At 60.8% G+C, this 56556-nt stretch carries 50 protein-coding genes (2 of these 50 cut by a window edge); 33 read left to right on the top strand and 17 right to left on the bottom strand.

Annotation, left to right across the window (positions count from 1 at the left end):
- The 4 genes from mltG to KTAU_RS05990 form a co-directional block, all read left to right on the top strand.
- Positions 1–559: the 3' portion of an endolytic transglycosylase MltG gene (gene mltG / locus KTAU_RS06005; protein ID WP_151727473.1), read on the top strand. 551 nt of this gene lie to the left of the window's left edge; 559 of the gene's 1110 nt are visible here — the last part of the coding sequence; its start codon lies beyond the left edge, outside the window; the stop codon is at positions 557–559.
- A gap of 25 nt (positions 560–584) precedes the next feature.
- Positions 585–1478 (top strand): undecaprenyl-diphosphate phosphatase, encoded by an 894-nt coding sequence (locus tag KTAU_RS06000; RefSeq protein ID WP_151727472.1) that lies wholly within the window; start codon positions 585–587, stop codon positions 1476–1478.
- Positions 1479–1676: 198 nt separating this feature from the next.
- Entirely contained in the window at positions 1677–1856 is a 180-nt protein-coding gene (locus KTAU_RS05995; protein ID WP_112429863.1) for a hypothetical protein, read from the top strand.
- A 302-nt stretch (positions 1857–2158) separates the two neighbouring features.
- Positions 2159–2371 carry a hypothetical protein gene (locus KTAU_RS05990; RefSeq protein ID WP_151727471.1) on the top strand — a complete coding sequence of 71 codons (213 nt, stop codon included), beginning with the start codon at positions 2159–2161 and terminating at the stop codon, positions 2369–2371.
- 169 nt (positions 2372–2540) lie between these two features.
- Here KTAU_RS05990 and fmt read toward each other — a convergent pair whose 3' ends face one another.
- Entirely contained in the window at positions 2541–3533 is a 993-nt protein-coding gene (gene fmt / locus KTAU_RS05985; protein ID WP_170293084.1) for a methionyl-tRNA formyltransferase, read from the bottom strand.
- Positions 3534–3666: 133 nt separating this feature from the next.
- Between fmt and KTAU_RS05980 the strand changes: the two genes are divergently transcribed.
- From KTAU_RS05980 to KTAU_RS05945, 8 genes are all read left to right on the top strand, one after another.
- Positions 3667–5835 (top strand): tetratricopeptide repeat protein, encoded by a 2169-nt coding sequence (locus KTAU_RS05980; RefSeq protein WP_151727469.1) that lies wholly within the window; start codon positions 3667–3669, stop codon positions 5833–5835.
- An 880-nt stretch (positions 5836–6715) separates the two neighbouring features.
- The gene (locus KTAU_RS05975; RefSeq protein WP_151727468.1) at positions 6716–8818 is read left to right on the top strand and encodes an LCP family protein; all 2103 of its coding nucleotides are present in this window, start codon (positions 6716–6718) and stop codon (positions 8816–8818) included.
- Between the two features lie 518 nt (positions 8819–9336).
- Complete coding sequence (locus KTAU_RS05970) at positions 9337–10542, top strand: TolB family protein (RefSeq protein WP_151727467.1); 1206 nt, start codon at positions 9337–9339, stop codon at positions 10540–10542.
- A gap of 91 nt (positions 10543–10633) precedes the next feature.
- On the top strand, positions 10634–11602 hold the full coding sequence (locus KTAU_RS05965; RefSeq protein ID WP_151727466.1) for a protein kinase domain-containing protein: 969 nt from the start codon (positions 10634–10636) through the stop codon (positions 11600–11602).
- A 93-nt stretch (positions 11603–11695) separates the two neighbouring features.
- Positions 11696–12094: a RidA family protein gene (locus KTAU_RS05960; RefSeq protein WP_151727465.1), complete on the top strand. Its 399-nt coding sequence runs from the start codon at positions 11696–11698 to the stop codon at positions 12092–12094.
- Positions 12091–13641: a chromosomal replication initiator protein DnaA gene (gene dnaA, locus KTAU_RS05955; protein WP_228026329.1), complete on the top strand. Its 1551-nt coding sequence runs from the start codon at positions 12091–12093 to the stop codon at positions 13639–13641. The genes KTAU_RS05960 and dnaA overlap by 4 nt, the downstream gene beginning before the upstream one ends.
- Before the next feature lie 80 nt (positions 13642–13721).
- Complete coding sequence (locus tag KTAU_RS05950) at positions 13722–14519, top strand: HAD-IIA family hydrolase (protein ID WP_112429847.1); 798 nt, start codon at positions 13722–13724, stop codon at positions 14517–14519.
- A gap of 156 nt (positions 14520–14675) precedes the next feature.
- A complete protein-coding gene (locus KTAU_RS05945) occupies positions 14676–15593 on the top strand; it encodes a restriction endonuclease (protein ID WP_151727464.1) in 918 nt (305 codons plus the stop codon).
- Between the two features lie 505 nt (positions 15594–16098).
- On the opposite strand, the gene KTAU_RS05940 is transcribed toward KTAU_RS05945, so the two are convergent.
- Positions 16099–17271 carry an acyl-CoA dehydrogenase family protein gene (locus tag KTAU_RS05940; protein WP_151727463.1) on the bottom strand — a complete coding sequence of 391 codons (1173 nt, stop codon included), beginning with the start codon at positions 17269–17271 and terminating at the stop codon, positions 16099–16101.
- Between the two features lie 224 nt (positions 17272–17495).
- Here KTAU_RS05940 and KTAU_RS05935 point away from each other — a divergent pair, with 224 nt between their 5' ends.
- From KTAU_RS05935 to KTAU_RS05890, 10 genes are all read left to right on the top strand, one after another.
- Positions 17496–18074 carry a hypothetical protein gene (locus KTAU_RS05935; protein ID WP_151727462.1) on the top strand — a complete coding sequence of 193 codons (579 nt, stop codon included), beginning with the start codon at positions 17496–17498 and terminating at the stop codon, positions 18072–18074.
- Between the two features lie 325 nt (positions 18075–18399).
- Positions 18400–19692, top strand: a complete 1293-nt coding sequence (locus KTAU_RS05930; RefSeq protein ID WP_151727461.1) for a M16 family metallopeptidase — start codon at positions 18400–18402, stop codon at positions 19690–19692.
- A 289-nt stretch (positions 19693–19981) separates the two neighbouring features.
- The gene (locus KTAU_RS05925) at positions 19982–20932 is read left to right on the top strand and encodes a Phenylacetic acid catabolic protein (protein ID WP_151727460.1); all 951 of its coding nucleotides are present in this window, start codon (positions 19982–19984) and stop codon (positions 20930–20932) included.
- 5 nt (positions 20933–20937) lie between these two features.
- Complete coding sequence (locus tag KTAU_RS05920; protein ID WP_151727459.1) at positions 20938–21291, top strand: metal-sulfur cluster assembly factor; 354 nt, start codon at positions 20938–20940, stop codon at positions 21289–21291.
- Positions 21288–21566 carry a hypothetical protein gene (locus tag KTAU_RS05915; RefSeq protein ID WP_151727458.1) on the top strand — a complete coding sequence of 93 codons (279 nt, stop codon included), beginning with the start codon at positions 21288–21290 and terminating at the stop codon, positions 21564–21566. The genes KTAU_RS05920 and KTAU_RS05915 overlap by 4 nt, the downstream gene beginning before the upstream one ends.
- Positions 21567–21744: 178 nt before the next feature.
- Positions 21745–22542 carry a Phenylacetic acid catabolic protein gene (locus KTAU_RS05910; protein WP_151727457.1) on the top strand — a complete coding sequence of 266 codons (798 nt, stop codon included), beginning with the start codon at positions 21745–21747 and terminating at the stop codon, positions 22540–22542.
- Positions 22539–22772, top strand: a complete 234-nt coding sequence (locus KTAU_RS05905) for a PaaD-like zinc ribbon domain-containing protein (RefSeq protein ID WP_228026328.1) — start codon at positions 22539–22541, stop codon at positions 22770–22772. Before KTAU_RS05910 ends, KTAU_RS05905 begins: the two co-directional genes overlap by 4 nt.
- A gap of 15 nt (positions 22773–22787) precedes the next feature.
- Positions 22788–23597 (top strand): enoyl-CoA hydratase/isomerase family protein, encoded by an 810-nt coding sequence (locus KTAU_RS05900; RefSeq protein WP_151727456.1) that lies wholly within the window; start codon positions 22788–22790, stop codon positions 23595–23597.
- 266 nt (positions 23598–23863) lie between these two features.
- Positions 23864–24478, top strand: coding sequence for an enoyl-CoA hydratase/isomerase family protein (locus KTAU_RS05895; RefSeq protein WP_151727455.1), 615 nt, complete (start codon positions 23864–23866; stop codon positions 24476–24478).
- A 221-nt stretch (positions 24479–24699) separates the two neighbouring features.
- The gene (locus tag KTAU_RS05890) at positions 24700–25248 is read left to right on the top strand and encodes a hypothetical protein (RefSeq protein ID WP_151727454.1); all 549 of its coding nucleotides are present in this window, start codon (positions 24700–24702) and stop codon (positions 25246–25248) included.
- 166 nt (positions 25249–25414) lie between these two features.
- On the opposite strand, the gene KTAU_RS05885 is transcribed toward KTAU_RS05890, so the two are convergent.
- Positions 25415–26761: a cation:proton antiporter gene (locus KTAU_RS05885; RefSeq protein ID WP_151727453.1), complete on the bottom strand. Its 1347-nt coding sequence runs from the start codon at positions 26759–26761 to the stop codon at positions 25415–25417.
- Between the two features lie 540 nt (positions 26762–27301).
- On the opposite strand from KTAU_RS05885, the gene KTAU_RS05880 reads away from it, so the two are divergent.
- Positions 27302–28018: an SRPBCC family protein gene (locus KTAU_RS05880; protein WP_151727452.1), complete on the top strand. Its 717-nt coding sequence runs from the start codon at positions 27302–27304 to the stop codon at positions 28016–28018.
- A gap of 434 nt (positions 28019–28452) precedes the next feature.
- On the opposite strand, the gene KTAU_RS05875 is transcribed toward KTAU_RS05880, so the two are convergent.
- Positions 28453–28956 (bottom strand): hypothetical protein, encoded by a 504-nt coding sequence (locus KTAU_RS05875; protein WP_151727451.1) that lies wholly within the window; start codon positions 28954–28956, stop codon positions 28453–28455.
- A gap of 137 nt (positions 28957–29093) precedes the next feature.
- On the opposite strand from KTAU_RS05875, the gene KTAU_RS05870 reads away from it, so the two are divergent.
- Both KTAU_RS05870 and glmS read left to right on the top strand, forming a co-directional pair.
- Entirely contained in the window at positions 29094–30866 is a 1773-nt protein-coding gene (locus KTAU_RS05870) for an NAD+ synthase (protein WP_228026327.1), read from the top strand.
- 451 nt (positions 30867–31317) lie between these two features.
- Positions 31318–33189: a glutamine--fructose-6-phosphate transaminase (isomerizing) gene (gene glmS / locus KTAU_RS05865; RefSeq protein ID WP_151727450.1), complete on the top strand. Its 1872-nt coding sequence runs from the start codon at positions 31318–31320 to the stop codon at positions 33187–33189.
- A 287-nt stretch (positions 33190–33476) separates the two neighbouring features.
- Here glmS and KTAU_RS05860 read toward each other — a convergent pair whose 3' ends face one another.
- The 3 genes from KTAU_RS05860 to KTAU_RS05850 all read right to left on the bottom strand — a co-directional run bounded on the left by KTAU_RS05860 (position 33477) and on the right by KTAU_RS05850 (position 36736).
- Positions 33477–34709, bottom strand: coding sequence for a lytic transglycosylase domain-containing protein (locus KTAU_RS05860; protein ID WP_151727449.1), 1233 nt, complete (start codon positions 34707–34709; stop codon positions 33477–33479).
- A 216-nt stretch (positions 34710–34925) separates the two neighbouring features.
- On the bottom strand, positions 34926–35927 hold the full coding sequence (locus tag KTAU_RS05855; protein ID WP_151727448.1) for a hypothetical protein: 1002 nt from the start codon (positions 35925–35927) through the stop codon (positions 34926–34928).
- 236 nt (positions 35928–36163) lie between these two features.
- Positions 36164–36736, bottom strand: coding sequence for a TetR/AcrR family transcriptional regulator (locus KTAU_RS05850; protein ID WP_151727447.1), 573 nt, complete (start codon positions 36734–36736; stop codon positions 36164–36166).
- A gap of 260 nt (positions 36737–36996) precedes the next feature.
- Here KTAU_RS05850 and KTAU_RS05845 point away from each other — a divergent pair, with 260 nt between their 5' ends.
- Positions 36997–38322, top strand: a complete 1326-nt coding sequence (locus KTAU_RS05845) for a cytochrome P450 (protein ID WP_151727446.1) — start codon at positions 36997–36999, stop codon at positions 38320–38322.
- Here KTAU_RS05845 and KTAU_RS05840 read toward each other — a convergent pair.
- Both KTAU_RS05840 and KTAU_RS05835 read right to left on the bottom strand, forming a co-directional pair.
- Positions 38319–39782, bottom strand: a complete 1464-nt coding sequence (locus KTAU_RS05840; protein WP_151727445.1) for a glycoside hydrolase family 57 protein — start codon at positions 39780–39782, stop codon at positions 38319–38321. The two genes, KTAU_RS05845 and KTAU_RS05840, sit on opposite strands and share 4 nt — an antisense overlap.
- 11 nt (positions 39783–39793) lie before the next feature.
- Positions 39794–41107 carry a glycosyltransferase family 4 protein gene (locus KTAU_RS05835; protein WP_151727444.1) on the bottom strand — a complete coding sequence of 438 codons (1314 nt, stop codon included), beginning with the start codon at positions 41105–41107 and terminating at the stop codon, positions 39794–39796.
- Between the two features lie 951 nt (positions 41108–42058).
- Here KTAU_RS05835 and KTAU_RS05830 point away from each other — a divergent pair.
- Positions 42059–42919, top strand: coding sequence for a serine/threonine-protein kinase (locus tag KTAU_RS05830; RefSeq protein WP_151727443.1), 861 nt, complete (start codon positions 42059–42061; stop codon positions 42917–42919).
- Positions 42920–43079: 160 nt separating this feature from the next.
- Here the strand turns inward: KTAU_RS05830 and KTAU_RS05825 are convergent, their stop codons facing one another.
- The gene (locus tag KTAU_RS05825; protein ID WP_112429803.1) at positions 43080–43931 is read right to left on the bottom strand and encodes a PIG-L family deacetylase; all 852 of its coding nucleotides are present in this window, start codon (positions 43929–43931) and stop codon (positions 43080–43082) included.
- A gap of 227 nt (positions 43932–44158) precedes the next feature.
- On the bottom strand, positions 44159–44290 hold the full coding sequence (locus KTAU_RS22135) for a hypothetical protein (protein ID WP_265576123.1): 132 nt from the start codon (positions 44288–44290) through the stop codon (positions 44159–44161).
- 79 nt (positions 44291–44369) lie between these two features.
- On the opposite strand from KTAU_RS22135, the gene KTAU_RS05820 reads away from it, so the two are divergent.
- The 3 genes from KTAU_RS05820 (at position 44370) to KTAU_RS05810 (ending at position 47461) form a co-directional block, all read left to right on the top strand.
- Positions 44370–45179, top strand: a complete 810-nt coding sequence (locus tag KTAU_RS05820) for a phosphate signaling complex PhoU family protein (protein ID WP_151727442.1) — start codon at positions 44370–44372, stop codon at positions 45177–45179.
- A gap of 242 nt (positions 45180–45421) precedes the next feature.
- Complete coding sequence (locus KTAU_RS05815) at positions 45422–46009, top strand: beta-class carbonic anhydrase (protein ID WP_151727441.1); 588 nt, start codon at positions 45422–45424, stop codon at positions 46007–46009.
- 270 nt (positions 46010–46279) lie between these two features.
- Positions 46280–47461, top strand: a complete 1182-nt coding sequence (locus KTAU_RS05810; protein ID WP_170293083.1) for a HEAT repeat domain-containing protein — start codon at positions 46280–46282, stop codon at positions 47459–47461.
- Here KTAU_RS05810 and KTAU_RS05805 read toward each other — a convergent pair.
- Positions 47448–47882: a 6-carboxytetrahydropterin synthase gene (locus tag KTAU_RS05805; protein ID WP_112429794.1), complete on the bottom strand. Its 435-nt coding sequence runs from the start codon at positions 47880–47882 to the stop codon at positions 47448–47450. The two genes, KTAU_RS05810 and KTAU_RS05805, sit on opposite strands and share 14 nt — an antisense overlap.
- Positions 47883–48048: 166 nt before the next feature.
- The gene (locus KTAU_RS05800) at positions 48049–48762 is read right to left on the bottom strand and encodes an SDR family NAD(P)-dependent oxidoreductase (RefSeq protein ID WP_151727439.1); all 714 of its coding nucleotides are present in this window, start codon (positions 48760–48762) and stop codon (positions 48049–48051) included.
- A 261-nt stretch (positions 48763–49023) separates the two neighbouring features.
- Between KTAU_RS05800 and KTAU_RS05795 the strand changes: the two genes are divergently transcribed.
- On the top strand, positions 49024–50289 hold the full coding sequence (locus tag KTAU_RS05795) for a glycosyltransferase family 4 protein (RefSeq protein ID WP_151727438.1): 1266 nt from the start codon (positions 49024–49026) through the stop codon (positions 50287–50289).
- 168 nt (positions 50290–50457) lie between these two features.
- Positions 50458–51723 carry a DUF4388 domain-containing protein gene (locus tag KTAU_RS05790; RefSeq protein WP_151727437.1) on the top strand — a complete coding sequence of 422 codons (1266 nt, stop codon included), beginning with the start codon at positions 50458–50460 and terminating at the stop codon, positions 51721–51723.
- Positions 51724–51884: 161 nt separating this feature from the next.
- Here the strand turns inward: KTAU_RS05790 and KTAU_RS05785 are convergent, their stop codons facing one another.
- The gene (locus tag KTAU_RS05785; RefSeq protein ID WP_151727436.1) at positions 51885–53381 is read right to left on the bottom strand and encodes an aldehyde dehydrogenase family protein; all 1497 of its coding nucleotides are present in this window, start codon (positions 53379–53381) and stop codon (positions 51885–51887) included.
- A 674-nt stretch (positions 53382–54055) separates the two neighbouring features.
- Here KTAU_RS05785 and KTAU_RS05780 point away from each other — a divergent pair.
- The gene (locus KTAU_RS05780) at positions 54056–54352 is read left to right on the top strand and encodes a DUF4177 domain-containing protein (RefSeq protein WP_069804937.1); all 297 of its coding nucleotides are present in this window, start codon (positions 54056–54058) and stop codon (positions 54350–54352) included.
- A 238-nt stretch (positions 54353–54590) separates the two neighbouring features.
- Here the strand turns inward: KTAU_RS05780 and KTAU_RS05775 are convergent, their stop codons facing one another.
- The 3 genes from KTAU_RS05775 to KTAU_RS05765 all read right to left on the bottom strand — a co-directional run.
- A complete protein-coding gene (locus KTAU_RS05775; protein WP_069804939.1) occupies positions 54591–55121 on the bottom strand; it encodes a peroxiredoxin in 531 nt (176 codons plus the stop codon).
- Between the two features lie 290 nt (positions 55122–55411).
- Entirely contained in the window at positions 55412–56191 is a 780-nt protein-coding gene (locus KTAU_RS05770; protein ID WP_151727434.1) for a sensor histidine kinase, read from the bottom strand.
- Positions 56192–56431: 240 nt separating this feature from the next.
- Positions 56432–56556, bottom strand: the 3' portion of a protein-coding gene (locus tag KTAU_RS05765) for a hypothetical protein (RefSeq protein WP_112429778.1). The gene runs 88 nt beyond the window's last position; 125 of the gene's 213 nt are visible here — the last part of the coding sequence; the start codon falls outside the window, past its right edge; the stop codon is at positions 56432–56434.

The following is a 56556-nucleotide window of genomic DNA, read 5'->3' as shown; positions in this document are numbered from 1 at the left end:
TCTCTTCCCCGATACCTACTTTTTCACGCTTGGGGCGACGACCACTGATGTGATCGATCGCCTGCTGGAGGAGTTCCAGGCCAAGGTGCAGCAGTACCACCTGGACACGCAGGCGGCAGCGAACCATATGAGTCTCTACCAGATGGTCATTCTGGCCTCAATTGTTGAACGTGAGGCGGCCTTTGACAGCGACCGCCCGTTGATCGCCAGTGTCTACTGGAACCGTGTCTATCGTCCCAATGCCGAAACAGCAGGCTTTCTCGATGCAGATCCCACTGTCCAGTACGCACGCGATTCGCAGCCCGGCACAAAGAGCTACTGGGCGCCCCTGGCCGCTTCGGGTAGTCAGGTGCTACCCGATAGTCCCTGGAACACGTATACACATAAGGGTTGGCCACCGACGCCGATCTGTAGCCCGAGTCTGGCCAGCCTGCAGGCAGCGGCGTCGCCGGCCAAAACCGACTACTACTTTTTCCTGAACCGGCCTGATAACGGACGGGCCGTCTTTGCCAAGACTCAGGCCGAGTTTGATCAGGAGGTTCAGCAGTATCTGAAGTAAGGAAGCAACGGCGAGAGTAGAGCTAATGAATCTGAATCTCGGACAGGTCATTTTTCTAGCTCTGTTGCAGGGTATCACCGAGCTGTTCCCCATCAGCAGCCTGGGGCACACAGTAGTCATCCCTGGGCTGCTGGGTTGGGGAGATCTTGTGGGCAACGAACGTTTTCTGCCTTTGATTACAGCGCTCCACCTGGGAACAGCCCTGGCGCTCGTGATCTATTTCTGGCGCGATTGGCTCCAGGTGCTGCGCACCTTGTGGAAGAGCGTCAAAGAAGGCCAGGTACAACGAGGCACCGAGGAATGGGTGAGCTGGTTGATCATTATCGGCTCGATCCCGACGGGGATTCTGGGGGTCTTTCTGGAGAAGCCGCTGAAGCAGCTCTTCGCGTCTCCTGTTGTCGCCGCCACCTTCCTGGTGGTCAATGGTTCCCTGCTCTTCTTTGGGGAGGCCTTGCGCCGCTATCGAACGGCACAAGAGGAGCGTCGTCAGGCTAGTAAGGACGCGAAGAGTCTGCTGCGTCCTCTGGCCTCGCTCTCCTGGAAAGAGGCGGTGCTGGTGGGCCTGGGCCAGTCCCTGGCCTTGATCCCGGGTATCTCGCGCTCTGGCGCTTCGATGGTGGCCGCTCTCGGTGTGCGCCTCAGCCATGAGGACGCGGCGCGCTATTCTTTTCTGCTAGGAACGCCCATCATCTTTGCGGCGGCTGTTCTTGAAATCCCTCAGCTCTTTGGCCTTTCAGGCTCCGTCTTGCTGCTGGTCTTTACAGGCATGGTACTCTCGGGGCTAGCAGCTTACCTCAGTACTAAATTCTTACTGAAGTATTTTGAGACGGGTAACCTCTATCCTTTTGCCGTCTATTGCTGGATCGCTGGCCTGGTTGGGCTTGTTTTGCTCTTCTTCGTATTGCACACCGCTGCCTGATTAGGTAGAATTGCTTAGAGGCTGTGGGGGAAGGAAGCTGCTCTCGACAGGGATGGCCCTGTCGGTGGTGGCTCCCCCCAGCCTGGCAATGGTCCCCGTTCTGAAGGAGGAAGTCCTGTCGTCAGCCCCGACAGGGCTTGACCCCGCGAACCGAGGTCCCTATTTTGAACTTTTGAGGAAAAGGTAGGAACACCGCGTATGAAGAACCAGTATCTCTTTTATGCCGCCCTTGCTGTAGGTATTATTCTGCTCATCCTCGGCGTCGTGTTCGAGGTAACTCATCATCCTGCACGCGGCCTGGTCGGCCTGATTGTCGGTGCGATCCTGCTGATCGTTGGGATCGTCGGTATGGTGATGGGGCGGCCCAAGACGGCCTAGTTGGGCCGAGTCCTGTGCCGGTCTGTATTGGGCTGGCCTGGCTTGTTGTCCGTGTGCTTGCTGCCGCCTCTCTCTGGCTGGATGGACGGGGCAGGCGCGCCTTGAAACGATAGGCAGGCAGGGGGACAGGAGTAGCCCCGGAAAGTAGAGGGCTGGTGATCCGGCTAAGGCTCCCTGTTACCCCTGGCCTCTTTTCCTGGCCAGGTAGGACTGCGGCCTAGCTAGTAGGCCCAACCAGGGCCAGATCTTTCTTACCAACAAAACAAATAACCTATTTCTTTCTCTCAGGAAAGGGTGGAACGATGAAGAACTCTTCCAGTCCTACGGTCTTTATCCTGGCGATCGTGGTAGCGATCGTGGCGTTGATTGCCGGCATCTATTATCTAATCCCAGGCATTCCCCATCTGCTCGCTTCGCCACCGACCGCCGTCCACGTAAAACATGCGGTGCTCTTTTTTGCGATCGCCATTATCTGCGTCATTGGTGCCCTGGTGACTCGCCCCCGGGCTGCCTGAGCACTGGCTCGCGGAGCGGGACAGAGAAGAAAGGGTTCCCTCAGTCGGCGTCCATGCCAGAGGAAGGCAGAGAGAAGCGATTGACAGCTCTCTCTGCCGGTTTTGCTAGGTGTTTCCCCGTTTCTTTCAGTCCTGTCTGCCTCCCAATGGAATCCTGGCCTGAAGCAGTTTAGCTGGAAGACCCAAGCACGCTGCCGACGATCTGAGGGTAACCGCGAAGGAACTCAGCGGCACTGATCGCTTTGCGCCCTTCCAGCTGCAGGTGGCTCACCAGGAGCCAGCCTTCCCCACAAGCGATTGCCAGCAGCTCCTCGCCGGCAAGCGTGTGCCGATGTACTGTGCCGGGAGGCAGGTTCCTTGGAAGGGGACTCTGCTCCTCGCTCAGGGCTGTGGCCTTCAGAATCTTGAGCAGCTTGCCACGCCAGAACGTGTAGCTGCCCGGCCAGGGGGTATAAGCGCGCACCATACGTGCCAGCCAGATTGCGGGCCGCTGCCAGTTGATCTGGCCGTCCTCCTTGCGCAGCATGCGGGTATAGCTCGCCTGGCTCTCGTCTTGGGGCTGAGGCGTGATCTCGCCGGCGATCCAGCGTGGTAGTGTCTCCAGCAGGGCCGTTGCCCCCAGCTCTGCCAGTTTCGCGCTTAGCGTCTCCGTAGTATCGTCAGGGTCAATCGGCAGGCGGCGCTGATGGAGAATAGGGCCGGTATCGATGCCAGCATCGAGCAGCATGATGGTCACGCCGGTCTCACTCTCTCCCTGCAGGATGGCCTCGCTGATCGGCGAGACGCCGCGGTATTTCGGCAGCAATGAGGCATGGATATTCAAAGTGCCGTAGCGCGGCTGATCGAGCACGGCTTGGGGCAGAATCTGGCCGAAAGCCGTGACGATGTAGAGGTCGGCATGATAGGCTGCCAGGGCCTCGATCGTTTCAGGGCGCTTGAGCGAGCCAGGCTGCCAGACGTGTAAGCCATGAGCAAGCGCAACCTGTTTCACTGGCGAAAAAGCCAGGTGGTGACCACGGCCAACCGGCTTGTCGGTACGCGTGATCACCGCTACAATCTCGTAACCCTCTGCTAAGACGGCCCCAGGTCTGGCGCCGCGGATCAAGGCTTCCAGGGGAGGCACGGCAAACTGGGGAGTGCCCATGTAAATCACTCGGAGCATAGGTCGACTCATCCTTCTCCCTTCTACGCGAATTACGTCCCTATAGTAGCATTTTCAGGCTATCCGCCCCTTGAGGCGTGCCAATATGGTATACTGCACTCACCACAAGTGAAACATCGAGGTACAACGTTGTATGCAAGGGTGGGAATACAACAACCTGGTCTCTGGGGGCGGGCAGGCAGGCGGAGGAACGCCGCCCTTATCCGCTGCGCTTCAGCCAACACCTCAGCGTCGGCAGCAGTTCACATTCGGGATCTATTCGACAACACCTCCAGCGACAGAACCTGAGTGCATTCTGCAGCGCGCTGATGAGGTGAATGCAGTGAGGCGCATGCTGAGCAACCCCAATACCAGCGCTGTCTTTCTCACTGGTGAGCCGGGGGTCGGTAAATCGACGCTGGCCGCGCTCGTCTATAAGAGTATCCAGGCCATGGCCCAGGTGGCAAAGGAGCCTCCGCTGCAGCCACGTTACTTTGTCTGGCTGAGCATTAGCTCGTTCGCCAATCTACCCGATGTCATCGCCGCTATCCTGCGCAGCATCAACGTTGACACCTCTACCTTCTTTCTGCTCAAGCCCGAGCAGCAGATTGCGACCCTGGTGCGTGCCTTGCGCCGTCCACATGAGAGCGCCTTCATTGTCCTTGATCAGTTTGAGCAGTTGCTGGACCCGGAGACGGCCCAGGGACTGGTCGGACGCGGAGCGTTGGCGGCCTTCTTTGAGATGCTTCAGATGGATTTGGGCACCAGCCGCCTCTTGCTGACGAGCTATCTATCGCCCTATGGACCCCTCAACGACGATGAGAAGCGCGTGCGCTCGTATCTGGTCTCGCGGGTCAGTATCCCCGAGGGGGTTTCCTTGCTGCTGCAACGCGGTCTGCAGGGCAGCTATGAGGATCTCTCTCTGGTCTGGCAGCGCTGCGGCGGCCATGTCTTTGCCCTGTTGCTGGTCTGCGCCCTTGTACAGCTCTCAGGAATTTCTCTGTCCTATCTCTTGCACGCCGCCGAGTATCAGCCGCTCTGGAGTGGCGATGTAACCCTCCAGACTATCGCGGCGCTCTATCGCCATCTCTCTCCCCTGCAGACCTTGCTCTTGCGCGCCCTGGCGCTCTTCTCCGAACCGGTCCCACTGACGGGAATTGTGACTACGGTTACGGGCCAGTACGCCTCAGCACATGCTCTGCGCTTTGAGCAGGAGCTGCTGCAGCTGGCGCAGCTTTCGCTGGTGCAGTGCTCCCTGAATGAGGCAGGGATCACCTGCTACGACCTGCATAGCCTGCTGCGCCAGTATGTACTCGCTGCCTACCTGGAGGGGAACGATCTCCACCATAGCGAGGCGCTGGAGAGCATGCTGGGCCTGCGTAGCCCTTTACTGGAGGCCCTGGCCGGCCTGAAACCAGATGAGCCGGAGGCCCGCGAGATCGCTCTGGCGAACAGCCATTTACAAGTTGCGGCCTACTACCGTCGCCTGGCTCTGGAGCAGTGCCCGCCTCGCGAACAGCGCACGGGCCTGCAGGACGTTGTGCCGCTGTTGCATGCTATTCGCCATCTCTGCCTGGGCTGGCGCTGGCAGGAAGCCTGCGATCTGCTTTTCGACGAGAGCTTGCATGAAAGCCTCATGCGCTGGGGAACGTGGAATACATTGATGAGCATGTATACAGGGATGCTACCGCCCAGCGGCTTGCTGACCCGCCACGATGAGGGCCTGGTCAATAGTCATCTGGGCTTGCTCTATGCCCGCCTGGGTGAGTATGAGCAGAGCCAGCTCTGCTATGAACGCGCGTTCAGCATTCAGCAAGCCCTGGGCGACCAGCACGATGCGGCGGTAACGCTGGTCAACATGGGCGAGCTGTATCGCAGCATGGGGGCACTCCAGCAGGCCCAGGCCTATTTCGAGCAGGCGCTGCTGCTCAATCGCCAACTCGCAGAGCCTGACCCTGAGATCGAGTGCGTGGCACTGCATAATCTAGGTCTGCTCTGCCAGACGCAAAAGCAGTATCAGCAAGCTCTGAGTTATTATCAACAGTCACTGAAGCTAGCACTGCGCACCCAGGAGCGCTACGATATTGGCATGATTGTCACCAACATGGGCATGCTGCTCTATGAGCAGGGAAGGCAGGTCGAAGGACTGGCCTTGCTCTTCTTTGCGGTGCAGTGGCGCCAGGCTCTGCAGGACCCAACGGTGAGCACGGTTGAGCTGTTTCTCAACACCCTGGAGCAGCGCCTGGGGGTGGAGACCTTTGCAGGTCTGCGCCAGGCCGCCCTGTTGCAGCAGGAACAGTTGCTTGGCCAGCTCTTTGCCTGAGCTGAGCCTGCCTTCTGGGCTGGCGATCGCGATCGCTAGCTGGTGCAGGAGCTGCCGCTCATAGCCCAACGAGGCTCTGGAGGGGTCTGGCCGGTTGCCCCTGGCCAAAAAGGTTCTGTTTGCAAACTTGCTGGAACAGTATGCGTTATAGTAAGTGACTACGAATCAGCGACGCTTTCCTATCCGGGACCAGGGTAGCGTCCATTAGCGCTGCCGGGTTGTTCCGCTGGCGGGGCTATGCGCTGGCGAGCGAGAGGCTATTCCCCGGGTGGGCGCTGGGTGACCGTCCCGCATGATAGGGTTCGCTGGCGTCTGCTCTGCTCGTTTTGGCATGCATGCTTGCTGGCTCGGGCAGGTTGCAGCCGAGACGATACCTCGCTTTCTGGCCAGCCATTGGTCAGGAGCAGCTTCTTTCACGGATGGGTCTATTCTGCCGATGTAGGGTCCAGTCAGCAGGAGGGTAGGTCAGGCTAGAACGCCTGCTTTGGCTGACCAGTCTGCTTGTTTACCGTGAGCTGTAACGCTTGCCTTCTCCTTACGCGGTTGCTTTTGCTATCCTGCGGGATAGCCATATTTTACGATGGCCACGGGAAACGACTTGCCAAAGCGTTGTACTTAACAGTACGCAAAGAAGAGGTACGGCCCTGTCACAGAAGGAGGGCTACGACTTACTGAGGAAGCAGATAAACGAGCCAGCGAGACTAGAAACTGCTGCTAGGAAATTGAGAGAATGATGTGGGCGGTAGCAGGGCGGAGAAGCACAAGGCACCTGTACTGGAGTGAAGTGACCTGGAGCAGTATCAGTGCTGTGCGCGTGTGAGAATTTAGCGCGCATGCCAACAAGGCTCTCTGCTAGGAAGTTGTCAGGAAGTGAGTTTGAATGACTGCGAAACGCCAGTTTATCAAGAATCCGGCTCAGATTCTCAATGAGCCTGTTGAGCAGGAGCCTCAGTCGGGTCTGTGGTCGCCGAACGGCGGGCAAAGGGGGGGAGAAGCCGCGGCGCAGGATCAGCAGGCGGGACCGACTGCCACACGGTCAACAGGTTCGGGTCTCTGGCAGAAGAATCCTGTGGGCGGACCGCCGAGGCTCTCTCTGCCTGGTATTGCCGGGCCTGCGGCCTCTTCGCCTCTTGCGACGCCTGCTGGCCAGTCACCAAACGGAACCGGCGACCTGCCTCTGCCACTTTCTCAACAGGGTCTTCCGCCCTTCTCTCTGAATCAGGTTTCGTCGCACCAAACGGACGCCAATGTTCCTCTGAATCGCCTGCCCGATCTGTTGCAGCAGGGGCTGGCTCAGTCGCAGCCCTCGTCTGCCCTCGGAGGGCCACTCAGTTCGCCGGGCCTGGGTCCCTCGGGCCTGGGTCCCTGGCCAGCCGCACCAGGCCTCAGTGGGCCTGGTTCCATGCCTGGTGGAATGCCGGGTTATCCTGGTCAGGGGGCTGGTCTGGCTTCGGGCCCAGGAACGGGACCGCTGGCTATGGGAGGGGCGATGACAGCTCCTCCAACGACACCATCAGCTACTTACCCTGTGTCGCTGCCGGGCCTGGGTAATGGTCTGCCAGCGGTGGGTGCTACGCCGGGCGTTGACTGGCCGTCCTCGGGTGGTTGGGGAGCGCCACCTCAACCGGTACCTCTACACTCAGCTCAGCCGGCCAGTCCCTCGCTGCCTCGCCCTGTCAGGAAGGGACAGACACGGAGACGCCGCTTCCCTCTCTGGGTGCGCATCGTGGCCGTGGCCTGCCTGGTGATCTTCCTTCTCACAGGCGCGGCGGTGGCTTACTATTACTATGCCTTCGCCGGAACCGTCAATAATATTGTTGGTCAGCAGGTCCCGCGCCTGCGCGGAGATAGCGGTTCCGACACATCGCAGAGCCAGAGCGGTGGCTCGATCCTCAGCGGGGGGCGCTTTAACATTCTCTTGCTCGGCAGTGATACCGATGAAAAATTCGCTGGTCACTATATTGCCCAGACGGATATCGTGGTGACTGTTGATCCGGCCACCCATAGCGTCGGCATGCTCTCGATCCCGCGTGATTTCTGGCTGCCAATCCCCGGGGTCGGCATGGGCAAACTGGATGAAGCCTACGGTTACGGAGGCGTGGCCCTTTCGCGCGCTACGATCCATGCCGATTTTGGTATCCCGATTGATTACTATGCCTGGGTCGGTCTCGATGGCTTTGTCAAGGTGATCGATACGGTCGGCGGGGTCGATGTTGATGTTATGCACCCCATTACAGACGATACCTATCCCGATGATGTCGGCAATACGACCGGTGATATCCATGCCTACAAGCGCCTCTATATTGTGCCAGGACCGCAGCATTTGTCAGGTATCCAGGCCCTGGAATATGTCCGCTCGCGCCATGCCGACCTGGTGGGCGACTTTGGCCGTTCGGCCCGTCAACAGCAGGTGCTGACGCAGCTGAAAACCAAACTTGATAACCCCCAGATTTTTGGGAAATTGCAGGAGATCGCCCAGGACCTGAATGGATACGTGAAGACCGACCTCTCTTTGACTCAGGTGCTGGAGCTGATGAATTTCGCTCGTACGATCAATGCGGCGAGCGTGCAGCGTGTGACCCTGGGCCCGCCTTACTCACATGCCGCTACAGTGACACGCGCGGGTCAAGCAGTCGATGTCGAGATCCCCAACTGCGATGCTCTGCTGCCGGTGATTGCCAAGATGTTCGCTCTGGGCGACAAGGCTCAGTGCAATATTGGGACAGCCAGCAATCCCTCGTCGTCAACAGTGGCTCAGGCGACGAGCAAGACCAGCAACAGCGCACTCTCGACGCTTCAATCTACCTCGGCTGTGGCTGACAGCGCGCAAGCTGGCAATCCGCTCTCCACTGCTGCTCAGATGGCTAATCTCGGCCTGATGAGCCTGCAGGGCGGCAGCAGCGATAACCTCTTAGGTATACGCAGCCTGCTTGACTTGATGCTGGCGGTAGTCTGTGAGTCGCTGGATGCGGCGAAGGTCTAGTCTGGTCAGCCAGTGGACCACGCCGGAGACGAGGTCGCTGCCTGACCTGGGATCTGATACCTGCCTCGAAACTCGCCTTCATCGGGCAGGAAGGTATTTATTGCCTGACAGATCGGCGAGACGAGGCAGGCCTCTATGACGATTTATACATAAGAATGGATGACGATGCCCGGGCGGTGGAGCAGAGAGAGGAAAGGACAGGTCTGTGGGTACTGATGGTCCAGGGCCACAGACTTGCTTGCCTCACCTTGCTACCCCGGAGGACGCTCGGAGAGCGCAGCCAGCGCCGAGCCTGGGGCTGGTGCGCCAGCGTCCGCTCGCGCCTGCCGAGTGGGGAGATAGTGAGAGCCTCGCGATCTGGCAGCATTGTTGCAGGGCTGTAGACATTGGTTGCAGACCCGCGAGCGAGAAAGGAACAAAGTGAGGTCGCTACAGCTCTGCCTTCCGTCGATCCACCCCGGGCATTATCCTGACGTACGAGCAAGTGAGCGAGCGGTTCAGAGAAGAGAAGAAGAGCGATGAAGAAGCAGAGCATCTCGTGGCGCCTGGGCATCTTGCTATCATGCCTGGTGGTTCTGCTGCAGGGCTGTCTCTGGTTTGGAGGTGGCAACAGCGAGTTCAAGCAGACCACAGTCGGGAACCGCCAGGTAGGAGTCAATCAGAACCCAAATCTCTTCAAAGGGAAGATTTACTTCACCATCGATCATAACCTGTGGGTCCTGGATGGCCTGACCAATAGCTTAAAGCAGCTCACCAAAGGTCAGACTGTGAGCGATCCGGCGGTCTCACCTGATGGTAAATGGATCGCCTTCACAGTGCGCTTCAAGGACTATTCCGACATCGAGTATATGTCGGTCAACGGTGGCCCGTGGCATATGTTGCTCGATGGCAATGGCCATTACTACTTTGTGCCTGGCCTGGATGTCCCCAAGGATGATTTCAAATGGAATGTCCAGCCACGCTGGGCCCCCGACAGCAAGCACCTGCTCTTCCTGAGCGATTTCCAGAAGGAAGACTGGTATCAGTACACGCACTACGATGCGCCAGTACTCGACCTGCAGATCTATGAGATGTCGATCGATGAGCCTAACAACTACAATGCGGTCCAGGATGTGGCTTACGCCTATGTTGGCGATGGAGGTGACAGTGATCCCAGCTTCCGGCCCGGGCACCCTGACCAGATTATATATACCCACTATGCCTACGATAACACACACACACAGCAGGTGATTCAGCTCTTCATGGAAGATCCCAATGAAATTGCGCGTAAGCCTCACGGTACCTACTATCCTGGATTGCCGGGCTTCGATCCGGGGATTGCGATCACTCCGCCCAACGTGCAGTGTTTAGAGCCGGCTTTCTCCCCCGATGGCAACACCATTGCCTACATCCGGCGTGAGTCGGACGGCCAGATGGGCCTCTACATCATGCCCACTCCGGAAGGCGTTACCACGAACCCGAACGATCCGACGGTGGAAAAGCAGGCCCTCTTGCCTTACCAGCAGTCCAAGCTGCTCGTCAAAGGGGAGTTTGTCAGCCAGCCCGTCTGGTCCCCCGATGGGAAAGCCATCGCCTACTTTTTCTACTCCAATGAGGAGTTTAATCTCTGGCTTCTCAAGCTCAATTACAATCCGAAGACCAAGACCTACAGTCCCGCTGGCAGCCCAATCCAGCTCACAAGCGGTGGTGTCGATGGCGATTCTCACCCATTCTGGACGGCGTGAGTGTTTTGATGATATACTTACCCTACGCACTATACTGGGAACAAATAACGATCCTTTGATATCACCTTGCTGGGGGATCTGAGGTAGAGCCTTGAGTCAGCTGGAAGGCACGCTCATCGCGGGACGCTACGAGATTCGTGAGCATATTGCTACCGGCGGCATGGCTAGCGTCTTTAAGACCTGGGACCACCGCGTGGAGCGTATTGTTGCCATTAAGGTGCTGCGTTCGCTCGATAAGAATGATCTGCGCGCCGTAGAGCGCTTTCGCCGGGAGGCGCGCGCGGCAGCAGCTCTGGCCCACCCCAATGCGGTTACCATCTACGATTTTGTTGAGGAGGGTGGGCAGTATTTCCTGGTGATGGAGTACATTCAAGGCCCCACGTTGAAGCAGCTGATCACTCAGCGCCGCCGCCTGCAGGTGCGCGAAGCCTTTGAAATCGCCTGCCAGGTCTGCTCAGTGCTGCAGGTGGCCCACGCGCGCGGCTTTATCCACCGCGATATTAAACCTCAGAATATTATGTTGACCTGGAACGGGATCACGCCGCTGTCCCAGGATTTGAGCAGTGGCCTCTGGGTCAAGCTGACAGATTTTGGGATTGTGCGTGTGGCCGAAGATGCTGGACTGACGAACAGTGGTATCGTGCTCGGGACGGCAGATTATCTCTCTCCGGAGCAGGCGCGCGGCGAGACGTTGACGGCCTCCTCCGATCTGTATTCGCTCGGCGTGGTGCTTTTTGAAATGCTGGCCGGGCGCCCGCCGTTTGTGGGGCCGACCGCAGTCTCGATCGCGATGCAGCACGCCTCTACCAATCCCCCGCTGCTGCGCCAGTTTAACCCCTCGTTGCCAATCAGTGTGGAGCGGGTGGTGATGCGCGCGCTGGAAAAAGAGCCGGAGGACCGCTTCCATTCGGCCATCGAACTGCAACAGGCTTTGCGGGCCTGCTTGCGTGAGCTGGTGCAGCAAGGACATCCCGCTGTGGCCTCTCCCTGGCAGGGCCTGGCCTCTCCCGCTGGCGGTGGTGGTGGCCCGCTCTTCCCACCGCAGCGCCAGTATCCGTGAAGAAGGATTGGTCCCGTCGGTATCATACTCTTAGAAGAGAACCTGGATGAGAAGGAGGGCGCTCACTCAAGCGCCCACGGTTAGAATTGCTGTATGGAACGAACGAAGGTTAGTACCACCAGTGCACCTGCCGCCATCGGACCGTATAGCCAGGCGATCCGCTGCGGCCAGTTTATCTATGCCTCTGGACAGATTGCGCTCGATCCCGCCAGCGGCGAGCTGGTGGGCGACGATGTGGCAACCCAGACCCATCGCGTGTTGCAGAATCTGCAGGCTGTGCTGCAGGCTGCCGGCAGCTCTCTCTCGCGCGTAGTCAAGACAACCGTCTTTCTGGCCCGCATGAGCGACTTTCAGGCGATGAATGCGGTCTACGCTACCTATTTCTCCGAGCCGGCGCCGGCCCGCTCAACGGTAGCCGTGGCCGAGCTTCCGCGCCAGGCTCTGGTCGAGATCGAGTGTGTGGCGCTCGCTGAGGACCAGGCGGGAGAGTGATCCGCGTGAATCCAGCCACGCTCTGGCACAGGGCGCTCCAGCGCCTGGAGCTGTTGCCTATCGATGTTGTGGCCAGGGTCTGGCTGCGCACTGCCCGCCTCATGCCCGTTGCTCCCGCTCGCGAGTCGCCCGCCACGACAGGGGAGACAGAAGCTCTCTCTTTCTGGCTCCTGGTTCCCGATGCTCTGGCCTGTGCTCTGATTCAGCAGCAGTGCCAGCCTGCTATCGAGCAGGCCCTCGCCGAGTTAGTTCAGCAGCCGGTGACACTGAGGGTGGTGGCGGCGAATGATGCTCCCCGGGAGGCTCACGCTGATGAGGAGATGGAGATGGCCGCTATGGAGGACCGCCAGAGAATAACGGAGACGTTTGTCGCTCGACACAGCAGAAATGACTCTACTCCTCCTTCTCCCTACTATGATTACGATCTGCCTAGCAAGCCACCTGTGCACGCGCCGCATGACTCCACGCTGCCGGGGTCGCTGGCTGGCGGAACGCTTTCCTGGGAGCAGGAGAGCGCAGGGGCGATGCCCAACCGGCTGAACCCGCGCTATACCTTTGACGCCTTCATTGTGGGCAATAGTAACCGTCTGGCCCATGCCGCATCCTACGCGGTGGCGGAGGCCCCCGGCGAGGCCTATAATCCGCTGTTCCTGTATGGAGGGGTCGGCCTGGGCAAGACCCATTTGCTGCACGCCATTGGTCATAAGGGTGCTCAGGCCGGTCTAACGGTGCTCTACGTCTCGTCTGAGCAGTTTACGAACGAGATTATCAATGCGATTCGCTATCGCACCACCGAGGAGTTTCGCGCGAAGTATCGCTCCGTCGATATTCTGCTGGTCGATGACATCCAGTTTATCGCTGGCAAAGAGTCGACGGAGGAGGAGTTTTTCCATACCTTTAACAGCCTCTACGAGATGAGCAAGCAGATCGTCATCTGCAGCGATCGCCCCCCCAAGGCTATTGTGAGCCTGGAGGAGCGACTGCGCTCACGCTTTGAGTGGGGACTGATCGCCGATATTCAGCCACCTGATCTGGAGACGCGCATGGCGATTCTACGTGTCAAGGCCGATATGCTGCATTATCCGGTACCCGATGAGGTCATCGCCTATATCGCCAGTCGCGTCCAGACCAATATTCGTGAGCTGGAGGGCTGCCTTAATCGTCTGATGGCCTACCAGCAGCTGCACCGCACCGAGCTGACGCTTGATGTGGCGCGGGCGGCGATGTCATCGCTGGGCAATGGGGCGCGCGAAGTGCAGCTGAGTGGCAGGCAGATTGCCCAGGCGGTGGCCGATTACTTCCATATCCCGCTGGAGGCCATGTGTGGCAAGCAGCGCGATAAGCAGATTGTGATTCCGCGCCAGATTGCCATGTATCTGATTCGCCAGGAGACCCAGCTCTCGCTGCTGGAAATCGGCCAGCTCTTCGGTGGGCGCGACCATAGCACGGTGCTGCATGCCTGCGAGAAGATCGAGCGGGCTATGCAGCTTGATCCTGGCCTGCGCCGCGATGTGGTCGCCATCCGCGAGCTATTGCTGCCGCGCTGAGCCGACTCGCTAGCTGACTGTGGGTGGGTTCGGCCTGAAATCTTGCCTGTGCTTTGCCGAACGTTACGGAAAGAAGGTCTATGCTGCCTTATACGACCTACCTGATCGATCTGGACGGCGTCGTTTACCGTGGGAACGAGCTGCTGCCAGGCGCGCGCGAGTTCGTGCAGTGGCTGGAGGCCAACGGTAAAAAGTATATCTTTTTGACGAATAACTCGTTCGCTACGGGTTCGCAGATTCTGGCCAAGCTAGAGCGCCTGGGCATCCCAGCCACGCCTGAGCACTTGATGAGCGCGGGCCAGGCGGCGATGCAGAATATCGCCCGCCGACTGCCTGGGGCACGGGTCTACATTGTGGGCGAGCAGCCGCTGGTGGAATTAGCGCAGGAGTATGGCCTGACGGTGGTGGAGGTCGATGCAGAGGAGGCCGATGTGGTGCTGGTCGGCCTCGATCGCTTTTTCGATTATAGCAAGCTAACCTGCGCAGTGCGCATCGTGCTGGCCGGCGCGCTCTTTATTACCATCAATCGCGATCCGTTGTTGCCGATCGCCGGCGGCGGCTTCCTACCGGGCTGTGGAACTCTGGCGGCAGCTATCGAAGCCGGTACCGGCGTGACGCCGGAGGTGGTGGGCAAGCCGGAGCCAATGCTCTTGTTGGAGGCAATGGAGCGCTTGGGCAGTAAGCCGGAGGAGACGGTAATGATTGGCGATGGCCTGGACGTAGATATTCTGGCTGGCCAGGCCGCCGGAACCCATACGATTCTGGTGCTCTCGGGCCGCAATAACCGCGCCGATATCGAGGTCTCTCCAATCAAGCCCGAGCATGTCTATGAGGACCTGGCTGATCTGCTGCGCCAGTTGCAGCAAGTCAAATCATGACGGTTCACGCTCTTCTTCTGTTGACGATGGTCTGTGTGCAGGATTCTCTACGAACGAAGTGGAGATCCTGCTCTTCTTTTGGAAGGGAATAGCTTCAGCTCACACACTGTGCTATAATGGTGGCATTCCGACAATTCTGCCCTGCTGAGAAAGGTCATGCCTGTCCCCAATTTTCAAGAGTTTCTCTGGCCTTTGCTGGAGCTGGCTGGCGATGGCCAGGAGCATACCCTGACCGAAGCGGCTGAGCTTGTGGCCCGGCGCTTCGCTCTCAGTGAGACCGAACGCAATGAGCCGCTTCCCAGCGGGAAACAGGCCAAGTTCTGGAACCGTCTGTCGTGGGCCCGTACGTATCTGCAAAAAGCGCAGTTGCTCGCGAGCGCAGGCCGCGGGCGCTTCCGCATTACCGAGCGTGGTAGGAGGGTGTTGATAGCGCGACCACCGACGCTGGATGTGGCCTACCTGAAGCGCTTCCCCGAGTTCCTGCAGTTCCTGGCTTCCTCGTCCCATAATGGGCAGTCGCCAGTTGCCGCCCAGGAGGCGCTCGATCGCTCCGGCCAGACTCCCCAGGAGCTGTTAGAGACGACCTATCAGACGCTCAAGCGCGAACTCGCTCAGGAGCTGCTCGAGCGCGTCAGGAAGAGTACCCCAGGCTTCTTCGAACGGTTGGTTTTGGATTTATTGCTGGCAATGGGCTATGGTGGCTCGCGCAAAGAGGCGGCCCAGGCGCTGGGTGGTACCGGCGATGGCGGAGTCGATGGCGTGATTTATGAGGACCGCCTGGGACTGGATCGCATTTATGTTCAGGCTAAGCGCTGGCAGGGTACCGTTGGCGGACCCGATGTCCAGGCCTTTGCAGGGGCCTTAATGGGTAAGAAGGCCCGCAAAGGGATCTTTATGACGACTGGCACTTTCTCCACCAGCGCCCAAAACTATGCTCGTAGCGTTGATAATCTGAGCATTGTCTTAATCGATGGCGAGCAGATGGCCCAATTAATGATCGATCACGGAGTGGGTGTAACTGAAGAAACGCGCTACATCTTGAAAAAGATCGATAGCGACTATTTCGAAGAGTAGCTTGTTGAGATACCGTGCTCGACCCAGAGAGTGGCAGCGCTGAGACGCAATCACCATCTCAGCTTTCAGGGGAACCGGCCAGAGACGCGCTATGGCTGGCTCAAGCTCACTCCTGCTCACTCGGTGACGCTGATCAAGGAGCTGCTGGCCGGGCTCCCGCCAGGCGATTCGCTGGTGCTCGATCCATTCTGCGGCACCGGCACGACAGCCCTGGCCATCAGTCCCTCTCTTTTCGACCGGCTCCAACAAGCTACTATGCTGCCTCCCTCTTGGAAGACACCCTGTGCAGAGGTGCTTGCAACCTGGCAGCATAGAGATCGTGCCGCTGCGCAAGCGCTCCTCGAAAAAGGAGCTCTTCGAGTACGTCATCTCCGCCCGCAAGCCGTAAACCGGGAGCAGGAGAGGGGGAAGAATGGAGAGGCACGATGGCCCTACCTTTGGCAAGCAGGGCCATCATGCGCTTCTCATGTGGATGGTCTGGCCGCGGCCCTTGCTCAAGAGCCTTTCAGTCCCAGGTGCCGAGATGGACGTAGCCCTTCAGCAGTGCACGGGCGATAATATAGTGTTGAATCTCGTCCGTACCCTCATAGATGCGCGTCACGCGCACGTCGCGATACCAGCGCTCAATAGGTAACTCCTTGGTGTAGCCCATGCCGCCATGAATCTGGAGCGCGCGATCGACCACGCGATTGACCATGTTGGAGCCGTAGAGCTTGGCGAGGCTGGCCTCGTAGCGGTTGTCCTGTTTCTGATCGGCCTTCCAGGCCGCGTGCAATGTCAGCCACTTCGTGGCCTGGATCTCCACCGCCGAATCGGCCAGCATCCACTGAATAGCCTGGCGCTCGGCGATGGGCTTGCCGAAGGTGACACGCTGGCGGGCGTAATCGATGGCCATCTGCAGCAGGCGCTCAGCGGTTCCGACGGCGCGCGCGGCGATCAGCCAGCGCCCCTGACCGATCCATTGCATGCCCAACGAGAAGCCCTGGCCGACCTCGCCCAGCACGTGATCCTCGGGCACGCGCACGTTATCGAAGAACAGCTCAGCGGGCGACCAGCCGCCCATTGTGGGAATGGGGCGTGAGGTCCAGCCCATCGCGCGATCCACCAGAAAGCAGGTCACGCCGCCCCTCTGAGGGGGCTTCTCGCGATCGGTGACGGCGAAGACCATCGCGAAATCGGCCTCATTGCCGTGAGTAATGAAGACCTTCTGGCCGTTGATCACCCAGTGGTTGCCGTCTTTGACGGCGGTCGTACGGATCGCCGAGGGATCGGAGCCGGCTCCCGGCTCGGTGAGGGCGAAACAAGAGATGCGTTTTCCCTCGATCACCGGGATCACGTATTCTTGCTTCTGCTTCTCGTTGCTATAGTGCAAAAGAATATTGTCGACGCTGCCGCCGAAGCTGAAAGGCACAATGGTGCGTCCCAGCTCCATCTGGATAAGAGCGGTCATCACCGATCCCAGGTTAGCACCGCCATACTCCTCCGGCGTGTTGATACCCCAGAAACCCAGCTCCTTAGCCTTGAGCTGCAAAGCCCGGTAACGCTCCGGCTCGATTCCTGTCGGATAGCGCCCTTCATTGCGCAGGACCTCATGCTCCAGCGGCATTAGTTCACGCTCAACAAACTGGCGCACGGTCTGCTGAATCAGCTTCTGCTCCTCTGTCAGAGAGAAATCCACGCTGGCCTCCTTGTCGCGCACTAAGGGGACACTTCATCTCAGGTCGCCCTGGCAAAGATTATAGCACGCGGCTCGGGGGCAGAAGAGCTGCGTCCCCCAGTCTGTTCGAAGGCATGGCGCTCTGGCTGCTACTACCAGCGATGGTAGCAAGGGATTGCGGGGGAACCTACCTGAATAGCAAGCGTGGGGCGTCCAGGCTCATGAAGGCAAGAAAGGAGTGGCTTATGCGTGCGATTCGTGATTGCGCTGATCTCCCCTTGCACTGGCGCGAGGGAACTCTCCGCAGCTATCGGCTGCTGGCGGGAGAGGAGACGCTGGCGCTCATCAGCTTCCAGCGGCTCGCAGGCACCACAGCCCTGGCTGAGGTGGCCGAGGGACGTTTCTGCTTTGAGCGCCGCGGCCTCTGGCTGCCTCAAGTGGCGATTCGTCAGGACGATGAGCGCGGTGAAGAACTGGCCATCTTCGAACCCCAGCTGTGGAGTCGCGACGGAGTCCTCATCGGCCTGCATGGTCCCCTCTATCGCTGGAGTCGTGTTCATGAACGGCGTGCTGAGGAAGGCGAAGGCACCGTACCTGGCCCCTGCTGGGAATGGCAAGATCTTACCGAGCGCCCCCTGCTGCACTTCAACCAGCTCATTTGTCTGCCGCACATGCGCATGAGCGGGGTGCTGACCATTGAGCCGGCAGCCGCTGGGCTGAGCCTGCTGCCACTGCTGGCAACACTTGGCTGGTACCTGCTGGTGCTCTACGAGCATGGTGCCACCAGACCGCTGCCCGAGGTTCATTCTCCCCTCCCCCATTAAGGATCGAATGGCCGCTGAAAGAAGGTGACAGGGCAGGACCGACCCAGCGTGCACGCCCCGGCAAGGGAACTGAAGGGCCTGTTCTGCCCTCTTGCTTTGATCCACGACCCTCCGGGCCGGTCCTCTCCTCTGGGGCACATGGAGATCGAGGCAAAGACTGCCTGGCATCAGCTCGATGAGGGGCAGGCAGGGCCAGCGCCAGGAGCGTCGAGCAACGGTGCAGGCCCGTTATGATATACTGGCTGTAGTGTAAGCAATCATCGCAGATGAATCACTGGCTCCCCTAAAGCTAGCCTGGGAAATCGGAAAGGAAAGTCGCTTCTCTATGGATAGTCAACAGGGTCTGCAGTTGCCACCGGACTTTTTCTATCATCGCCTGCCCAACGGCTTGGAGATGATCGGGCAGTATATGCCTAGCTTGCGGTCGGTGACGTTTGGCTTTCAGCTCGATGCCGCGGTGATCCACGAGCCAGAGGATAAGAGCGGACTGGCTCACCTGTTCGAATATATGCTATTTCAGGGGACGAAGGAGAAGGATGCTCGCACGCTGAATGAGGCCTTCGAATCGCTAGGCGCACGCAAAGGAACAAGCACGTCGCTGGAGACAACGCAGGTCTGGGCTCAGATTGTCAATACCAGGCTCGATGCCACGCTGGATCTCTTCCATGAAGTCCTGCTGATGCCAACCTTCCCCCGTGACGAGTTAGAGCAGATGCGCAATATTATCCTGCAAGAGATTCGGCGACGCGACGACGAGCCAATGAGTCGCATCTTTGATCTGGCCCGTCTGCACTTCTACGCCGGCAGTGCCCTCGGACGCCCGATCTATGGAACTGCGGAGGATGTGCGCGCGCTCCAGCAAGAGGACCTGCTAGCCTTCTGGCAGGAACGCTATCGCCCCAATAATGCCCTGCTCTCGATCGCCGGCAATTTCGACTGGGAGCGTGTTGTGGCCAAGATCGAGCGGCTCTTTAGCGACTGGCAGGGGGCCGCCAGCCCTTCGCCGGAACAGCATCCGCGCCCCTCTAACACCATTGTCCTTGAACATCAGGAGGGAAAGCAGGAGCACCTGGGGCTGATGGTGCCTTTCCCGAATTACACCCACCCTGACTATTATGCAGCGCAAATCATCGGCGAGGCCCTCGGTGGCAATATGGCCTCGCGGCTCTTTGTCGAGGTACGCGAAAAGCGCGGTCTGGTCTACAGCGTGTCGGCGGGCCTGAGCAGCAATAAGGCCATAGGGTCCTTGCGTATCTATGCTGGCACTACCCCGGAGCAGGGACACGAATGCCTGGCGGTCATTCTAAACGAGCTGCGGCGCCTGCGCGAGGAAGGTCTAACCGAGGATGAGCTAGAGCGCGCCCGCGTGCAGCTCAAGAGCGAGCACATTATGCGCAGCGAAGGCTCTGGCGCACGCATGAGCGCTAATGCTCGCTCGTGGTGGTATGAGCGCCGCCTGCGTACACCTCACGAAGTCAAGGAGGCCATCGACTCCGTGACCGCCGAGCAGGTCATGCGCGTACTACAGGAGTTCTCGCCATTGCAGCCACTGACGGTGGCCGCCATCGGCCCGCTGAGCCGCGAAGAGCTGATAGGTGATCTGCTGCCACTTTCCTGAGCTGCGGTAAGTGATTTGTCACTGCCAGCGCCATCTTGACTTTCGTTGACCCTCAGCGTACAATTTGATATGTCCATATGGATATATGGCTGGAAGTAAACCCTGGCTACCCTTGGGGAAGAGCCAGCGGCGACCTTGCCACTCGCTGGCCGGGCCGATTACCCAGGCAGCCAGTGAGCTGAGCGGGCAAGCGGGTTCTGGAGGTGAGGGGCGTGGGTTAGCGGGCAGAAGGCGAGGCGCAACGAGGGGGCCGGGAATGGTTTCGTTCCAAGAGCAAGGAGCAACAGCTATGGTCGCACCAGCCTTGCAGAGCGAAGAAGCTCTTTTGAATCGTATCCGCAGGCAGCAGCTCGTCGAATCGCTGGAGCACATGAGTCCGCTCTATCTGGAAGGGATCAAGCGCATCCTGACGGTCTCTGCCGATACCGAGCTGATCAGTGCCCCGGCCTATTATCATGCTGCCGTGCATGCCCCCACCTTGAACGCCTTTGGCTCTGCTGTGGCCATTATTCAGGATGAGCTAGGGCACGCGCACATTGCCTATCGCCTGCTGCGCGACCTCGGCGTTGACACCGAGCAGCTCATTTTTGAGCGTGATCCGCGCCAGTTCAAGTACCCCTATGCCTTTGATGTGCCGCTGGATAACTGGGTAGAGCTGATTGTCGCCAATGCCTTCTACGACCGGGCTGGCTATGTATTGCTCAGCGACATCTATCACAGCACCACCTTCGGGCCGTGGAAGCGGGCGCTGGTGAAAGTAGACAAAGAGGAGACCTTTCATCTGCGTCACGGCGAGCAGTGGATGCGGCGTCTCAATGCCACGCCAGAAGGTCACGAGCAGCTGCAGAAGGCCGTCGACTGGATGTTTCTGCTAACCGTTGAATGGTTTGGCCTGCCCGACGATCTGAAGAAGCACAGCGAGCAGCTGGAGTACGGTTTCAAAGGGCACACCAACGACGAGTTGCGCCAGATCTGGATGTCGACGGCGGTGCCGCTCTGTGAAGAGCTACAGCTGAGGGTGCCTGCGCACTACGATCCAGAGCAGCAGAAGTATGTCCTGGACTGCCCCTTCCCGGCCCATTTCGATGCCAAAGCCAAGCGCTGGCTGTTAGAGGAAGGCCCCTGCAGCTGGGACGACGTGCTCAAGCGCTGGAAGGCGCGCGGCCCGGCTAACGAGGAGTTTGTCGGTCTGATCCAGCGCGGCAAGCGCGAGATGCTACGTCTTTTGGAGCAGGAGTAAGAGCCATGACGGCGGTCTATCCATCGCTGCGTACGCATCCTGCCGACGATCCCAGTTGTCCGGCCCTCTGGGATGCCCTGCGCGAGGTGACCGATCCCGAGATCCCCATCAGCGTCGTCGACATGGGGCTGATCGTCGACCTGAAACAGCGCGACGGCGTCGTCAACGTGAAGCTGACCTTCACGGCTCTGGGCTGTCCCGCTATGGATTTCATTATGGATGATATTCAGGAGCGCCTCTTGCGTGAGCCGGGGGTGCGCGCAGTACGCATTGAGGTGGTCTGGGACCCCGTGTGGAGCAAAGAGCGGCTGAGCGAGGAAGGCATCGAGCTGATGCGTAGCTGGGGGATCTCGGCATGAAGAGCATGAATAGTGATCCGCAAGCCCCAGCTGGTGCTGGGGCGCAAGCCGGCCTCGGCACGGACCGGCCCCGACGTGAGGCCCTCAATGAGCGGCGCGTCTGGCATGTCTATGCACGGCGCAGGTACGATGAGCCGCTGCACGAGATCGGCAATGTGGTGGCCGACGATGTGGAGCTGGCTCGGGTCTATGCGCGCAGCATCTACGACGAGTTTACCTGGATCGAAATGGTGCTGGTGCCGCGCGATTGCATTGTGACCGTGATTGCTCCCTGAGCCGCTCAGGCTGCCTGGCTCGCTAAAGGGACCCCTCGGCCCGGAGCGAGAGGCTGGCGTCGCTTCGGCGAGGTCTGGGGTAAATCTGAAAAGGGCTAGAGGACTGGATGGCCGCGCCGCGCTATCGGTGGCGGTTGTGGCTTCCTCCTCGGCTGCAAGGTAAAGTGAGCTTGATGCTATGACTGGTACTGCTGCTGCACGCATCGATAACGCGGCGCTCTTCGCGGTGCTGGCCTCGCTGGCGGACAATAAGCAGGCGATAGGACGGCGCTATGCCTACTGGGCCAATGGAGCGCCCGCTCTGGAGGCGGCAGTGGCCGCCGCCGCGATGACTCAGGATGAGATCGGCCACGCGCGCACGCTCTATCCGCTGCTGGAAGATTTCGCTCAGGCCGCTGCTGACCCTCGTCAGGTGGCTCCCGAAACGCGGACGTTGCGCTATCATCTGACCTTTCTCGATCGCGAATTTGCCAGCTGGTCCGATTTTGTGGCTACGAATTTCCTGCTAGATGGAGCGCTGACGACCTTTTTTGAGGCCGCGCAGCACTCGGCCTACGAGCCGTTGCGGCAACGTGCCCGCAAAATTGTGCAGGAGGAACAGGTGCACCGCACGCATGCTGAGGGCTGGGTGCGGCGTCTGGCGAAGGCCGGAGGCGCGGTACGCCAGGCCCTGGTCTCCTCGCTGCAACGCCTGTGGGAGGAAACGCTCTGCTGGTTCGGTCCCGATGATGACCCGGTGATGAGCCAGCTCTATCGTGAAGGTTTCATCGATGCCCCACCTGCGGAGCTGCGCAGCCGCTACCTCCAGCGAGTGATGCCTTTGCTAGAAAGCCTGGCTATTGAGATGCCCGCCCGTTTCGATCCCGAGAGCAAGCGCTGGCTGCCGGGGGAGGCACTTCCCTGGGAACGCTGGGAGGCCGAGAGCCGCCGCCTGCGTCCCGCCGGCCAGGAGGCGGCGGGGGAGGATCAGCCATGAGCGAGGAGATTGATTCCAGGTGGGCACATGTTGAGGAACCCTTACCCCGTGGCGAGCGACCGCGCTGCCCTTTCTGTGGCTCGACAGAGACAGAGTTGTTCTCTCTCTTCGGCCAGCAGCTGTTGACGGCGCAATATTATTGTAACAGGTGCCATACACCCTTTGAGTACATCAAAGGCGATGATGTCCTTGAAGATGCGAAGGCGAAGCTGACTTCGTCTGAGGAGTAGAAAGGAAGAGCTGCGATGACAACGACGACAGAGCGCGAGCGGACGCTAGTCAACTATAGTGTGAGCGATGGGGTGGCCATCATCGAGCTGACCAATCCGCCGGCCAATACCTACAGCTATGAGATGATGCGCCAGCTGGATGAGGCGATCCTGCAGGCGCGCTTTGATGAGAGCGTCCATGTGCTGGTCTTGCGCGGTGCAGGCGAGCGCTTCTTCTGCGCCGGGGCAGATATCAGCATGCTCAACTCGGTCTCGCCGACCTACAAATACTATTTCTGCCTCCATGCCAATGAAACCCTGCTGCGGCTGGAGCAGACGCCCAAGCTCGTGATTGCGGCCCTCAACGGTCACACCGTCGGCGGTGGTCTGGAGATTGCTCTGGCCTGCGATATCCGCATTGCGCGGCGCAATGCCGGCAAGATTGGCCTGCCGGAGGTCTCACTCGGCGTCTTGCCTGGCACCGGTGGAACGCAGCGCCTGGCGCGGGCTTTGCCGAAGAACAAGGCCATCGAGTTAATGACCGAGGGCAAGCTGATCAGCTTTGAGGAAGCCCAGGAGCTTGGTCTGGTCAATTATATCTATGAGTCTGAGAACTACTGGGAGCAGGTCATAGCCTACGCCAAGCGTTTCTGTCCACCTAATAGCGCCTCGCGCACGGTCGGTCGCATCAAGCGGGCTGTGCAGTCGGGTGCGGAGGTCGCGTTGGCTGAGGGCCTGGCTCTGGAGCGGGAGCTGCAGCAGCTCTGTTTCCAGAGCGAGGATGCAAAGGAAGGGCTGGCTGCTTACATTGAGAAGCGCCAGGAGAAGCATTTTACAGGACGCTGAGCACCAGATCTCTATTGCCACGCCAGATAACCAGCCTCTATCAACGACCTAGCTCAGCGATGTAATCGGATCTGCCCGCTGTGGGGAGAGCACGACGCGCGCCGGTGGCAGTGCGGCTTGGCCTAAGGTCCTTGCCAGCTCTGCGGTGGCGGTCGTGCTCTTCCCGACTCTGTCGCTTTACGCTGGCGGTTCTGAGGTGCTACAATATTCCTCAGCTTCGGCCCGGCGTCTTTTTTTCGGCAGATGCAAGTAAGCAAGGAAAGACTATGGCGGAGATTCATTTGCGGGAGCGCGACGGCGTGCTCTGGCTTATTCTCGATCGCCCTCCGCTCAATATCTTGACGATTGCCACGCTGGATGAGATCACGCATGCTTTGCGAGCTGCTGCGCAGAAGTCGCCGCGCCTGCTTGTCATCACGAGCGCGGGCGAGCGGGCATTTAGTGCGGGAGTGGACATACGTGATCACCTCGATGGGCGTGAACGAGAGATGCTGCGCGCGGTCTACGATAATTGCGCGGCTTTTGAAGAGCTGCGGGGCCGGGGAATCCCGACGGTAGCCCTGGTCAAAGGCTATGCCCTCGGCGGCGGCTGCGAGTTAGCTGCCCTCTGCGATACGGTCATTGCGCGCGAGGACGCTGTCTTTGGCTTACCCGAAGTGACCCTGGGAGTTTTCCCGCCGGTAGCTGCCGCTTACTTCCCCTCTCTGATCGGCTATCAGGCCACCATGCGTCTCATCTTGACAGGCGAGACGCTTAAGGCAAGCGAGGCCTTCCGCCTTGGTCTGGTACATCAGGTATTGCCGGCGCGGCGCTTCCTAAGCGAGGCCGAGGAGTTACTGGTGATGCTGGCCACGCTAGGCCGCTGCCAGTCACGGTCGTGAGAGCCTTCACAGCGCAAAACCTCCCTCTGACCTTCTCCGCCACTGGCTCCCTTAATGGCCAATGGACTGGCCAGCCCCAGAGACGCGAATCTCTGACCCTGCTCTGGCCAGAGGAACTTTCTGACGGCTTTCAACGTCCTTCCCATGAAGGCAGCAGCCTCCGCGGAACTGCCCTGGTGAGCTGAGCAATGAAGGAATTGTTGGGCGTAAGGAGATCGTGTATGCGTCGCAGCAAGGTTTATGGTATTCGTTGCAGATCATGGTGGTTTGTCATTGTTCCAGCCTTAGTGGCACTGCTGATGGGACTGAGTGCCTGTGGCACTAAGGCCTCAACGACCGGTGCGGCCAGTCAAGCGACTGCCTCGCCGACGAAAAGTGTGTCCACACCAACGGCTACGATTGTCAAAGGCTATGGCACCAGTCATGGCTGTCCCAGCGATGCGGTTGTCAATACGCCATTGCCAGCGCAGGCGGTGCTGGTGAAGAGCACACAGAATGGACAGACAATCAGGGTGCGCCAGGGCACGCTGGTAGTCTTTGAGCTGCCCTTTGGCCAGCGCTGGGAGACGCCGGCCGGCTCTCAGGGAGTGCTGGAGCTGCAGCAGCCAGCGGGTTATGCCTCTCAAGAGGCTCGCGCCTGCGTCTGGCGCTATGTGGCCCAGGGCAGTGGCCAGAGCGAAGTCGTCTTTACTGCCCGCGCGCTCTGTCAACCAGATCAATTCTGCCCGCAGTATATTCTGCGTCTCTCCTTTACCATTGCTGTCCAGTAAGCCTGTGGTGCAATGGAATGCTGAAAGATAGCAGCGAGTCTGGCGTCTGGTGCAGCGCTCTACCTTGTCTGCCTGCTTTGTTAGAGAGCGCAGCTTGACGCCGGAGCGACCTGGCCCTTTCTGAGCTGTGCTCGTCGCTTGGAAACGAGGGGCCAGGAAAAGGAGTTCAGAGATCTTCTGCGGCCTGCTCAGTGCCCGACCTGTCAGGGGCTGCAGGCGGCCGCTGTTCTGCATCAATATCAGGGTCGGTGTGGGCCTGGTGATCACGCAAAGAGGGGAGCCCGAGCAGGAGCCAGCGCATACTGAGTCCCTGGACGAGCAGCGTGAAGAGCACAACCGCACCAGTAGAGGCCAGGATGAGAGGACGCTGCGGCAGCGTCAATGGCAGTGCCAGGGCCAGAGCGAGCGAGAGCGCGCCGCGCAGTCCCCCCCAGAAGATTACCAGTTGCCAGGCGAAAGGAAGCATGCCCTTGCGTCCGGCAATGGTCAGCCAGGAGCGCGCAGCTAGCAGCAGAACGAGCAGCAGGCGTGCCAGCAGCACTACGCCGATAGCAAAAGCTGCGTTCAGCAGGCTAGCCAGAGTGCCCCCTGGCAGCGGCGGCAGTGCCAGCGGATTCAGCTGGACACCGATCAGCAGGAAGAGCAGGGCGTTGGCGATGAATGCCACGACGCTCCAAAAAGTGTCGACCGCGGTGCGTGTGGTAACGGACATGCCGATACGTCGGCCATAATTGCCGAGGAGCAGACCGGCCACGATCACCGTAATGATGGCTGAGAGGTGGAGGCGGTCCGCCAGCAGGTAGAGGCCGTAGGCGGCGAGGATCGTGAGGCCGATCTCGCTCAGGGCGTCGTCGATGTGACGGAGCAGTTGGCAGAGCAACCAGCCGCCGACGAGGCCCAGGACGATGGCGCCCCCGCCCTCTAACAGGAAGAGCAGCAATCCCATCAGGGGCAGCGGCAGGCCCGCAGCAGGCAGGCTTGACTCCCCTGAAGAGGCCAGCAGGACGGCGGCCAGGAAAACCTGGTAGAGCGCGCCCGCCACGCCGTCGTTGAAAAGGCTTTCGCCCTCGATAATCACCGAAAGACGCTCGTCGAGGTGGAGCTGGCGGAAGAGGCTCAACACGGCCACCGGATCGGTAGGTGATAGAATGGCTGCCAGCAGGAAAGCGGCTCCCCAGTCAACTCCTTCCAGCCAGTGGAGCAGGGCTGCGATCAGACAGAGTGAGAGAAGCAGACCCGGACCAGCGAGAAAGAAGATACTGCGCCACTCGTTCTTGAGCAGCTGCCAGTTCAGTGACCAGGCTCCCTCAAAGAGCAAGGCTGGCAGGAAGACGAAGAGCACTAGCTCAGGGTCAAGCTGCAAGGGCGGAAGCAGATGGAGCGCGCTTAAGAGCAGCCCGACGATGACCAGACCCAGGGTATAGGGAACGGCGATCCAGCGTGTGATCAGGATAGTCGCAAGGGCAATCAGCAAGAAAAGGATAAGGTAGCTCTCCACCAGCGGAATCGGCATCTAAAACGGCCCCCTTTCTTCAGGCGAAGGGCGAGCGTGCCCGTCTCGATCCGCGCCTGGCTCGCTCGGCTCTGCTCCGATCCGGCCCGGCCTATCTGTGCTGAACTGGGCCTGATCCGCCTGCCTCAGCCAGCGCAGGCGTTGCATGGGTATGGAGGCAGCGGCAGGAGGCAGAGCAGGGGATGCTGGTCCTGCATCGAGCGGAACGGCAAGGCAGCGCACAAAGAAAAGAGGAGTGCCAGGGCCGACCAGACTTCCCGGCACTCCTCAGTTTATAAGCGAGAACGCAATGTGTGCTTCCAACACTTATCCATTCTAGTATAGGAGAGGATAGCTGGTGCTGGCAAGGGGGCACTGCACGCAATGGGGTGCTGCAGATGGGGTTGAGCATGTGACCAGCCCTTGCCTACCGGGCCAGGCCATAAAAGCAGGTGGGAAGAGGAGGCGGGAATTTTCAGGAAGATCCCCGATCCGCTTGTCAGTGACGACCTCCTCTTCTATAATGAGGGCGGCAATTATTGATCTTTAAGGAATTATCCTATGGACGTTGAGGGAGCATACACACTCCAGGCAACTCCTGAAGAAGTATGGAAATGCCTGATGGATCAACAGATTCTCCGCCAGGCTCTGCCAGGAGTGGAGCACCTGGAGGCCCTGGGCGAGAATCGCTATGCCATCAGGCTCGCTGTCAGGCATGCCCCGCTGCGAGGCAGTTATGAAGGAATGGTCACCATCTCTGATCAAGACTATCCTCACTGCTATCGCATCGCCGTCGAAGGTGAGAGCCGCCACGGCCCGGTGCGAGGAGAGGGTTGGGTGCGTCTGCTGCGGCGCGAGCACAATACCGTTGTCTCCTACCAGGGAGTCTTACAGGTAGGGAGGGCTGGTCTCTTGCCCGCGCCCGTGCTGCGCGGCACAACCAAAATGCTCATCCAGCAGTTTTTCCTGGGCCTGGCGGATCAGCTGCGCGCCATGCGCCCGCCTGAGATCGAGGAAGCCACCAAGTTAGCGGTCCAGCCGGACCGGCTGAGTCCTCAGCATCAGGAGCGGGCGTGGCCGCCGGAGGCCGTCAGTGCCGCGGGGTCAGGCCTACAAGCCAGGGAGAGAACGCCGCTCCATAGCCTGGTGCGCCGTCTTCACCTCGGCGGCGGTGACCCGCGAGCGGAAGAGCGCTGGGTGCAGGCGATCCGCCGTACGGCTATGCTGGCGGTCTTACTCTTGCTCGTCTGGGTAGGAACCAGGCTACCACGGCGGTAATTGTGCCGGCTTGATGCCCCGCCAGGTTCTCTGTTCCGGTTCGCAGGTCAGCCAGGTATGAGCAGAGAGAAAGGCAGCTCTCCTTGCCTCTCGTCGCGCTTCCGGGTCGGGCGGTGCCTGGTCCCTCTCCTCTCTATCCGCTGGTCGAGCGTAGTCGGAGCGGAGAGCCTGCTGGCAGCGTGTGACAAAGACCACACCCGGCAAAGGCGAGGGTGTCCATCGCTTGCTCTCTCGCCATACTATTAATCTGCCTATTTGCTTGTTATCTGCTGCTCTACCTGTTCCTGTCCTGCCAGATACTGCCAGAGATCATCTGTTCTTTTTCCTCTATTGAGGGATATCTTTTTCTCATTACCTGATTTCTCTTGAGCTGCTCTAGCTGCAGCCAGTCTGCCTGATGGGCTTGGCTTTGTTCCTGTCTTCGCTCTGGCGGCCTACTGGTGATGGCTGAGGTAGGTGCGCACGCATAGCGTGAAGAGCAGGTAGCCCAGATAGAAAGCGACCAGGTACTGAAGGAGATCAAAGACGCCCGCTAAGGGGCTGTCCCACACAATGTAGCCGCTTGCCGTCACCGCGCGGGCGTAATCGAAGAGCGCGCGCACCAGAGGTGTGGCTACCAGGAGAGCGATCGCCACCCAGTGCCAGGAACGGCGATGCCAGAGCAGCCAGATGGCCAGATAGCCAATGCCACCGTAGATAAAGATATCAGGAATATAGAAAGGCAGCGGCAGATGGAAAACCAGGCCAGGAAGCGTATAATGCCACAAATGGACATAATAGGCCAGGAGATCGGCCAGCATATTGATTACTGCCATCCCGAGGCCGCCTAGCAGTGCCGCCAGCGTCGGCACGCGTCCGGGCCGGGTGAAGAGCAGCACGGCCAGGTAGACCACCAGGATAAAGGGCACGTCCAGCACAAGATAGGCTACCAGATCCATCAAGGGGAAAGAACCTCCCAACGCTGAGTCAGTTGTAATATTATGGTAAAAATTTTGCCACTCTGCCAGCCGCCGGCGTTATCTGCGGGCGCAGTGGCGATCGCAGTCGCAGCGCTGGCAAGGAAGGGAGCCTTCCCATGCATATCGTACCCCTGCGTATTGCGCTAGCGCAGATCAATGTCACGGTCGGCGACCTCGACGGTAACGCCGAGAAAATCTGGACGGCTATGCGTGAGGCGCATCGGGCAGGTGCGCACATTGTCTGCACACCGGAGCTAGCGCTTACTGGCTATCCGCCAGAGGACCTGCTTCTCAAGCCGGGCTTCGTTTCTGCGAACCTGCGCCGCCTGCAGCGGCTCATTGAGCGTAGCCAGGAGCTGCCCGGCCTGACAGCAGTCATCGGCTATGTCGATCGTGACGAGGACATCTACAATGCGGCAGCAGTCATAGGCGATGGGCGCCTTTACGGCATCTACCATAAACACTATCTACCGAACTACGGTGTCTTCGACGAGTACCGCTACTTCCAGGCCGGACGGGCGGCGCCGCTCTTCCTGATCAATGGCGTCCATGTTGGCATTACGATCTGCGAGGACATCTGGTATCCGACTGGCCCTTTGACCCTGCAGGCTCATGCTGGTGCCGAGGTGATTATCAATATCAATGGTTCGCCCTATCATGCCGGCAAGCGCCATTTCCGTGAGCAGATGCTGGCAACGCGGGCCGCCGACAACGGCCTTATCGTAGCCTACCTGAACCTCGTCGGTGGGCAGGACGAGCTTGTTTTTGATGGCGGCAGCATGGTGTTCAATGAACAGGGCCGACTAATCGCCCGCGCCAAACAATTTGAAGAGGATCTCCTGGTGGTAGATCTCGACGTCGCCTCAGTCTTCCGCTCGCGGCTGCACGATCCCCGCCGGCGCCAGGAACGATTGGAGCTGCGCCCCGAAGAAGTACCCGTGATTGTCGTCTCGTCTGAGAGCATGTCTCCACCGGCCCTGGATGGGCGCCCGCTGCTCGGCGCCGGCCAGCGTATCGAGCTGGCCCTGGAGCGACTGGCGGAGATCTATGCGGCACTCGTCTTGGGAACGCGCGACTATGTACGCAAGACCGGTTTCAGCAAAGCGATCGTCGGACTTTCGGGGGGCATTGACTCCTCCCTGACGGCAGTCATTGCTGCCGATGCTTTGGGACCCGAGAACGTCCTCGGGGTCTCTATGCCTTCAGCCTACTCCTCTGAGGGGAGCAAGACCGATGCCCGGCAACTGGCGGAAAATCTTGGCATCCAACTGATCACCATCCCCATTGAAGAGATCTTCCGCACCTCGTTGCGCGTCATGGCGCCGGCCCTGGGCGAAGGTGACCACGGCCTGGCCGCCGAGAATCTGCAGGCGCGTATTCGCGGCAACATCCTGATGACCATCTCCAACAAACTGGGGCCGATTGTGCTAACCACAGGCAACAAGTCGGAAATGGCCACTGGTTACAGCACTCTCTACGGAGATATGGCTGGAGGCTTCGCCGTTCTCAAGGATGTGCCCAAGACCCTGGTATACGAGCTGAGCCGCTATCGTAACTCCTTGGGCGAGCGCCCGGTCATTCCGCAGGCGGTTCTGGAGAAAGCGCCCTCAGCCGAGCTGCGCCCGGGCCAGAAGGATACCGATAGCCTGCCGCCCTATGAGCTGCTTGATCCTATTCTCCAGGCTTATGCTGAGGAAGATCGCAGCTTCGAGGAGATGGTGGCGATGGGCTTCGACCCGGCCCTGGTCGAGCGCGTCATGCAGCTTGTCGATCGGAGCGAGTACAAGCGCCGTCAGGCTCCGCCGGGGGTGAAGATAACACCACGCGCTTTTGGGCGCGATCGTCGCCTACCGATTACCAACCGCTACCGCGATCGCCCCGGAGCATAGGGTCGGTCGGTTGGTGCTGCCGCTTCCCGGGGCGACTGGTGCCCTGTGCTCCTGACCGATGGATCGAGAGCGACCGGTTAAAAAAGCTGTCTGGCTCGTTTCTCCTATAGAGGTTATCCGATCTGGTATACTTAAAACTACCAACCGGTGCTTTGATCGTCCCAGTGAGTAGCGCAAGGGCCGGGCTGCAGGAGGGGCCACGGCTGACGAGGTGGGGGCTGTTCGGACAATCAGCGGGGAGCCCCCAGGGGAGATCACTTCCCTGTGAAGGGAGCGCACAAAACTGGCTGGTAACGGCCAGGACAAAACGCTCTCAGTGATATAGCTGAAACAGGGCTATTCCGGGCGGAAGAAAGCATCGTCCAGGCACCGGGGACGGACTTTCGGCGACAGCCTGGAGCAAACCTGTTCTCTCTATACCACATCACAGACGGAAAGGATACCCTGCCTCATGTGCGGGATCATTGGCTACGTCGGTGCCGCTGGCACCGATGTTACTTCCATTTTGCTTGACGGGCTACGTCGACTTGAATACCGGGGCTATGACTCTACCGGCATCGCTGTTCTGACTGCCAGTGGCGAAGTGCAGGTCTGTCGCCGCGCAGGCAAGCTGGCTAATCTGGCGGCAGCGGTCGAGAATGGGGCCCGTCCGGCCCCCGGTTCACTGGGGATCGGCCATACCCGCTGGGCCACCCACGGGCGCCCCAGCGATACGAACGCCCACCCGCATGCCGACTGCGATGGGCTAATCACCGTGGTGCATAACGGCATTATCGAGAACTATGCCGAATTGCGCCAGCGTCTGGAACAGGAAGGCCACAGCTTCCGCTCCGAGACCGACACTGAGGTGCTGGCTCATCTCGTCGAGCGCGCCTATCGAGGCGAAGCGCAGGGTGATCTGCTGGAGGCCGTGCGTCTGGCGCTGCAGCACGTGCGCGGCTCCTACGCCATTGCCGTCCTCTGTCGCGAGCAGCCCCAGCTCCTGGTTGGGGCGCGCTACAACGGCCCCTTCCTGGTAGTGGGCCTGGGCGAGCGCGAGCACTTCCTGGCCTCCGATATTGCCGCCTTCCTCAAGTATACGCGGCGCGTCGTCATCATTGACGAAGGGGAACTAGTGGCGCTGCGGCCCGAGGGCCTCACCATCCAACGTCTGGATGGCACCTTTGTCGAGCGTGCTCCCACGACCGTCGAATGGGATGCCGAAGCCGCCGAGAAAGGTGGCTATCCCCACTTCATGCTCAAAGAGATTTATGAGCAACCAGAGGCATTCCAGCGCTCGCTGCTGGGGCGCGTGCGGGCTGGTCAGCTCTACCTGTCCGAGTTGGAGGCTCTCCAGCGCTCCGGGGCCTTGGAGAAGGTCAGGCGCATGATTATTGTCGCCTGCGGCACCTCCTATCATGCTGGCCTGGTGGGCAAATACGTCATCGAGCGCTGGGCCCGTCTCCCCGTCGAAGTTATTACGGCGGGTGAGTTCCGCTACGCTGATCCTCTGGTTGGGCCGGACACCCTGTGCGTCGCCGTTACCCAGTCGGGAGAGACTGCCGATGTGCTCGTCAGCACACGTCAGGCACGGGAGCAGGGGGCGCCGGTCGTCGCCATTACCAACGTCGTGGCCAGTGCTGTGACGCGGCTGGCCGACGCTGTGCTCTATATCCAGGCAGGACCAGAGATTTGCGTCGTGGCCACCAAGACTTTCATCGCCACGCTGGCTCAGCTCTACCTGCTTGGCCTCTTCCTTGGCCTCCAGCGAGGCACCCTGCATCCCGAGCGAGCCGCCGAGATCTTGCAGGCCCTGGAGCAGCTGCCCGCGCAAATTCAGCGAATTCTCGACCGGGCTGCGGCAGCGGACGATCCCATTGCGCCACTGGCCCGTGAGCTGGCTCCGCTCCACAGCGTCATGTTCATCGGGCGTGGCGTGGGCTATCCGACTGCTCTGGAGGGTGCTCTCAAGCTCAAGGAGGTTTCCTATATCCACGCTGAGGGCTTCCCGGCTGGGGAACTCAAACACGGCTCCATTGCCCTGCTTGATCCCCAGACGCCGCTGGTAGCCATCGCCACAGCCTCGCACGTCTACGAAAAGGTGGTCAGCAATATGCAACAGGTTCGTGCGCGGGACGCACGTGTAATCGCGGTGGCCACCGAGGGCGACGAAGCTATTCGTGAGCATGCCGATGTGGTGCTCTACGTACCGCCGACACTGGAAGAGCTAAGCCCGGTGCTGGCGGCGATTCCCCTCCAGCTCCTGGCCTATCACGCGGCGGTTGCCCGTGGCTGCAACGTTGATCAACCGCGCAACCTGGCGAAGTCGGTCACGGTAGAGTAGCCTGGAAGCGCCTGGCCTGGTGCTGTGAGCGCAGCTTGCTATCCATATCCAGTCTGGTAGTCTTGCCATCTGGCATCCAGGCGGGCAGTCGGGCGGTAGTGAAGAACAAGGGTCCGCTTCCCCTTAGCGGGAAGCGGACCCTGTTCGTTGCGAGGTGGTTGCAGTCGGAGGATTGTGAAGGAAGAAGTGTCGCAGAGTTAGAGCGCAAAGAAAGTCTGTTCGGCACAACCGTGGGCATTGCCGGCTGCTCGGAGCGGGCCTATGCCTGGTCTGTGTTCATAGCCGGATCAGATGCCCATAATGCGGTAGACATAGTTCTGGGTCTCTGCTGGCATGCAGCTCAGCCAGGCGCCGCCACAGGCGTTCAGGGCGTTTTGCAGGTTGCCGGAGCCAGCGTTGTAGGCGGCCAGGGCTTTGGCGTAGTCGCCGCCGTAGCTGCGGGCATAACTGGCCATCAGGCGAGCGGCTCCACGCAGGGCCTCAACTGGATTCCAGGGATCAATGCCCAGGCCCGCGGCAGTACTGGGCAGAAACTGAGCGATGCCCACAGCGCCCGCGGGCGAGACCGCGTATGGGTTGAAGCCGCTCTCAACATTGATCTGGCGCACGAAGTAGACAGGCGAGATGCCGGCGTCGAGGGCGGCTTGCTGGGCGACGAGGACGTAGGGGCTGTTAGGAATGGTCATGAAAGGCAGATTGGCCGGGTTAAAATTGAAGAGCGGCGTGCCTCCTCCGTTGTTGGCATCCACGGGTTGCTGGTGAGCGGCAATCTGCCAGGCAGTTTGCTGATTCTGAATCCACTCTCTGATCCCGCCGAGGAGAGGGACGGCGTTTCCGCCGGCCAGCGGTGAGAGGGTGAGCATCGTCACCAGGATCGCCATGACCAGCACCGTAAGAATAATGCCCTGGCGCTGGCGGATGCTCAGGCGGCGTGGATTCACCGGCTCCTGCACTGGCTGCCGGGGATGCTCGGCGGGAATAACCACCATACGTCGTGGCTGCTCTAGCGTCGCTTGCAGAGCGGCGAGCAGATCAGCTAGACTGCCAGTGGTCTGGGGCTGACCTGGCAACTCAGCGAGCTGGTCGGTTGTCCCTGGGCCTTCTACCAGGACCGACGTTGATAGCGGTTGAGAGGCCACGGCAGGCGGTGGGGCTGGCAAAGTTGTCGACTCAGGCCCCGCGCCTGGCGAGATGGCCAGGTATTGATCGGTCGTCGGCGTCAGCTGCCGCCGCAGCGGCTCCGTGGTGAAAGGAGCAGTGGCACCGGAGGCACCGAACTGGCCTTGAGAGAGCGGGCGGCTGGATGTTGTGGAGAGCGGCCCGGTCGCCGGCAAGGAAAGCAGCCCAAAGGGGGCAAACTGACGAGGGGCCTGCTCGCCGGGCGTGGCTGTGGTCTGCGTTGGGAATGGCACCTGTACTCCTGAAGCCGAACCTGCTAAGTGCACTCCTTGTGCCTGCTCGCCCGCCGACTCAGGCTCTCCAACATCCTGGAACGGCGGGAACGGGCGAAACTGCGGCATATGTGATCAACCTCGCTGCTCTGCTGACGTTTTACCTGGTTGTGAGTCTACCTGCATAGACCAATGTGTGTCAATTTAGCCACGCGCAGGAGCAGCGCAAATTAGTACCAAACTCCCAAACACCGGCCCCAGTCTTAACCCGGACACTCGACCTGATCCAGATAAAGCTCATGCCGCTAATGTAAGATACAGAGCAGGGCTGAGATCCGCTCAGCTTCAGCTGGCTGAAAGCCGGGTGCCTGTCTCGCTGGTACTGTCCCCTAGCAGCTCGCTGGCCTGCCAGGCGCTAAGGCTGAGGCGCAGCGCCGCGAGAATAGCCTGCTGGGTTGGCGTCGTCGCCTGGAGCGAGCTACCTGGCGGCTGACTGGAGAAGCCCACATAGAGCAGCGTGCGGGCCAGGCTGAGTGCCTCATAGTAGTTGGCGGTGGCCAGAGCCTCTAAGAGCACGGGCAGGGAAAATTGCAGACGCCGGCGCGGCAGCAGGCGCAGCAGATCGCTGCTGTCAGCGACGACACTGTTGCGCGCCCAGGGCAGGGCGTCGTAGTCGCTGGCAATGGCCTGGGGACAGGCGATTGCCCTGACGAGCAGATGCACGGCGCGCTGAGGAGCCTCAGCGCGCAGCAGGCGTGTCAGCGCGCTGGCGGCCCCCAGGCGAACGATAGGGGCCTCGTGAGCCTTGAGCAGGGCTGGCAGGCGGGCGCGCACGGACGGCTGGTCGCCGGCAAGCTGGGCCAGGGCAAAAGCCAGCGCGGCCCGGGCGCGGGCCTCCTCTTCCTCTTCCAGGCGGCGCAGGAGGAGGGGCAGCAGCTGCTTGCGCCCCTCGGGGAGCCAGGAACTCAGATAGAGGCTATGCAGGCGCAGCTGAGGCTCGCTGGCTGTCACTAGCTCCAGATAGAGGGGCAGGCCCTGTAACAGGGCGCGGCGCAGGCTCTCTTGCGCGCTGGCCCTGCCCTCCGCACTCGACAGCGTTGGCCGCTCGTGGGCTAGCTCGGCCAGGAGCAGCACGAGCGCAGCCCGATCCGGCAGCTCCGGCTGACGCAGCAAGTTCAACAGGGCCGTCGCCATGGTTGCTTTGTCTTCTTCCGACCAGTTGCCCTTAAAAAGCTGATAGAGGATAGCGCTACGGTGCGGCAGATCGTTCCAGGCTAGCTGCTGGACCAGAGAAAGTGGCGCTGCGAGCGCCCCGGCTTCGCTTGGTATGGTCTTCTTGCTCTTCATGGTGGACTAAAGCTTTCGCATGGTGGGCCGTCTTCGAAGCCGCCTGTCCAGCCCGTGGCTGGCAAAGCAGGCGCAATGTCTTGAACATATTTTCAAGGTCTCCCTTCTTATTCTCTCGCCGCCTGGCCAAAACGGAGAGGGTAAAAAGAGCTAGAAGGGTTTGGATCATCAACTAGAAAGGTTCGGATCATCAAGAGGAGCTAATCAAGTGAAGAGGTGCCGATAGTGATAATTGGTCAGGCAGGGTCGATGATGAAAGCAGAGGTCAGCGTCGGTTGCACGATTAGTTGACGGTAGATTTCTCCCATGTGCTCAGGAGAATAGGGCATATCATGCTCGATCCACCACTGGATGAGGGCAATAGAGGAGGCGACCAGATGGTGAGCGGCAATTTCTGCGGGCACCGGACTGTCCGGACGCGGCTTATTCTGGCGCAGGACGTTTTCACTACCACGCTGAATCACATGCTGAACAAGCGAGGCTGGTCCGCGGCTCCCCAACAAGACCCGCACTACTGCGCTGTGGTCCGCCACGTAGCGAAAGATGAGCTGACCGACCGCCGCCGGCTCCTGGCCTGGCTGTTGCCCAAAGAGGATCTCCAGCAACTCGTTAATGACTACATCTGCTACATCGCGCAGCAATTCATCCTTATCTCGATAATGACGGAAAAAAGTAGCATAGCCTATATCTGCGCGCTCGGTGATGTCACGAATGGTGATGGCATCGTAGCCTTTCTCGGCAATCAAAGCCAGCAGTGCCTGGGCCAGCAAGTTCTGCGTGCGCTTCACGCGCCGATCCCGGACGTGCATGCTCGGATGTGCGCCTCCCCCGGTAAAAAGAACTGCTCGCCGCGCCTTAACCAGCAAACGGCAGAGCTTGTCACCTGTACCGTGCTATTATAGCACGTCCGGCCAGAAGGCTCGCACCTGCTCTCACCGGCGGGCCAGCCTCTCGCCTCTCTTAGATTTGATATTATGAATATAATATGATATATTGTATATCATAAGGGACGAAGGTCAGCGATCAGTTTCATGAAGTAGAGGTCCAGAGATGAGAGGAGAGGTCGACAATGGAGAACAGTATCACCGCACCGGAACGAGAGCCAGCGTCAGCGGAGCAGGGTGCCCGGAGGCCCTGGGGAGGGGAGCAAAAGACGGCACGTTGTTTAGAGAGAGCCGAACCGGCGCTTGAGTGTGACCAGACGGGGGTCTGGCACGTACGTGCCTTCAACGAGGCCAGAGCCATTCTACGCAGTAATGCCGTACGTCAGGCTGGTTTTAAAGCCGAAGTATTGACGCGGCTACCTCGTCTGATGCGCCTGCCGTTGCTCTTCAGCGATGGTCAGGAGCACCAGCACCAGCGGCGGCAGACGGCCCGCTTTTTCGCGCCGCGCGTCGTCAGCGAGCAGTATCGGGACCTCATGGAGGCCCTAAGCGAGCAGCTAATTGAGAAGCTACGACGGCGGAGGAAGGTCGACCTGAGTCGGCTGACGCTGGAGATGGCTGTGCGCGTTGCGGCTGAGGTAGTCGGTTTAACCGACAGTCTACTCCCGGGCATGGCGCGCCGGCTGGAAGCCTTCTTTCGCTATCCCATTGAGCGTCTCAGTCCTGACCCGCGGACCTGGCTCAATTTTCTCGGCCTGCAGTGGGCGGTTCTCCGCTTCTACTGGCTGGACGTGCGCCCGGCGATTCGAGCGCGACGCCGGCAGCCGCGCCAGGACGTCATCTCTCACCTGTTGGCCCAGGGCTATAGTCCACGGGAGATTCTGACGGAATGTGTCACCTATGGTGCCGCTGGCATGATTACCACGCGCGAGTTTATTGGCGTGGCCGCCTGGCATCTGCTGGAGCAGCCAGCCCTGCGCCAGCGCTTTTTACTGGCTCCGGAGGAGGAGCGCCTCACCCTGCTAGAGGAGGTGCTCCGCCTGGAGCCTGTAGTGGGCCACCTCTATCGTCGAACCAGCCAGGAGCTGATACTCGCCGGCCCCGCTGGGGAGGAACAGGCCCGCATTCCGGCGGGGGCCTTGATTGACCTGCACATTTATGCCATCAACGCTGATGAGCGTCTCGTAGGAGCGCAACCACGGCGGCTCTGTCCGGGGCGGCCCTTGCATGGAGAGCGCGTCGTCCCCTCGCTTATGGGGTTTGGCGACGGCGCACACCGCTGTCCTGGGGCGCCCATTGCCCTGCAGGAGAGCGACATCTTCCTGCGGCGCCTGCTGGCCTTGCCGGGACTGCGCCTTGAGCGTCCGCCGCGGCTGCACTGGAACGAGCTGATCTGTGGCTACGAGCTGCGCGATTTCATAGTCTCACTAGACGAAGAAGGCGACTCCCGGTCTCGGGTGGAGATGGAGAGCGCGGCGACTGGTATGGCCACGGCGCCCCGAGAGCCTTAAGCCTTCTGCAGCACGTAGCCGGCCTCCAGCAAAGTGGACCCCTGGTCCTGACCTGGTGTGCCAGCGGGGCGTGTGCGTGCGCTGCGCGCGGTACTGGACTGTGCCAGACGGGCGCGCAGACGCTCCTGGCGCGCCACTGTCGTGGGCAAATATGGCTCCATCGCCCGGATGGCATTCAGATAGACCTGCTGCTGCTCCCGAATCACGCCATCCGGTCCCAGCTCCCACCACTCGCGAGGCGTAAAGTAGGCCGAGACCTCCGCCTCGGGGCCGCTGCGCCCAAACCACTGGATCAGATGCAGATTATCGGACTGGGCCAACCAGATAGCCAGATCGAGCAGCTCTGGATTCTCCGTCAGGCGCGCCATTCCGTAGACCTGGCCCATGAGCTGAAAAATCGTCTGCTGGGCGCTATTGCCCAGGAAAAACTCCATGCCGCCGCTGCCGGCCCAGGTTGTCGGATAGACCGGTAGGGGGAGATGATAGGCGCGCTGCTGGAAGCGGGCGATCAGCTCGCTGGGCGTGCGTGTTTGCACGCCGCGGCGGGCCAGCTCGGCGGGCAGGGCACGCATAAACTCGAAGATGCCGCTATCGACGCGATGGTGCTCGCCGAAGGTCTCATAGTCCCAGCCGAGGAGCAGGAAATCGCCCCAGGTATGGGCCAGCCAGTCGGCGTAGGTATCGGCATAGAGCGGGTAGCCCGACCACGAGCGATTAGAGAAGCGATAGCCCACATCGTCGCTCAGATCGAGATGCCGGGCCAGCAGATAGGGACCGCGCTCGCGATCGCCCACAACGGCATTGCGGCTGCGATGATTGCCGCTGCTACGCCGGCCTGGGGCCGTCGGCGGGCGGTAGGCTTGGGGAGGCAGTGCGTAGGGCTGCTCCTCGGTGTAGTGGTAGAGATGGGTGCTCTCGCGCCAACCCAGAACCCAGGGGCGGCCATCCATCAAGGCCCCGCGGAAGCCGGCCAGGTCCAGCGCATGATAAATCGTCACCGACATGCACATCTCGGTCGTGTCGGTGACCTGCGGACGCTTCCCAAAGATGCGCTCGATCTCGTCGGCCATCCATTGCATGCGGGCGATGAAAGCCGGCAGATCAAGCAAGAACAAGAAGCTGTGGTACGGCTCCACGCCGATAATCTCCACATTCTCATGCGCTACCAGTTCGCGGAAAAGATCCAGCAGGGCGGGGTCCCAGGCTTCGGCCTGGCGCAGAAACGAGAGCGAGAAGCCGATCGAGAAATGGAGGCCCTGGCGCACCAGATCTAGAAACATGCGTGTGGCCGGGTAGTAGCAGTAGGTGGCCACCTTACGAAAGTAGCGCTCGTTCATGCGCTCATCGAAGAGGCAGCGCACGATATCCTCGATCGAGGCACCCCGTGGAATTGGCTGCGCGGGCAGCTTGAGACGGCGCGGCTGATGCACCACGGTGTAGATGGCAAGCTCAGCAACCATAACCCGAACCCCTACTTCAGCACGATGTTCTGTTTCCGTGCCAGAAACTCCAGCTTACTAATGAGATTTTCAATGACCTGGTCCCAGAGGAATTGCTCTGCCGTGCGGAAGCCCGCGCAGCGGATGCGCTCCTGCTCCTCGGGATGGCGTCCCAGATGGAGCAGATAGCCGACGATCTCGTCGGGATCATCGGTCTCGGTCACAATGGCGTTCTCAAAGGAGATGGCATAGTCCTCACCGGTGCAGCCGGTGACGGCGATGCCGCGGGCGGCCATCACCTCCAGGGCTACCAGGCCGAATGGCTCGTGACCGCTGTTGGCGAGGGTGGCATCGGCGGCGTGGTAGATGCTGCGCACGAACTCCTCGGGCAGGAAGAAGCGGAGATTATAGATGTCGGCAGGGCCGGCGTTGGCAACCGCCTCGATGCACTGCTCCAGAGTGGGACGCTGGGCGATAACGTCGCGGATCACCAGGCCACGATGATAGGCATGGCTGAGCACCTCGGCCCCATGCGGCTCGATGCCGCCACGGACAAAGAGAGTCACAGGGTGGCCACTGTGCTTGAGACGGGCGACCGCTTCGATGGCCATCATCCAGCGCTTATCGGGATCGAAGCGCCCAATCTTGAAGAGGAAGAGACGCCGCGAGTCCCCCTGGCGGGCAATCTCACGCAGACGAGTGGCGATAGCCGGATCGACCGGGGCCAGGTGGCGGGCCGGGATGCCGTTGGGGATCACCAGCGGGTTGACGCCTAGCTCCCACATCTTGTGCTTCATGTACTTGCTGACCGTACAGAGCGTGGTCACATAGCTCAGGCGACCCCAGTTGATACGGTGCAGCGACATCAGACTGTTGAGGTTCCAGAGCATCAAGACACGCTGACGGATGCCAAACCAGTGAAGCAAATCAGAAATGCGACACATCACCTCGGCGGTATGCCAGTCTTCGCCCATGATCACCACCAGCTTCCCCTGTTCGACCGCCGGGCGGGCGATGTCCTCGTAGATATGCTGGGGAACGCTCTCGTTATAGTCGTAGAGCTTTTGCTCCTCACCATCATAGACGCCGTTGGGATAGTATTTGCTAACCCACTGCGACCAGCGCTTGAGGATCAAACGACCATCGACACGGTGCTCCACCGGGGGCTTGTAGGGATCGCCGATGAAGATGAGGTGAGTGGTATAGCCCTGGGTGGCCAGGGCCTCGCTCAGCTCGGTGACCCGTGTACCCAGGCCGCCGGCGGTCGAGTAGACGTCTGGCCCCTCAAAGCATAACAGCACAAAGAGTGTGTTCTCTGGCGAGATAGCTCCCTCTAGTTCAATCATAGCTGGTCTGTCCTTGTTATGTTCTGTTCTAGCTAGTAAGAAGAAGGACTGGACTAAATTTGAGCCTTTTGGCTTGCTCTCGCTTCCCGTCACCTTGCTAAGAGGACAGCAGGCCAGGCCGAAACCAAAGCGGTCGGTCAGTCTGCTGACAACTGATGCAACGGACCTTGCTGGCGCTATAGATGTGCGCTCAGTTCCTCTCTCCTGATCTGCCAGCTCTGTCGACCAGCCGACCTGTGGGCGATGAGCAGAACGACGACCGCCGTTGCGTTGCTGCTCGCCTGGCCCGCAGGGCAAGGAGACGAGCACGAGAAGCCTTCGGTTGGTCTTCCATTGCGATCCCGTGCGTGGTCGGGCGCGATGAGCGGCTTTGCATCGCTATGCCTGGCGCGCGTGCACGACATGAATGGGTGGGCGCGTGCGCCTGCGTGCATGTATGAATCGTCGATGAGTGGGATGACTGCGGCTGTGTGTCGTCGACACTCCTTCCTTGGGCTGTCGTCGCTGGTCCGTCGGAGGGAGAGGCGAGGCTCTCCTCGGGTTGCACCAATGTCTACCCTGGCTGCGGGCCGATGGAAAGAGACGGCGTCTTTGCTCAAGCTTGCCTTGCGTCTGGCCTAGAAGCGGGCAGTGCTGGAAACATCGCCTCTGCTCATGTCTAGTATACCATCTCCTCTGCAACAGCAATCGGCCAATCCTCTCATGGTCTTAGCCCTCTCCCCTTGACGATGGCGACGGCTCAGCTGGGAAAAGCTTTGGCTCTGGCCTGGCACTGACGTCCTTTTAATAGTGAAGACACTGCTCAATCAGCTCTGAATTGTGCTTCACTTATGGTGAATGGCCATTTATGCTTTTCGTGTAGGAAGCTTCTACAGAAGCACAGTTATCGAGTGGTGTACCTTTCTGAAGGGCGATGAATGAGGTGCCGTCACAGCTCAGGAGAGCAAAGGAATGATGCGTGTGAAAGAAAGCGCTGACGAGAGTGAACTTGAGCCTGGGACACGGCTTGGCAACTATTCTCTGATCCGTCAGCTGGGGGAAGGAGGGATGGCGCGCGTTTACCTGGCGCGCCAGATCTACATTGAACGTCTGGTTGCCATCAAAGTGCTGCGTCTGCGGGCCTCGGGCCAGGAGGCTGAAGAGCTACGGCGTGAGGCCCGCCTCCTGGCCGGATTGCCGGCTCATCCTCACATTGTGCAGATCTACGAGTTTGGCTTTGCTGGTCCTGTGCCCTATCTGGTGATGGAATATGCTCCCTACGGCAGCATGCGCAGCTACTGTGGAGGTGGGGTCTGTCTCTTACCGCGCGAGGCCTGTCGTTATCTGCTGCAAGCGGCGGCGGCCCTGCAGACCGTGCACAATTATGGGCTAGTGCATCAGGATGTCAAACCTGACAACCTGTTGCTGGCCAGACCGAACCATCTCCTGCTGAGTGACTTTGGCATTGCGGCCTCGTTGCGTCTGGCGCGTCTGAGAGCGAGCCGCACACTGGTCGGCACTGCGGCCTACATGGCTCCTGAGCAGTTCGAGGGGCGGCCCAGCATAGCCAGTGATCAGTACGCCCTGGCGGTAGTCCTGTACGAGTGGCTCTGCGGGAAGCCGCCGCTGGTTGGCTCATTTATTGAGCTACAGCAGTTCCATCAGCGTAGAATACCGCTCCCCTCGCCGCGGGAGCATGTGCCTGCTCTGCCGCCGGCCATTGAGCCGGTGCTGGAGCGGGCGCTGGCACGCGAACCGCGACAACGCTACCCCAGCATCTGGGCTTTTGCCCGGGCCTGTGAGCGGGCCTTGCTGGGAAAGAGGTCAGGGTGACGACCGCGATATGCGCTAGCCGGCGCGGAGCCGTGGCCAGCCTGGCTCTGGCTAGCTGTTGCCAGGCTGCGCTGCGGGAGTCCCGTCGGTTCCGGCCAGGCCAGGCCAGGCTAGTCCAGGAAGGGAAAAGAAGGCGCAGGCGCCGGGCCGGGACTGATTGTTAGCTCTGGATGTGGGCAAAGAGATCATTTTCGCCCGGCAGGTCGGGGCCGACGCGTGTGGCGGCAAGCTGGTAGCACTCATACCCCCGCCAGCGGCGTTGGATCTCCTGGGGGATGCGGGCCATGATCCCCACGGTCCCGAGCTGTGTCCGATGGCAGGCCCAGGCGCGGTCTTTGAGGTCTAGCACCGAAGACACATCGAGAGCGACGCTGATCTGCTCATCAGGAATACCGAGCTGATCGAGGTCGCTGCCGCGCAGAGCGGTCCCTTCCAAAGAAAGATCTTGCTCTTTGAGCCATGCGGCCAGGGCCTGGATGCCGCTCCGTGGGAAGCCGGTATAATAGAGCTTTGAGACGGCGTGCGCTGGACCTAGCTCGGGATATTGGGCCTCGTCAGCGGCGGCGTAGAAGGCGCCGGTGGCGTAGCGGTAGATGGCGATATGGTCGGGATGGCCGTAGCCGCCAGTTTCGTCGAAGGTCACCATGACCTGGGGGCGAAAGGCGCGGATAATGGCGACCAGCTTGCCAATAACATCGGCAGGAGGAGCCTGGATGAAGGCGCGCGGATCATTGTTGTCTGGCGTGCCCGCCATGCCTGAGTCGCGGTAGTCGAGAAACCAGAGGTGCCGAATGCCAAGGACGTCGGCGGCGGCGCGCAGCTCTTGTTCGCGCACCTGGCCGAGGTTCTCCGGCGTGGCGAGGACAGGGTCTGCGATTTCCCCTACTTCTCCCCGCGTGGCACAGACCAGCCCGGTCTCAACGCCTGCCTGACCGTAAAGGATGAAGGCGCCGCTCATGCTGCCTTCATCGTCGGGGTGGGCGAAGACGCCCAGCAGTCGCCGTGTTGCCATGTTCTCTCTATCCTCTTTGTACGAGCTAGCTGCGTGGAACCTGCTCTACTCTAGCACCGCTGCCGCCTGCTGTCAATTGGAGGCGCCGATCCGCTGTCTGGCCGGCTGCAATGCTTTTCGCCTATCCCTAAAGGTTAGAGGAGGAGATTGCAATAATACTCTATCTTTTCAGAGAAAAATGTGGTACACTGGACGGGGTGAGGGCTTGCGGCCATCGCAGCCTACCCTTATGCTGGCAGATGGCCGGTCGGGTCCGGCGGCAGCAGGGAAGCGCGGATCGCAAGGCGGCAGGTCTGGGCCAGCTCGCTCGCCCGCCTGCTGGTGGCTGGCTGACTGACTGGCTGGCCTGGTAGGCTCATTCATTCTGGTTGCTTGCTGCCTACTTCGTTACCTGCCTGCCTTTTTAGGCGAGCTGACTTTGTGCAAGGAGAGAGATTGATGACGCGAACGTTGCTAGATAAAGAGCTACAGGAGTTGGATCAGCAAATCAATCAGCTTGGCGCGATGGTTGATGAGGCGCTCAAGAACGCGCTCGATGCCTTGCGGACAGGAGACCAGGCGCGCTCGGGCATGGTCATAGAGGCGGATGCGCGTGTCGATAGCTTGCGTGCCGCTATCGAGGAGCATACGATCCGGCTACTGACCCTCCAGCAGCCGCTGGCAGGGATGGACCTGCGTTATCTGACGGCGGCTCTCTCGATCGCCGGTGATCTGGAGCGCATTGGCGATGGGGCGGCGGGCATTGCCACGATCATTCTGCGCATGATGCCGCTGCGGGCAGAGGCCGCCTCGCAGGTGGAGGTGGATAGCCGTCTGGCTGATGGTGACTCTGGCAATGGTCCTGGGCCGGCTCAGGTGGCAGGGCGGCAGGAGCACCATCGCGGCGTCAGCGAGGCCTCGATTATGCAGGGCATTCTTGACCTGGGCCAGGAGGCGCGACGGGTGCTGCAGGGCACGATGCAGGCTTTTGCGCAGCGCGATGCGGCGGCGGCCCGCCATCTCTGGCAAGAGGATGACGTGGTCGATGTGCGCTATCATCTGGTGCGCCATGATCTGATGGCCATGCTGGCGGGGGCGCAGGCGATTCCTGCGCTGCAGAGCGACCCGCGCATCCTGCAGCGCGCGACGTACTTGCTCTGGATCGCCCACAAGCTGGAGCGCGTTGCTGATCACTGCACCAATATCTGTGAGCGCATCGTCTTCATCGTTGAAGGCGAGGCGGCAATTGCCGAGCGCGAACAGGAGTGAGCTGGCTGACAAACCGACTCTGGCGGGAAGAGTGGACCGGGCAGGCTCCAGCGGGGCCTGCTCGTTGCACGTCTCGGACGACTGTGCTACACTGAGACTCATCCATCCATCCATTCATTCATTTGCTCACTTACTGACCTGCCTGCCTGGCCTTGCGAGAGAGGGGTGCACCGTGTGGGCGGCGCTGGCGTTTGTGGAGGTAGCGGCCTGCAGAGCAGAAATATCGGCGAGAGAGGCATAGTATGCTGGATGAGGTTCTGGAGCATAATCAGCGCTTTGTGGCCGCGCATCAGTTGTCGCCGCTGAGCCATCTGCCTCGGCGGCGGACGGCGGTGGTGACCTGTATGGACTGCCGTTTGGTGGGCCTGCTGGAGCAGGCGCTGGGGCTGGAGCGCGGCGATGTGGTTGAGCTGCGCACGGCGGGGGCAACGGTGGCCGTGCCTGGACGTGAGGGTGAAGGAGTCAATAGTGATCTGGTCCGCTCGTTGGCGGGGGCTATCTATTTGCTTGGCGTGCGTGAGGTGCTGGTGATCGGCCATACAAACTGTGGTCTGGCCCATGTCGATCCGGCGGCGCTGACTGGTTCGATGCAGGCGCTGGGGGTGGAGCCGCAAGGCCTGATTGAGCGCTATGGCCTGGGTGACCAGGCCGGTCTGGTGCGCTGGCTGGGTGCCTTCTCCCAGCTGGAGGAGAATGTGCGCGAGGTCGTGCAATTTCTTCGTAACAGTCCCTTCCTGCCCAAGTTGCCAGTGCACGGCCTGGTGATCGACGTGGTCAGCGGCAAGCTGGAGCTGGTCGATCGCGACACGCGCCCGGGGCTTGCCAGCTAGCGCTGGTGCAGCTCTCTACTGAGGGATGAAGGAGCGCTGGCGTGGCTGGCTGCTTTATCTGGCCACGCCGCTCCAGGTCTCCGCGCGGCTGCGCGACTGACGTGTGAGGCATAGTGGATCAGGGGGGGCTTGGGTGAAGAAAGGGAGCGGAGCGGGGCGGTTGGCAACTGTGGTCTGTACGTCAGCTCGAAAATCTGCTATAGTGGGAGACACCTCCAGGTTGATAGTCAGGTAGCGTTTCTAGCTTTTGTGACCAGGATGGCAGAAGCGTTGAAAGACAGAGATGCTTCGCCGGAACCAGGCGCTCAAGAGAAAGTTCAGCCGGGTTATCTTGGCCCGACGCCTCCGCCCGGTCGCCCGCCGGCCAAGGGGCAGCGTATCTATGTAGAGCGACCGGAGCAATTGCTCGACGCTGTCGAGATCTTACGCACGGCCCGCATCATTGGAGTCGATGCCGAGTTTGTCCAGGGTCGCTCGCGGCTCCTGGGCGAGAATGGTCCTTCTCATCGCCTGGCTCTGCTGCAGTTGGCGATCGATGGCCAGTGCTTTGTGATCGATGCCTGGCGCCTCGCTGATCTCTCCCCTCTGGCGGTGGTGACCGAGAATGCGGAGATCAGTATTCTGCTGCATGGGGCGGGGGCTGATCTGCATGTGATGGCCGAGCGCGGTCTGAATGTGGCGCACTATTTTGATCTGGAGGCCGCAAGCCGCTCGATCTTCGGCCAGAACGAGTCGTCGCTAGCGGCAATGTTGCAGCGGGCCTTTGGCATCCATCTTGATAAGAGCCTGCAGCGCACCGATTGGGCACGGCGTCCGCTGCCGCCGGCGATGGTGGCCTATGCGGCGCGGGACGCTGAGATGACGCTGGCTCTCTACTACTGGCTCGATGAGCACTATCACGATATCCTGGTGCTTCATGAGTACGTTGGCGAGCTGGAACCAGTCGCCGACTGGATTGAGCCGTTTCTGCGCGGGTCGTCGTCACTGCCTGCCGAGCTGGCGGTGGCCGAGGCGCGCGCGAAGGGGCTATTGAGCGAGGAGCAGATCTACGCCGATTGCCGCGCTGCCCTGCTGAGCCTGCGCCATCCCATGCGCCGCAGCCGGCTCCTGCGCCTGATCGCCGATCTCTCGCTGACCGGCCTGGCGCCCGAGCTGCAAGCCTTGCTCAAGGCGCCGACCTCCGATGAACGTGCCGCCGCCGCGCGAGCTTTGGGCCGCTTGGGGCACCAGAGCAGCCGCGAGGCGATCCGCTCCCTGTTGCAGGACCCTGTCTACGATGTGCGCAAGGCTGCGCAATCTGCCCTGCGTACCCTCAATTCTTCTCCTCGTCCGCTGACCGCGCAGCCGACCCGCCTCACCGATGGCGCCCGCAGTTGGACGATTGGCGAGAGCGACGATGCGGCCAGCGACAGCGATTGGAAGGCCCGCCTCCGCTCACTTATGGATGAGTGAGTGGGTGGCGCTCGCCTCGATAGCTGGCGCTGTTGTTATCGGTCTCGATGAGCCTGACCTCGTAGAGCAGGCCCGGCGGAAGGGCCGCCTCCAGCCGCTCCCAGAACTTGATGACCAGGTTCTCAGTGGTGGGAATGCTCTCGCGCAGCCAGGGCACGTCGTAGTTGAGATGGCGATGGTCGACCTGGTCAACAATTTCGCGGTGCATGATCTCGCGCAACTCGGCCAGGTTCATCAGCATGCCCGTGTGTGGGTCTGGTTCGCCACGCAGGGTCACCTCCAGGGTGTAGTTATGCCCGTGCCCGTTGGGATTGGCGCATTTGCCGTAAAGCTCCCAGTTTTCACGCTCGCTGAGGGCTTCGCTCCAGAGCCGATGCGAGGCGCTGAAGCTGGCGCGACGTGTTAAGTAGACCGTTGCCATAGTCCCGTCTTGTTCTCCCGTCTTGTCCACTCACTGGTCGACTGCTGGTAGATGATGGACGGCCATCTACCTGTCGGCTCGTCTCTTGTGACTGGTTCGCCTGACTCTGCTAGCTCTCCTGGCCCTCCTGGCCTCCCCCGGCTGACTGATCCTCTCAGCTCGCTCGCTAGGCGTTGCTGTAGATCTCCAGGTTGGTGCCGCTGAGCATGCGCCCGCTGTCGTCGGCCAGGAAAAGCAGGATCTCGGCCATGTCCTCTGCTCTCATGCCGGGCTTGAGATGGGGCGCGGCCTGGCGCAGCATGTCGGTGTCAACTGCCCCTGGACTGACGGCGCAGACGCGGATGTTGTGGGCTTTTCCTTCCAGGGCCAGGATCTCGGTCAGGCTGGCGACACCTGCTTTGGAGACGTTGTAAGCGCTCAAGCCGGGGAATTTTTCGACGCCCTTGACCCCCGAGAGCGATGAGATGTTGATGATGACGCCCTGGCCCTGCTCGGCCATCAGGCGGAAGGCTGCCCGACAGCACAGAAAGGTACCGCGCAGGTTGACGGCCAGAACACGATCCCAGGTGGCCGTGTCCATTTCGCGAAAGGAGCGCACGGCCACGATGCCAGCGCTGTTGATGAGAATGTCAACGCGCCCGTAGTGAGCGCGGGCCTGTTGAAAGAGGTGCTCGACATCTTCTTCGCGGGCCACGTCACCTGCGATGGCAAGGACCCGGCCTCCCTGGCGCTCGATGAGGGCGCGCGTCTCGTCGAGATGCTCTGGTGTGCGGCTGAACAGGACAAGCAAGGCCCCCTCGCGCGCGAAACGCTCGGCGGTGGCGCGCCCAATGCCCCGGCCTGCTCCAGTGATGACGGCGACACGATCTTTGATGCTCATGTTCGGAATTATAACAAACGTGGGCAGGCTTTTTCATGCTCTCCCGTTGTGACGCTGCCGGTTCGGAGAGAGCTGGGGGCCGCGCCGCCAGAAAGGGGGATTTGACAGCGACCAGGCTTGTGGCGCACAATGCTCCTGATGAGGGCGAGCGCGCGGGGAGGGACGGCTGAGGCTGGGCGTGACAGGGTGGGCGGCCTTGTGAGCTGAGGTGGTGAGGTGAGACTTGCTCTCGTTCTGGAGGAGGCTAAGGTAGCGAAGACGATGCGACTGGCACTGATTGCTCCCTGGGTGGTGGCGCCGCCGATCATCGGTGGGCTACAGATCCGCTTTTATCAGCTTCAGTCTCTGCTGGCGCGCCTGGCAGGTGCGCAGGGACTGGCCGTCTGGGACCTGCGTGAGGGCGGCCCGGTCTCGTTGGAGGAGCCGCCGCTCTCTGATCCGCGGCGTCCCGAGCTGGCGGCTTTTGTGCCACCGCATGGTGTTCGGGCACTGGGACTGCGCCTGTGCCATCTGTGGCCGGGCTATGTGGCTCCCTCGCTGGCTGACCAGCGTCGGCGCTTGCTGGACTGGCTGGCGCAGCAGCAGGTGACGCATGTCGTGCTGGTCCATCCCTATGCCAGCGAGCTGGCGCCAGTGCTGAAACGACGTGGGCTGCACGTCTTTATCGATTGCCATAATGTTGAAAGCGAGCTGGCGCTGCAGCTGGCGGAGCTGGCCGGCTCAGCGCGCGAGGCAGAGGAGGCGCGCCTGCGCCATCTGGTCTTTCGTCGGCGTGAGCGCCGCTGCTTCCCGGCTGCCGATGAGGTCTGGCTGCCGTCGGAGGAAGATGTCTGCCGCCAGCAGCAGGTGTGTGGGGCTGGCGCAGAGCTGCGGCTGCGCGTCGTGCCGAACGCTCTCGATTTGCGTCAGTATGAGCCGCCGCGGGCGCTGGAGGCTGCCAGGGCTGGAGCTGAAGCCGAAAGCGAAGCGGAGGAGACGCTGGATATCGTCTATCCGGCAGAGTTCGGCTATGGTCCCAATGTGGAGGCGGCGGTCTTGCTGAGCGAGCGCATTCTGCCCGCCGTGCGTCGTCGCTGTCCACGGGCGCGTCTCGTGCTGGTTGGGCGCGATCGCTATGGGCTGGTGGCCTGTCTGCGCCGTGAGCCGGAGGTCGTTGTCACTGATACCGTTCCTGATGTGCGCCCGTATCTGGCGCGGGCGGCGGTTGTGCCGGTGCCGCTGCGACATGGTTCGGGCACTCGCTACAAGATCCTGGAGGCGCTGGCGCTGGAGCGCGCTGTGGTCACGACGCCGCGCGGAGCCGAGGGCCTGGCCCTGCGCGATGGTGAGCATGTGCTTGTACGCGAGCCAGGGGACTTCGATGAGGCCATTGTGACCCTGCTGCGCGATCGGCAACTGGCGCGTCAGCTTGGGCGCAACGGGCGGCGCCTGGTAGAGGCGCGCTATTCCTGGGAGGCGCTTGAACCACTGCTGCGCGCGGCACTGGAGGAAAGCGGGCGAACGTCAAGGCAGGGCGGTGCTTGTTGAAATGACTTGGCATCTGTTATAATGCATCAAGTGTACTCTCCGCAGCATCGAGCGGAGAGCGGGGCGCCGAGGCACTGGCTGGCTAGCTGACAGGCAAACGGACGGGCCTGGCCGCGTGTGACGAATAGGACAGGTGGCGAGGAGGCAAGTCCCATTCGAGGGAGAACTATGACGACGAATACCAGACTCTTGCAGGGGTCGCTGAGAGATTTCGGGCTGGTTGAAATTCTGCAGATGATGGAGCTGGGGTCGGCGACGGGTGCCTTGCACTTGAAGCACGAGCAGGGGCGGGTCGGTATTCTCTATTTCAGCGATGGTAAGATTGCCAACTGCTCTGAGCTTGATTCTTGCGCGCTGACCCTGGGCGATGTGCTCCAGCAATTGGGGATGGCCACCTATCAGGAGGTGGAGTTAGCCTTTAACCAGCAGCTGCAGGACGCTTTCGGGCGCCGCATCGGCGAGCGCCTGATTGCCATGCGCGTCATTAATGAGCAGCAGCTCTACGAGGCCCTGCGTACGAAGGCCCTCTGGACGGCGCGCGAGCTGGCCCTCTGGCGTGAAGGCACCTATGAGTTCATTACCAGTCCCAAAAAGCAGGCTTTTCTGCCCTATGGAGAGCAGTCGCTTGACCTGGAGATCGTGCGCGTGACGATGGAGATGGTGCGCTATGCGGATGAGTGGGAGCAGCTCAAGCTCTATCTGCCCAATGGCATGCGCACCGTGCTCCAGCTGGTGCCGGCGATCCCCTACCCGCTCAGCTTCAACGGGCGGGTGATCGAGGTGCTGCAGCGGGTGACGATCCATCGCTGGGTGCGCAAGGTCGCCACCGGCCTGCGCCGGCCCGAGTTGGAGGTGGCGCGCGACCTGGCGGCGCTCGTGCAGCAGCGGCTGATCGTTCCTTTGGCCGAGGAGCCGCATCCACCCTCACGCGGCGCGCGGACGGTCCGCCTGCCTGGCCCCGCCGAACGGATGCGCATGGAGAGCTTCGAGCTGCTGAATCTGATCAGCCGCATGGAGCAGGATTGGTATAAGCGCAAGAGTCCGGTCGAGCAGTTGCCGGCCCTGGTGCACTATATCAACTGGACGATGGAGGCCCTGGCCGAGACCTGCCGTGCCAATGGGACCGATCTGGACCCCAATACGCTGGAGGCTCTGCTAACGCGCGAGCATCTGCGCTATATGGGGAACTATAAGTTCATTATCCAGAATAATCGCATCGATGTGGAGAATTTCACGGCCCTCTGCCATGAGGTGCTCCACGGTGATCTGCAGCGCTCCAAGGAGTTCTACGAGGAAGCGCTCTCGGTGCTCTCGCGCATCTTGCGCGTGATCTTTGAGACGATTAACTCACGCGTGGCCTCGCTCTACGAACGGCTGGAGAATCAAGAGGTCTGGGAAGCTTTCTTCTCGCTCTTTGAGCCGCCTCAGAACTGAGCCTGAACCGCACTGGCCCCGAGAAGAGAGCGGCAGAGGAGGGCAGCGGCGCGGCGGGTCAGGTGCTGCTGGTCGTCCTGGACCGGCCTGATCCGGTTCGGTCCCTGGAGCCGCCAGGCCGCTGCCTGTGATTGGCCTTGTCTGCCGTAGGGGAGGGAAGGCTATTCGTAGACGACGGCGACAGTCTTGACCTCGCTGTAGTCGGCGACGGCGTTAGGCCCAAGCTCGCGGTGACCGTTGCCGCTGGCCTTCATTCCCCCAAAGGGCATGTGGATCTCCGAGCGGGTGGTGGGGGCGTTGACGTAGATCAACCCCGACTGGATGTCGCGCATGGCGCGGAAGGTGTAGTGTGTGCTGCGTGTGAAGATGGCCGTCGAGAGGCCGTAGATCGTGCTGTTGGCGACGGCGACGGCCTCTTCGTAGGAGGCCACTGGGATGATGGAGACGAAGGGACCGAAGATCTCTTCACGGGCGATACGCATCTCGGGCTGGACCTCACCGAAGATGGTCGGCTGATAGAAGGCCCCATCGCTGTATTCTCCCTCACGTAGTGGATTGCCCCCATACAGAAGTCTGGCTCCTTCACGCTTGCCCAGCTCCGTGTACTCGTGCACGGCCTGCACGCGCCCTCGGTTGACGAGCGGCCCCATGTCGATATCTTCGCGCAGGCCATCACCGATGCGCAGGCTGGCGGCGGCTTCAATAAGGCGCTCGCTGAATTCGGAGACGACTGCGCGGTGGACGATGACGCGGCTGGTCGCTGTGCAGCGCTGGCCAGTGGTGCCGAAGGCTCCCAGAGCGACGCTGGCGACGGCACGCGGCAGGTCGGCGTCCTCCAGCACGATGACGGCGTTCTTGCCGCCCAACTCCAGCGCGCAGCGGCGCAGGTCGCGACCGCACAGCTCGGCGACGCGTCGTCCGACTTCGGTCGAGCCGGTCAGGGAGATCATGTTAACGTCGGGATGGCTGGCCAGGGCTTCGCCCAGGGTGCCACCAGGCCCGGTGACAACGTTGAAAAGGCCGTCAGGAAGACCGGCTTCCTGCAGGACCTGGGCCAGCTTGAGAGCCAGCAAGGGGGTGTCGCTGGCGGGCTTCAAGACAACGGCATTGCCTGCCTGCAGGGCAGGAAAGGTTTTCCAGGCGGGAATGGCCAGAGGGAAGTTCCAGGGGGTGATAAGACCAACGACGCCTAGCGGCTGGCGCACGGTCAGATAGAGCTTGCCGCGCTGAACCGAGGGGACGGTCTCGCCTTCGGCACGCCAGCCGTCGCTGGCGATGTAACGGGCAACATCGATGGCCGTCTGGACTTCGCCCCGCGCCTCGTTGAGGATCTTGCCCATCTCGCGCGTCATGAGGACCGCCAGCTCTTCCTGGCGCGTCTCCAGGATCTGAGCCGCCCGCTGCAGGATTGCGGCGCGCTGGGGGGCAGGTGTGGCCGCCCAGGCCGGTTGCGCCTGGCGCGCGGCGCGCACGGCCTCATCAAGGTCTGCGACGCTCGATTGCTGGTAGTAGCCGATGATTTCGGAGAAATGGGCCGGGTTGGTGCTGACAAAGGTGGCCCCAGTCGCCGAGGGGCGCCATTGGCCACCGATGAAGTTATAGAAGACCGGCGGCTCGCTGCGCGCCGGAAGGTCTGTCTGGACGTGTGGCTGTGTCATAGAAAAGGTCACTCCTCGCTGAGAATCGTCACATTCACGTCATCCCTGTGGGAACAGCGCGGGATCGGCTCTGATCAGCGGCTGCTGGCTGCTGGCCGGCCTGGCCGCTGGCAGCCGATCCTCATTATAGCATACCAGTACCTGTGCTTCTGATCTGCTGAGTCAGGTTGATCTGCTCACACCTTGACCCAGGCTGCTCGTCTGACCTACATTCTCTACGTGTGACTCGTCTGCATAGTCAGGTGCCAACCTGGAAGTTTTCCTAGCTTTCTTCCCCGGCCTTCTGACGGTGCGCTCCGTCCGACGCCAGACTATACTGTTTCGTGGGTGACAAGACCCGTGGGAGCGTACCATGCCCCCTGCCCGGAGCCTGTTGCATTGTGGAACCCGGCAGGCCCCGGTGTCTGGCGGGCAGGCCATACTCTCTGACAGAAGCGTGCGAGGCGTCAGACTGGCCTGCCCGGCGCCAGGGAAGTCATCGGACGTGGCTTCAAGGGTTCCGGCACGGTCCGACTGCCACGGGTCGCACACCTGCCCCTGTCCTTTGTTGAACAGAGGTGCCAGACAGAGGGCAAGGCCCCATTGACCCCGCGCCCGTTGCGCCTGGCCTGGTCTCTTCTCAGCCTGTCCGGGCTGCGGTCCAGCGAGCGAGCTGAAAGGAGTAAGTAAGCGTTATGTCACAGCAGTGGGCCTATAAGGTCGCTTATATTGATACCCGTGGACGCATCTCCTGCGAAGGCCTGGAGACGCTGATCGGCAACGAGCGACGCAGTGCCTTCGTGCGCCGCTATCTGAGCAGCCTGGGCCGCGAAGGCTGGGAGCTGGTAGGTATTCAGCCCCTGACCTCAACCTCGGCCTACTATGTCTTCAAGCGTCCAGCTCAGGAAGGTGACTACAGCGAGTCGGCGCCAGCCGCGGAGCAGCCGCGCGCCGAGCCAAGCAGCGGCGGCCCAGCTATCGAGACGGCCTAAGCTCTCCTGCCGTCCTTACCGCCCTCGATGTGGGTGCACGCACAGGACAAAGCGCGACCCGGCTTCCTCTCCCGACCGCTTGCTCTGGTCTGCCAGAGCGGTGGCGGCAAGAGAAAGCTGGGCCGCGCTCTCTTTGGTCTGTTCCTGCGACTGGTATGCCAGTAATCAGAATCCGGCTCCGGCTGTCGCTGGCCAGCCTGCAAGGCTGAGGCCGCCAGCGCTCGACTCAGGTCTGCTCTCAGACCTGCCCGGCAGAAGCCTGCGAGGCACCGGCTCCCTCCTCATCTTGCAAGGTCCGCACGATGCTCAGGGCTTCCTCAACATGCTTCTCAGGGTTGAACTGCGATGAGAAGATGTGGCGCACCACACCACGCTTGTCGATAATATAGGTCACGCGCCCCGGCAGCAGGCCGAGCGTTGTCGGTACCCCATAACGCTTGCGCACAGCAGCCCCCCGGTCGCTCAGCAGGATGAAAGGGAGTCGATGCTGATTGGCAAACTGCTCATGCGACTCGGTCGAGTCCGAGCTAATGCCGATGACTTCAGCCCCCGCCTGCTTGAAGACCACATAGTTATCGCGGAAGCAAACCGCCTCTGTGGTACAGCCAGGCGTATTGTCCTTGGGATAGAAGTAGAGGACGACCACAGACTTACCGATGAAGTCGTGAAGGCTGGCCGGACGACCTGTCTGATCGGGCAGCGTGAAGTCTGGGGCCAGGTCACCGACCTGCACTTTGCCTCGCTGCTCCGCGGTGTTAGATCCGCTCATGCGTGTATTTCCTTTCATTCCCTTTTGCAGAAGAGCGACCGTCTGCCGAGGCGCGGAAGGGTCAATCTGGCCTCGACCCGCTCACCCGGTCGGTCCCTCCTCCGAACTATGTAATGGTACGCTCCCACGGGTCTCGCCGCCCACAAAACAGTATAGTCTGGCGTCGGACGGAGCGCACCGTCAGAAGGCCGAGGAAGAAGGTTGGGAAAACTCCCAGGTTGGCACCTGTTCAAATCACCAGGGAGGGGCGTGAAAGGGCAAGGCCAGAGGAGGGTGAAGCGATGGCAGGATCAGGAGGGCAGAGGGAGATCGAACGAGAAAGTAGTGCCCTGGTCCTCGGCACCGGGACGCTCCAAACGCAGCGTGCCGCCGTGGGCCTCGACGATGCTCTTCGTAATGTAGAGGCCCAGACCCGACCCCTGGCGGCTGCGCGCTGCCTGCAGACGCACGTAGGGGCGGAAAATGCTGTTGATCTCCGCCGCTGGAATGACGCGCCCCACGTTGTGAACGCTCACGCGCACCAGATGCTCCTCTGGCTGACTGACACGGACGGTAATGGTCGTATGCTCATCAGAGTACTTGATGGCGTTATCCAGCAAGTTGCCGACGGCCTGCTGCAGGCGCTCGCCATCCCAGCGACCGATGAGCGGCGTCTCGGGGGCCTCGACTTCGAGGCGGTGGTAAGGGGCCAACGGGCGGAACTGCTCAACCAGCTCACGGATCAGGGCGACGATATCACACTCGGCTAGCAGGAGTTTGAACTGGCCAGTGGAGAGATAAGAGGCGTCGAGCAGGTCATTGACCAGGCGTTTGAGACGCTGGGCCTGGCTGATAATGATAGCCGTGCCCCGCTCGACCGTCTCGCGGCGGCAGTTGGGGCGGGCGATCATCTGGGCATAGTTGATGATGGGAGCGAGCGGGCCACGCAACTCATGGGCGATCATCGCCGTAAACTGCTCTTTACGCGCTAATTCCTCCTGAAGGAGCATATTGGTACGTGTCAGCTCATCTACTTGTTGCTGCAGCGCCCTGACAACCTCTTCCTGCGACTGCTTGCGGTGAGCTCGCATGCGTGTGGCCTCCCTACTCGCTCGGTGGCTAATACATCGTTAAGTATACACTTAATCCATGTGGCCGGCGGTTGAGGCGGAAGCCACTGGGAATTTTGGGGGAGAGAGAGGTGAAGAAGACGGGCTTCCGCTCGTGGGAAGAAGGCGCGCCGCTGTCAAGAGGGGCAGGCAAGCATAGGCGCTTGCTGCCTCTCGACAGCTGCAACGCGTGTCAATTCCTTTCTTGCTGCATTCCTTCCTTCATTCTGCCGGAATCAGGCCCAGGTCGCGCAGCTCTTCCCTGGCTCCCTCGCTCAATTGGGCAAGGTCGAGGCTGGGATCGGCATGGGCGATCAGGTGGCGCAGCCGCTCGATAATCTCCTGGC

This window comes from Thermogemmatispora aurantia, assembly GCF_008974285.1.
Classification (GTDB): domain Bacteria; phylum Chloroflexota; class Ktedonobacteria; order Ktedonobacterales; family Ktedonobacteraceae; genus Thermogemmatispora; species Thermogemmatispora aurantia.
This window is presented reverse-complemented; position numbering and strand designations above follow the sequence as displayed.

What these genes read in the sequence shown, in the direction of transcription:
- KTAU_RS06000 (WP_151727472.1), top strand. Translation starts at nt 585, where the DNA reads ATGAATCTGAATCTCGGACAGGTCATTTTTCTAGCTCTGTTGCAGGGT.
- KTAU_RS05995 (WP_112429863.1), top strand. Translation starts at nt 1,677, where the DNA reads ATGAAGAACCAGTATCTCTTTTATGCCGCCCTTGCTGTAGGTATTATT.
- KTAU_RS05990 (WP_151727471.1), top strand. Translation starts at nt 2,159, where the DNA reads ATGAAGAACTCTTCCAGTCCTACGGTCTTTATCCTGGCGATCGTGGTA.
- fmt (WP_170293084.1), bottom strand. Translation starts at nt 3,533, where the DNA reads ATGCTCCGAGTGATTTACATGGGCACTCCCCAGTTTGCCGTGCCTCCC.
- KTAU_RS05980 (WP_151727469.1), top strand. Translation starts at nt 3,667, where the DNA reads ATGCAAGGGTGGGAATACAACAACCTGGTCTCTGGGGGCGGGCAGGCA.
- KTAU_RS05975 (WP_151727468.1), top strand. Translation starts at nt 6,716, where the DNA reads ATGACTGCGAAACGCCAGTTTATCAAGAATCCGGCTCAGATTCTCAAT.
- KTAU_RS05970 (WP_151727467.1), top strand. Translation starts at nt 9,337, where the DNA reads ATGAAGAAGCAGAGCATCTCGTGGCGCCTGGGCATCTTGCTATCATGC.
- KTAU_RS05960 (WP_151727465.1), top strand. Translation starts at nt 11,696, where the DNA reads ATGGAACGAACGAAGGTTAGTACCACCAGTGCACCTGCCGCCATCGGA.
- KTAU_RS05950 (WP_112429847.1), top strand. Translation starts at nt 13,722, where the DNA reads ATGCTGCCTTATACGACCTACCTGATCGATCTGGACGGCGTCGTTTAC.
- KTAU_RS05945 (WP_151727464.1), top strand. Translation starts at nt 14,676, where the DNA reads ATGCCTGTCCCCAATTTTCAAGAGTTTCTCTGGCCTTTGCTGGAGCTG.
- KTAU_RS05935 (WP_151727462.1), top strand. Translation starts at nt 17,496, where the DNA reads ATGCGTGCGATTCGTGATTGCGCTGATCTCCCCTTGCACTGGCGCGAG.
- KTAU_RS05930 (WP_151727461.1), top strand. Translation starts at nt 18,400, where the DNA reads ATGGATAGTCAACAGGGTCTGCAGTTGCCACCGGACTTTTTCTATCAT.
- KTAU_RS05925 (WP_151727460.1), top strand. Translation starts at nt 19,982, where the DNA reads ATGGTCGCACCAGCCTTGCAGAGCGAAGAAGCTCTTTTGAATCGTATC.
- KTAU_RS05920 (WP_151727459.1), top strand. Translation starts at nt 20,938, where the DNA reads ATGACGGCGGTCTATCCATCGCTGCGTACGCATCCTGCCGACGATCCC.
- KTAU_RS05915 (WP_151727458.1), top strand. Translation starts at nt 21,288, where the DNA reads ATGAAGAGCATGAATAGTGATCCGCAAGCCCCAGCTGGTGCTGGGGCG.
- KTAU_RS05910 (WP_151727457.1), top strand. Translation starts at nt 21,745, where the DNA reads ATGACTGGTACTGCTGCTGCACGCATCGATAACGCGGCGCTCTTCGCG.
- KTAU_RS05905 (WP_228026328.1), top strand. Translation starts at nt 22,539, where the DNA reads ATGAGCGAGGAGATTGATTCCAGGTGGGCACATGTTGAGGAACCCTTA.
- KTAU_RS05900 (WP_151727456.1), top strand. Translation starts at nt 22,788, where the DNA reads ATGACAACGACGACAGAGCGCGAGCGGACGCTAGTCAACTATAGTGTG.
- KTAU_RS05895 (WP_151727455.1), top strand. Translation starts at nt 23,864, where the DNA reads ATGGCGGAGATTCATTTGCGGGAGCGCGACGGCGTGCTCTGGCTTATT.
- KTAU_RS05890 (WP_151727454.1), top strand. Translation starts at nt 24,700, where the DNA reads ATGCGTCGCAGCAAGGTTTATGGTATTCGTTGCAGATCATGGTGGTTT.
- KTAU_RS05885 (WP_151727453.1), bottom strand. Translation starts at nt 26,761, where the DNA reads ATGCCGATTCCGCTGGTGGAGAGCTACCTTATCCTTTTCTTGCTGATT.
- KTAU_RS05880 (WP_151727452.1), top strand. Translation starts at nt 27,302, where the DNA reads ATGGACGTTGAGGGAGCATACACACTCCAGGCAACTCCTGAAGAAGTA.
- KTAU_RS05875 (WP_151727451.1), bottom strand. Translation starts at nt 28,956, where the DNA reads ATGGATCTGGTAGCCTATCTTGTGCTGGACGTGCCCTTTATCCTGGTG.
- KTAU_RS05870 (WP_228026327.1), top strand. Translation starts at nt 29,094, where the DNA reads ATGCATATCGTACCCCTGCGTATTGCGCTAGCGCAGATCAATGTCACG.
- glmS (WP_151727450.1), top strand. Translation starts at nt 31,318, where the DNA reads ATGTGCGGGATCATTGGCTACGTCGGTGCCGCTGGCACCGATGTTACT.
- KTAU_RS05860 (WP_151727449.1), bottom strand. Translation starts at nt 34,709, where the DNA reads ATGCCGCAGTTTCGCCCGTTCCCGCCGTTCCAGGATGTTGGAGAGCCT.
- KTAU_RS05855 (WP_151727448.1), bottom strand. Translation starts at nt 35,927, where the DNA reads ATGAAGAGCAAGAAGACCATACCAAGCGAAGCCGGGGCGCTCGCAGCG.
- KTAU_RS05850 (WP_151727447.1), bottom strand. Translation starts at nt 36,736, where the DNA reads ATGCACGTCCGGGATCGGCGCGTGAAGCGCACGCAGAACTTGCTGGCC.
- KTAU_RS05845 (WP_151727446.1), top strand. Translation starts at nt 36,997, where the DNA reads ATGGAGAACAGTATCACCGCACCGGAACGAGAGCCAGCGTCAGCGGAG.
- KTAU_RS05840 (WP_151727445.1), bottom strand. Translation starts at nt 39,782, where the DNA reads ATGGTTGCTGAGCTTGCCATCTACACCGTGGTGCATCAGCCGCGCCGT.
- KTAU_RS05835 (WP_151727444.1), bottom strand. Translation starts at nt 41,107, where the DNA reads ATGATTGAACTAGAGGGAGCTATCTCGCCAGAGAACACACTCTTTGTG.
- KTAU_RS05830 (WP_151727443.1), top strand. Translation starts at nt 42,059, where the DNA reads ATGATGCGTGTGAAAGAAAGCGCTGACGAGAGTGAACTTGAGCCTGGG.
- KTAU_RS05825 (WP_112429803.1), bottom strand. Translation starts at nt 43,931, where the DNA reads ATGGCAACACGGCGACTGCTGGGCGTCTTCGCCCACCCCGACGATGAA.
- KTAU_RS22135 (WP_265576123.1), bottom strand. Translation starts at nt 44,290, where the DNA reads ATGAGCCTACCAGGCCAGCCAGTCAGTCAGCCAGCCACCAGCAGGCGG.
- KTAU_RS05820 (WP_151727442.1), top strand. Translation starts at nt 44,370, where the DNA reads ATGACGCGAACGTTGCTAGATAAAGAGCTACAGGAGTTGGATCAGCAA.
- KTAU_RS05815 (WP_151727441.1), top strand. Translation starts at nt 45,422, where the DNA reads ATGCTGGATGAGGTTCTGGAGCATAATCAGCGCTTTGTGGCCGCGCAT.
- KTAU_RS05805 (WP_112429794.1), bottom strand. Translation starts at nt 47,882, where the DNA reads ATGGCAACGGTCTACTTAACACGTCGCGCCAGCTTCAGCGCCTCGCAT.
- KTAU_RS05800 (WP_151727439.1), bottom strand. Translation starts at nt 48,762, where the DNA reads ATGAGCATCAAAGATCGTGTCGCCGTCATCACTGGAGCAGGCCGGGGC.
- KTAU_RS05795 (WP_151727438.1), top strand. Translation starts at nt 49,024, where the DNA reads ATGCGACTGGCACTGATTGCTCCCTGGGTGGTGGCGCCGCCGATCATC.
- KTAU_RS05790 (WP_151727437.1), top strand. Translation starts at nt 50,458, where the DNA reads ATGACGACGAATACCAGACTCTTGCAGGGGTCGCTGAGAGATTTCGGG.
- KTAU_RS05785 (WP_151727436.1), bottom strand. Translation starts at nt 53,381, where the DNA reads ATGACACAGCCACACGTCCAGACAGACCTTCCGGCGCGCAGCGAGCCG.
- KTAU_RS05780 (WP_069804937.1), top strand. Translation starts at nt 54,056, where the DNA reads ATGTCACAGCAGTGGGCCTATAAGGTCGCTTATATTGATACCCGTGGA.
- KTAU_RS05775 (WP_069804939.1), bottom strand. Translation starts at nt 55,121, where the DNA reads ATGAGCGGATCTAACACCGCGGAGCAGCGAGGCAAAGTGCAGGTCGGT.
- KTAU_RS05770 (WP_151727434.1), bottom strand. Translation starts at nt 56,191, where the DNA reads ATGCGAGCTCACCGCAAGCAGTCGCAGGAAGAGGTTGTCAGGGCGCTG.